The sequence below is a fragment of the Streptomyces sp. NPDC002825 genome (genome assembly GCF_040295385.1).
Classification (GTDB): Bacteria; Actinomycetota; Actinomycetes; order Streptomycetales; family Streptomycetaceae; genus Streptomyces.
Map to the genome: position 1 here is coordinate 57349 of NZ_JBEOVH010000013.1, position 55682 is coordinate 113030.

The following is a 55682-nucleotide window of genomic DNA, read 5'->3' on the forward strand; positions in this document are numbered from 1 at the left end:
GCATCGCGCCCATCTGGGTGTCGGTGCCGGAGGGCGGCGGATCGGTCGGGTTCGAGGTCGGTTCCGGGGTCGGCTCGGGCGTCGGGTTGGAGGTCGGCTCGGGCGTCGGCTCCGGGGTCGGCGCGGTCGGCTGCGGCGTGGGCGTGGACCCGCCGTCCGAACCGCCGGCACCGCCGCCGCTCCCCCCGCTGCCGCCACTGCCGCCGGTCCCGCCGCCGCCCGAGGCGTCGGGGGCCTCGTGGCCGCCGGCCGGCGGCGGCTTCGACGGCCCTCCGGACCCGCCCGGGCCCTCGACCGGCTGGACGGCGCCCGGCGAGGGCTTCGCCGTGCCGGACGGCGAGCCGCTCGGGACCGGGGACTCCTTGCCCGCGCCGGCCGGGGCGGGTCCACCCCTGTCCGGCCGGCCGTTCCACGACCCGCCGTCCCCGCCCCGGTCTCCGCCGCCGCCGTCGGCCTCGGCCGCCGCGCCGTGCTTCCCCCCGGAGGCGCCGGGGGCCGGCTTCGCCCCCTCGTCGCTCACACTCATACAGCCGCTCAGACCGGCACAGGCCGCGACGGCCAGCGCGGTGGCGGCCCATCTCACCGGGGTGGGCAAATGGCGCACGGGGGCACCTCCAGGACACAACAGGCAGGAACGGAACGCGTCGAACTGCCCAACTCCCCAGGCACCACAAGGGACACGCGCGAAGAGACCCGAGCCTCAGCCGTAGCCGAGCGCGTGCAGCCGCTCGTCGTCGATGCCGAAGTGGTGCGCGATCTCGTGCACGACGGTGACCTCGGTCTCCGCGACCACGTCCTCGCGCGACTCGCACATCCGCAGCGTCGGGCCCCGGTAGATCGTGATCCGGTCCGGCAGCACCCCGGCGTACCACTCGCCGCGCTCGGTCAGCGGCGTCCCCTCGTAGAGCCCGAGCAGCTCGGGGTCGTCCGCGGAGGGCTCGTCCTCCACGAACACGGCGACGTTGTCCATCAGCCGGGTCAGCTCCGGCGGGATCCGGTCCAGGGCCTCGGCGACAAGCTCCTCGAACTCCTCGCGCGTCATCTCCAGCACGGGCCCATTCTCCCCCGCGCGGAAACCGTTTTGGCGATAGCGGCCGGCATCCCATATGCTTCTCACGTCCCCGACGCACTGAGAAGTGCGCAGGTGAGCCTCTAGCCCTCATCGTCTAGTGGCCCAGGACGCCGCCCTTTCAAGGCGGTAGCACGGGTTCGAATCCCGTTGGGGGCACGCAGTACCGTGTGCGAGACTAGTGAGCGCACACAAGCAAGGCTCTGTGGAGCAGTTGGTTAGCTCGCCACCCTGTCAAGGTGGAGGTCGCGGGTTCAAGTCCCGTCAGAGTCGCTGAGGTCGGAAACGATCTCGTGGCTGGGTAGCTCAGTTGGTACGAGCGATCGCCTGAAAAGCGATAGGTCGCCGGTTCGACCCCGGCCCCAGCCACAAAGGGAAGGCCCCGTTCGAAAGAACGGGGCCTTCTTCGTTCCCCCGGGCCTTCTTCGTTCCCCGGGGCCTTCTTCGTTCCCCCGGGCCTTCTTCGTCCCCCCCGGGCCTCCTTCGTCCCCGGGGCCCTCTTGGCTCCCCAGGACATGCGCCCGTACGGGGAAGGGGCCCGCGCCCCTCCCCCGTACCGCTCAGACCTCCTCGCGCCGCCGCGCCCTGCGACCCCGCAAAGCGAGCGCCACCGCCACCGCCGCCACGACCGCGACGAGCAGCGCCCAGTCCGGCACCGAACGGCCCAGCGAGGCCACCCGTTCCTCCACGGCGAAGGAGTCGTCAACCGAGAGCAGCCCCGGCAGCGCGGTCGTCCCGTCGAAGACCAGGAACAGGGTGCCGAGGGCGATGAAGAAGAGGCCCGAGAGCAGGGAGGTGGAGTGGGCCTCGAAGCGGCCGATACGGAGCGGGCGGCCCCGCAGCCAGCGCCGCCGGCCCAGCTCGTACCGGTCCCAGAGCAGCGCCAGGACGAACAGCGGGACGGCCATGCCGAGCGCGTACACCGCGAGGAGCAGTCCGCCGTACGCCGGGCTGCCGCTCAGCGCCGCCACCGTCAGGACGCTGCCCAGGATCGGGCCGGCGCAGAAGCCCGCGAGGCCGTAGACCAGGCCGAGGGCGTAGACGGAGAACGCCGACGTCGGCCGGATGCGGCCGCTCGCCTCGGCGATCCGGCGGGAGGTGAAGCCCAGGCCGAGGATCTGGAGGGCGCCGAGTCCGATGATCAGCGAGCCTCCGGTGGTGACGAGCAGGTCCCGGTGGCCGTAGAAGAACCGGCCGGCGAGGGAGCCCGCGGCGCCGAGCGGGACGAGGGTGGTCGCCAGACCCGCGTAGAGGATGCCGGTCCTGGCCACGAGCTTCGCGCGCGTGTCGATCGAATACGCGAAGAAGGCGGGCAGGAGCAGGGCGCTGCACGGGCTGAGCAGGGCGAGGAGCCCGCCGAGGAAGGCGGCGAAGTACCCGATGCCGGAGGTCACCGAGCGGCCTTCTTCGGAGCGGCCTTCGCCGCCGCCTCGATGGCCTCCGTGAAGGTCTCCATCGGCTGGGCGCCGGCGATCGGACGGCCGTTGATCAGGAACGACGGGGTGGAGGAGGCACCGAGCTCGTACCCCTGCTCCTGGTCCTTGCTTACGGCCTCGCGGGCGGCCGCACTCTCGCTGTCCTTCGCGAACCGGGCCGCGTCGGGGACGCCGGCCTCCTTCGCGAGGGCGGCGAGGCGGTCCTTGCCGAAGCCCTTCTCCTTGGCGCCCTCGGCGTAGGCCGCCTTGTGGAACTCCCAGAACCGGCCCTGCTGCCCGGCCGCCCAGGACGCGCGGGCGACGTTCTCCGACTCCTCGCCGAAGATCGGGAAGTTCCGCCACTCGATGCGCAGGGTGCCGTTCTCGACGTACTTCTTCACGAGGGCGGGCTCGGTGTCTCGGGCGAACTTCCCGCAGTAGCCGCACTTGAAGTCGGCGTACTCGATGAGCACGACGGGCGCGTCGGCGCGGCCGAGGGCGAGCTTGTCGGCGGGGTCGCGGCGGGCGTAGGCCTCCAGTTCGGCGTAGACGCCGGCGGAGGGGTCGGCGGAGACCTCGGCGACGGACGAGGACCCGGAGGCGCCGGGGGACGTGGGCTTGGTGGCGGTGTACGAGACGACGCCGAGCAGCACGGCGGCGGCCGCCACCCCGGAGACGATCATGATCGGCTTGGTCTTGGACATGCGGAAGCGCTCCTGGAGGAGAGGGAAGGGGAAGGACGGCGGAGGCGGACCGTCCGTCTACACCCTGAGGACCTTCAGCTCCACGGGAGACAGCGGTACGCGCGCGGGTGGCTCCCGGCCGGGCGGCGCGTCCGGGTCGCCCGCGTCCGGCTGCCGGAGCCCGGGCGCCATCCGGTCGGCGGCCAGGGCGGGCAGCAGCTCGGCGAAGCCGTGCGCACGCGGCGGTACGACGGGGCGCGAGGCCCCTTCGTCGGCGGGGTGGCCGGGGTCGCAGCCCGGCGCGGCGTCGCCCGGCACGGCGACAGAGGCCGAGACCGGAGCCGTACCGGCGGGGGAGGAAGCACCGCAGACCAGGAGCCCGAGCACCAGACCCAGCAGGGCGGCGAACGCCGCCGTCGCGCGGGTGGTGCAGAACATGCGATACCTCTCCGGTGCGGTCGGCGTGCCCGAAATAGTACGCACCCCGCGCGCGTGGCCCCGGGGAAGCCGCTCGTAAATCGGTTCGCCGCTTCTCGTCCGCAGGTGCGATCCTGGATCCCGTATGTCTACTTCCTTCGCCGCCCTCCAGTCCGTCCTGGCCGAGGTCTCGCTGCGGGACTCCCACCGGCTCGGCCGCCGTCTCGAAGGCGCCCGCCGCATCCGCAAGCCCGAGGCCCGCGCGGCCGTCCTGGACGAGATCGCCGCCGAGGCGGCCAAGGCCAAGGAGCGCGTCGACGGGCGCGCCTCCCGCGTGCCCGCGGTCACGTACCCCGAGCAGCTGCCCGTCTCGCAGAAGAAGGACGAGATCCTGGAGGCGATACGCGACCACCAGGTCGTGATCGTCGCCGGTGAGACGGGCTCCGGAAAGACCACCCAGATCCCCAAGATCTGTCTGGAGCTGGGCCGGGGCGTCCGGGGCATGATCGGGCACACCCAGCCCCGCCGGATCGCCGCCCGGACGGTCGCCGAGCGCGTCGCCGAGGAGCTGAGGACCCCGCTGGGCGAGGCCGTCGGCTGGAAGGTCCGCTTCACCGACCAGGTGAACCCCGACGCGACCTTCGTGAAGCTGATGACGGACGGCATCCTGCTCGCCGAGATCCAGACGGACCGCGAGCTGCGCGCGTACGACACGATCATCATCGACGAGGCCCACGAGCGGTCCCTCAACATCGACTTCCTGCTCGGCTATCTGGCCCAGCTGCTGCCGAAGCGGCCCGACCTCAAGGTCGTGATCACCTCGGCGACGATCGACCCGGAGCGCTTCTCCCGCCACTTCGGCGACGCCCCGATCGTCGAGGTCTCCGGCCGTACGTATCCGGTCGAGGTCCGCTACCGCCCGCTCCTCGAAGAGGACAGCGAGGAGTCCGACCGGGACCAGATCACCGCGATCTGCGACGCGGTCGACGAGCTCCAGAAGGAGGGTCCCGGCGACGTCCTGGTCTTCCTCTCCGGCGAGCGGGAGATCCGCGACACCGCGGACGCCCTCACCAAGAAGAAGCTCTTCAACACCGAGATCCTCCCGCTCTACGCGCGGCTGTCCCACGCCGAGCAGCACCGGGTCTTCCAGGCGCACTCCGGCCGCCGGATCGTCCTCGCGACGAACGTCGCCGAGACCTCCCTGACCGTCCCCGGCATCAAGTACGTGATCGATCCGGGCACCGCCCGCATCTCCCGCTACTCGCACCGGACCAAGGTCCAGCGCCTCCCGATCGAGCCGGTCAGCCAGGCCAGCGCCAACCAGCGCAAGGGCCGCTGCGGCCGTACGAGCGACGGCATCTGCATCCGCCTCTACTCGGAGGACGACTTCCTGACCCGTCCGGAGTTCACGGACGCGGAGATCCTCCGTACGAACCTGGCCTCCGTCATCCTCCAGATGACCGCGGCCGGCCTCGGCGACATCGAGAAGTTCCCGTTCATCGACCCGCCGGACCACCGGAACATCCGGGACGGCGTGCAGCTCCTCCAGGAGCTCGGCGCGATCGACCCGGCCGAGAAGGACCCGAAGAAGCGGCTGACGCAGCAGGGCCGGAAGCTGTCGCAGCTGCCCGTGGACCCGCGGCTCGCCCGGATGGTCCTGGAGGCCGACAAGAACGGCTGCGTCCGCGAGGTCATGGTGATCGCGGCGGCGCTGTCCATCCAGGACCCGCGCGAGCGGCCGGCGGAGAAGCAGGCGCAGGCCGACCAGCTGCACGCCCGCTTCAAGGACGAGACGAGCGACTTCCTCGCCTTCCTCAACCTGTGGCGGTACGTCCGTGAGCAGCAGAAGGAGCGCGGGTCGTCGTCCTTCCGCCGGATGTGCAAGCAGGAGTACCTGAACTTCCTGCGCATCCGTGAGTGGCAGGACATCTACACCCAGCTGCGGACGGTCGCCAAGCAGATGGGCATCCACCTCAACGAGGAGGACGCGCCGGAGCAGTCCGTGCACGTCTCCCTGCTCTCCGGCCTGCTCTCCCACGTCGGTCTGAAGGACGTGAAGGAGAGCAAGGAGAGCCAGGGCGCGAAGCGCGAGGGCTCCCGGAACGAGTACCTGGGCGCGCGGAACGCCAAGTTCGCGATCTTCCCCGGCTCCGCGCTCTTCAAGAAGCCCCCGCGCTTCGTCATGTCCGCCGAGCTGGTGGAGACCTCGCGGCTCTGGGCCCGGGTCAATGCCCGGATCGAGCCCGAATGGATCGAGCCGCTCGCGCAGCACCTGGTGAAGAAGACGTACAGCGAGCCGCACTGGGAGAAGGACCAGGCGGCCGTGATGGCCTTCGAGAAGGTGACGCTGTACGGCGTCCCGATCGTCGCCGACCGCAAGGTGAACTACGGGCGGATCGACCCGGAGGTCTCCCGCGACCTGTTCATCCGGAACGCGCTCGTCGAGGGCGACTGGCGCACGCACCACAAGTTCTTCTCGGACAACCGCAAACTCCTCACCGAGGTCGAGGAGTTGGAGCACCGGGCCAGGCGCCGGGACATCCTCGTCGACGACGAGACGCTCTTCGACTTCTACGACAAGCGCGTCCCCGAACACGTCGTGTCCGGCGCCCACTTCGACTCCTGGTGGAAGCACAAGCGCCGCGAGGAGCCGGAGTTCCTCGACTTCGAGCGCGAGATGCTCATCAACGAGAAGGCCGGGGCGGTCACCAAGGACGACTACCCGGACTCCTGGCGCCAGGGCGCGCTGAAGTTCCGGGTGACGTACCAGTTCGAGCCGGGCGCGGACGCGGACGGCGTGACCGTCCACGTACCGCTCCAGGTGCTGAACCAGGTGACGGACGAGGGCTTCGAGTGGCAGATCCCGGGTCTGCGCGCGGAGGTCGTCACCGAGCTGATCCGCTCGCTCCCCAAGCCGATCCGCCGCCACTACGTGCCCGCGCCGAACTTCGCGACCCGCTTCCTGGACACCGTGGTGCCCGTGCAGGAGCCGCTGACGGGCGCGCTCGCCCGGGAGCTCCAGCGGATGGTCGGCGTCCCGGTCACGGCCGAGGACTTCGACTGGGCGAAGGTGCCCGAGCACCTCAAGGTGACCTTCCGGATCGTCGACGAGCGGCGCCGGAAGCTCGCCGAGGACAAGGACCTGGAGACGCTGCGGCTGAAACTGCGCCCCAAGGCCCGTCAGGCGCTGTCCAAGGCCGCCGCGGCGGCGACGGGCGGCCCGGACGGCTCGGGGCCGTCCCTGGAGCGCACGGGCCTCAGGGACTGGACGATCGGGACGCTCACGAAGGTCTTCGAGACCAAGCGGGGCGGTCAGCCGGTGAAGGCGTATCCGGCGCTGGTCGACGAGGGCGACAGCGTCGCCGTACGGCTCTTCGACTCGGAGGCCGAGCAGGCGCAGGCGATGTGGCGGGGCACCCGGAAGCTGATCATGCTGAACATCCCGGTGAACCCGGCGAAGTTCGCCTCGGACAAGCTGACCAACCAGCAGAAGCTGGCCCTGTCGTCGAACCCGCACGGCTCGATCCAGGCCCTCTTCGACGACTGCGCCACCGCCGCCGCCGACAAGCTGATCGCGGACCACGGCGGCCCGGCCTGGGACGAGGAGTCCTTCCGGAAGCTGTACGACAGGGTCCGCGCGGACCTCGTCGACGTGACCGTACGGACGGTGGGCCAGGTCCAGCAGATCCTGGCGGCCTGGCAGGCCTGCGAGCGCCGGCTGAAGTCCACGAACAGCCTGGCGCTGATCAACAACCTGACCGACGTGAAGGCGCAGCTCGCCTGGCTCATGCCGGCCGGCTTCGTCACCCGTACGGGCCTGAAGCGGCTCCCGGACCTGATGCGCTACCTGGTGGCGGTGGACCGGCGGCTCCAGCAGATGCCCACCGGGGTCCAGCGGGACACCACCCGGATGGAGAAGGTCCAGGAGATGCAGGACGAGTACGCCTGGCTCCTGGAGCAGCTCCCGAAGGGCCGCCCGGTGCCGTCCGAGGTCACCGACATCCGCTGGATGATCGAGGAGCTTCGGGTGAGCTACTTCGCCCACGCGCTGGGCACGGCGTACCCGATCTCGGACAAGCGGATCGTGAAGGCGATCGACGCGGCGGCCCCGTAGAGATCCGTGAGCGGGACCTCGCCCAACCTGAGTTCGACCAGACCCCCTGACCTGCTGTACAGTCTTGTTCGCAGCCGCTTACGAGGGGCTGCGAGCAAGGCTCTGTGGAGCAGTTGGTTAGCTCGCCACCCTGTCAAGGTGGAGGTCGCGGGTTCAAGTCCCGTCAGAGTCGCCTTTCACGAAGGCCCGCATCGCGAGATGCGGGCCTTCGTTGTGTTCCCGTGTCTTGACGGACCCGCGCGCCCGCCGGTACCCCGGACTTCAGGGAATCGGGGGCCCACACCGGAGGTGGTCGCGCATGGCCGCGGCATCCGCAGCACGGCACGACACGCGAGCGCTGCTGCGCGCCCATCTGGCGGCCGCGTCGCGGTACGGACACCTCACCCGTCAGTGCGTGGTCTGCCATCGCCTCCTGCGGCTCGCCATGGAGCTCCCCGAGCCGGAGGAGCCGGCGGCGGTGACGGAGAGCACCGGGGACGAAAGTCCCACCGACCCATGACCAACGGCGGGTTGGGGACGATCCCGGAGGTGGCAGGCTGTTTCTTGGCAAGACCTCCTCAGTGTGACGGGTGTCACTGAAACCGTTTCAGGAACGACCACACTTACACCCTCCCTACACCACCCCGATTTAATATGTGCAATTGCACCACCCTGGAGAGAGTGTGGCGCTGGGCACAAAAAAGATCGCGCTGGACCCGGCGGAGTCCAGCGCGATCGTTGACGAAGACCTGTTGGGGCAGGAGTCCGTCGGCAGTACTAGGGGTGGGCGCCGGATTGGGGGATCCGGACGGGCCCGGTGTTACGGGGTGTTGCAGGGTTCTGCAGGTGTTTCTGCGCGACCTCAGGCCTCGCTGCGCTGCTGCGGAATGCCCGCCAGCAGAGCGCGAACCTCGGCCTCGCGGTACCGGCGGTGTCCACCCAGGGTGCGGATGGACGTGAGCTTGCCGGCCTTCGCCCAGCGGGTCACCGTCTTCGGGTCCACGCGGAACATCGTGGCAACCTCGGCAGGGGTAAGCAGCGGCTCGGCATCAGGGGTGCGAGCGGTCATGAGCGGCCTCCTCGGGAGAACCGAACCAATCTCGGTTCTTTCCTCTAAATTCTGCACCTTGACCCGCCATGCCCGAAATGGCAGAAGCGGGTCGAGTCGGTTATAGGACGAACGGCTTGTCCTCGGCACTACAACTACACCATCCGTCCAGCCGCGTCGGCCAAACCGATGGAATTGCCCTCGCAGGTGTTCATCAGCGGCGGAAGTCGACTGACCATGCCATAACGGACAGTCACGCCACTGTGACGATCAGTCACAGGGCGATCAGGAGTCCTCAGACCCCCCATAGAGTGCAATGCTGAGCGTTCCGCCCGAACTTGGGCGGAAGGAACCCTCCCCGGACTCCTTGTCCTATTTTGGCACGAGGGTGGGCGATGGGCGCAAGGGTGCGTTACGTGCTGTCCGTCACGCTTGAGCCAAAGGCCCGGATCGGGACCAACGTCCTCGCCCTCGCGGTGCGAAAGACCCGGCCACCGAAGCATGCCGAATCAGCCACTCCCCCCTCGAAGATCATTTACACCCGCCGGACATGTCTTGTCGATACCGACCTGACGAATCTGTCCGGACTATGTCAGTTCGCGAAACGCAGGTCCCTGACCGTCCGCCAGCGCTCCGCGAGCCGCCCGTACACCTCGCTCGCCGCCTCCCCGTCCCCGGCCCGCAGCGCCGCGATCCCCTCCGCCAGCTGGGCCGCCGACCGGTCCTCCGCCAGCCACCGGTCCGGCAGCGCGTGCACCAGACCGCCGAAGTCCAGCTCCACGAGCGCCCGCGGATGGAACTCCTCCAGCCAGCGCCCCACCTCGACCAGACCCGCCGTCATCGGACCCTCGTCGATCGACTCCCGGAGCGCCTTCAGCGCCCGCGCCAGCCGCCGCCGCGCCTGCGCCATCGTCGTCCGGTAGCGCAGCACCGGCGCCCGGCCCGCCTCCGTGCTCCCGCGGTCTCCCGGCTCGTACTCCCGGTCCTCGTCCCCGAACAGCGCGAACCAGCGCAACGGCACGTGCCAGACCCCCGTACGGATCCACGGCCGCGCGTCCGGGTTCCGGCTCAGCCAGCGCTCGTAGTCGCTCGCCACCTGGGCCCGGACCACCGGCGGCAGCATCGCGTCGAGCACCGGCGCCGGATACGGACCCGCCGCCAGCTCCTCCAGGGCCAGCCAGCCGCGCAGCCGGGTCCGCCACGGACAGATCACCACCACCCCGTCCAGATGCGCGACGAACGCCTCCCCGCTCTCGTGCACCGGCACCGGCACCGGAGGCGTCGGCAGCAGATCCGCCAGCGAGCGGCGCAGCTCCTCCTGCGCCCCCGGCGTGCTCGGCCGGCGCGCGTACCGGGCCCAGTGGGACCGCTCCGGCTCGGGGAACGCGGCCAGCGGCTCGTACACCCGCAGATAGGACGCGTAGGGAACGGGGACCGTGGGGGCGACCGACATGTCGCAAATCCTTCCACGGAGGTACTCCTGGAGGGGGTGATCCTCAGCACTGCGGCCGATCTACGCCCAGGTAGGACTTAACCTCTTGCCGAACTGGTCCTCCCCCACCCGTAGGGAGGTCCGCAACCGCCGCTTCGTACTTGGGAGTCACCACCGTGACCGATGTGACCGGCGTTCCTGCTGACGTACTGCACACCCTGTTCCACTCGGAGCAGGGTGGCCACGAGCAAGTCGTGCTCTGCCAGGACCGCGCCACCGGCCTCAAGGCCGTCATCGCCCTCCACTCCACCGCCCTGGGCCCCGCCCTCGGCGGCACCCGTTTCTACCCGTACGCCACCGAGGCCGAGGCCATCGCCGACGCGCTCAACCTCGCCCGCGGCATGTCGTACAAGAACGCCATGGCCGGCCTCGACCACGGCGGCGGCAAGGCCGTCATCATCGGCGACCCCGAGCAGATCAAGAGCGAGGAGCTCCTCCTCGCCTACGGCCGCTTCGTCGCCTCCCTCGGCGGCCGGTACGTCACGGCCTGCGACGTCGGCACCTACGTCGCCGACATGGACGTCGTCGCCCGCACCAACCAGTGGACCACCGGCCGCTCCCCCGAGAACGGCGGCGCCGGCGACTCCTCCGTCCTCACCGCCTTCGGCGTCTTCCAGGGCATGCGCGCCGCCGCGCAGACCCTCTGGGGCGACCCGACGCTGCGCGGCCGCAAGGTCGGCGTCGCGGGCGTCGGCAAGGTCGGCCACTACCTCGTCGAGCACCTCCTGGAGGACGGCGCCGAGGTCGTCATCACCGATGTGCGCGAGGAGTCGGTGCGCCGGATCACCGACAAGCACCCGCAGGTCACCGTGGTCGCCGACACCGACGCGCTGATCCGCGTCGAGGGCCTCGACATCTACGCCCCCTGTGCGCTGGGCGGCGCCCTGAACGACGAGACCGTGCCGGCCCTCACCGCGAAGATCGTCTGCGGCGCGGCCAACAACCAGCTCGCCCACCCCGGCGTCGAGAAGGACCTCGCGAACCGCGGCATCCTCTACGCGCCCGACTACGTGGTCAACGCCGGTGGCGTGATCCAGGTCGCCGACGAGCTGCACGGCTTCGACTTCGACCGCTGCAAGGCCAAGGCGACGAAGATCTTCGACACCACCCTGGAGATCTTCGCACGTGCGAAGGCGGACGGCATTCCGCCGGCCGCGGCGGCCGACCGGATCGCCGAGCAGCGGATGGCGGACGCCCGCCGCGCCTGATCAACGGCCCGGAAGCACGGAGGACCGGCCCGCCGCCGGGGCGTCCACGGGAAACCCGTGGAGAGACTTCGCTCACGCCCTTCGGCGGGTCGGCCCTCAAGAAGAGGTTAAAATCGCGATTGACCAGCGAGGAAAGGGCACCTCGATGGTTCTGTACCGGGGTATGTGATGCGCGCGGCGTACCGTAGACCCACGGAAACAGGTACCGTTGAAGCCCTACGGACCGGTCTCTCTACCGAGAGTCCGTTCCGAATCATGAACGCGTGTCAAGACTCTGGGGCCGACGAGCCCCGTCACCGAGGGGGTCGAGCCATGGGGCGCGGCCGGGCAAAGGCCAAGCAGACCAAGGTCGCCCGCCAGCTGAAGTACAGCAGCGGCGGGACAGACCTGACGCGTCTGGCCAATGAGCTGGGCGCTTCGACTTCGAGCCAGCCGCCGAATGGCGAGCCGTTCGAGGACGACGACGAGGAAGACGACCCGTACGCCCAGTACGCGGATCTCTACAACACGGACGACGAGGACGAGGACGACGAGTCCGGTCCGAGCTCGTCCCCGCGTCGCGCTTGACCTTCTGAATCACCGAAACCCGGACCGGGGTCACCCGGCCGGGTTTCTGTGCTGTCCGCACGCTGACGGCACCATCGAGCGCCGATACGCCGACGGGGCGCCCCTTCCGGAGCGCCCCGCCTCGGTGTCTCTGCGTCCTACTTGGCGTAGTCCCCGACCAGCTCAGCGCCGCTCGTGTGCGCCCCGCGCTCGGTGATCTCGCCCGCGACCCAGGCCTCGACCCCGCGGTCCTCCAGGGTCGCCAGGGCCACGTCCACGGACTCGGCCGGCACGACGGCCATCATGCCGACGCCCATGTTGAGCGTCTTCTCCAGCTCCAGGCGCTCCACCTGACCGGCCTTGCCGACCAGGTCGAAGATCGCGCCCGGCGCCCACGTCGAGCGGTCGACGGTGGCGTGCAGGCCGTCCGGGATCACCCGCGCCAGGTTGGCGGCGAGACCGCCGCCCGTGATGTGGCTGAAGGCGTGGACGTCCGTGGTCCGGGTGAGGGCCAGGCAGTCGAGCGAGTAGATCTTCGTGGGCTCCAGGAGCTCCTCGCCGAGCGTCCGGCCGAGCTCCTCGACCTGCTGGTCGAGGGTCATGCCGGCGCGGTCGAAGACCACGTGCCGGACGAGCGAGTACCCGTTGGAGTGAAGCCCCGAGGACGCCATGGCGATGACCGCGTCCCCCGTACGGATGCGGTCCGCGCCGAGCAGCCGGTCGTATTCCACGACACCCGTGCCCGCGCCTGCGACGTCGAAGTCGTCCGGGCCGAGGAGGCCCGGGTGCTCCGCCGTCTCGCCGCCGACCAGGGCGCAGCCGGCGAGGACGCAGCCCTCGGCGATGCCCTTGACGATGGCGGCGACCCGCTCGGGGTGGACCTTGCCGACGCAGATGTAGTCGGTCATGAAGAGCGGCTCGGCGCCGCAGACGACGATGTCGTCCATGACCATCGCGACCAGGTCGTGGCCGATCGTGTCGTACACGCCCATCTGGCGGGCGATGTCGACCTTCGTGCCGACGCCGTCGGTCGCCGAGGCGAGCAGCGGACGCTCGTAGCGCTTGAGGGCGGAGGCGTCGAAGAGACCGGCGAAACCGCCGAGGCCGCCGAGGACCTCGGGGCGCTGTGTCTTCTTCACCCACTCCTTCATGAGCTCGACGGCGCGGTCGCCCGCTTCGATGTCGACGCCCGCGGACGCGTAGCTGGCACCGGTGGTCTCAGACATGGGTGAGAACTTTCGTGTCGTCGTACTACAGCTCGTGCTGCTCGTACCGCCCGCGCCGCGGGTCGCGGCGCGGGCAGCGGGGGTCTTACGGGCGACGGAGGGCGTCGGAGGCCGCGGTGGCGGCCGGTCCGGCGGCCAGCTCGGTCTCCAGGAGCTGCTTGCCGAGCAGCTCGGGGTCCGGCAGCTCCATCGGGTACTCGCCGTCGAAGCAGGCCCGGCAGAGGTTCGGCTTCTGGATCGTGGTCGCCTCGATCATCCCCTCGAGGGAGATGTACGAGAGCGAGTCCGCGCCCAGCGACTTGCCGATCTCCTCGACCGACATCCCGTTGGCGATCAGCTCCGCGCGGGTCGCGAAGTCGATGCCGAAGAAGCAGGGCCACTTGACCGGCGGCGAGGAGATCCGGATGTGGACCTCGGCCGCACCGGCCTCGCGGAGCATCCGGACCAGGGCGCGCTGGGTGTTGCCGCGGACGATCGAGTCGTCGACGACCACGAGCTTCTTCCCCTTGATGACTTCCTTCAGGGGGTTCAGCTTCAGCCGGATGCCCAGCTGGCGGATGGTCTGGGAGGGCTGGATGAAGGTGCGCCCGACGTAGGCGTTCTTCACCAGGCCGGCGCCGAAGGGGATGCCCGAGGCCTCGGCGTAGCCGATGGCGGCCGGGGTGCCGGACTCCGGAGTCGCTATCACCAGGTCGGCCTCGACCGGCGCCTCCTTCGCGAGGCGGCGGCCCATCTCCACGCGGGAGAGGTACACGTTCCGGCCGGCGATGTCGGTGTCCGGGCGGGCCAGGTACACGTACTCGAAGACACAGCCCTTGGGCTTCGCTTCCGCGAATCGCGAGGTGCGGATGCCGTTCTCGTCGATCGCGATCATCTCGCCCGGCTCGACCTCGCGGACGAAGCTGGCGCCGCAGATGTCGAGGGCGGCGGACTCGGAGGCGACCACCCAGCCGCGCTCCAGCCGGCCGAGGACCAGCGGGCGGATGCCCTGCGGGTCACGGGCCGCGTAGAGCGTGTGCTCGTCCATGAAGACGAGGGAGAAGGCGCCCCGGACGTCGGGGAGGACCTTCGCGGCCGCCTGCTCGATGGTGAGCGGCGTGCCGTCCTCGTCCACCTGGCCCGCGAGGAGCGCGGTGACCAGGTCGGTGTCGTTGGTGGCGGCGACCCTGTTGGTCCGCCCCTCCTTCTTCGGGAGGTCGGCGACCATCTCGGCGAGCTGCGCCGTGTTCACCAGGTTGCCGTTGTGGCCGAGCGCGATCGAGCCGTGGGCGGTCGCCCGGAACGTCGGCTGCGCGTTCTCCCACACGGAGGCCCCGGTGGTCGAGTAGCGGGCGTGACCGACCGCGATATGACCCTGGAGGGAACCGAGAGAAGTCTCGTCGAAGACCTGGGAGACAAGTCCCATGTCCTTGAAGACGAGGATCTGGGAGCCATTGCTTACCGCGATTCCCGCGGATTCCTGACCCCGATGCTGGAGGGCGTAGAGCCCGAAGTACGTGAGCTTTGCGACCTCTTCACCCGGAGCCCAGACACCGAAGACGCCACAAGCGTCCTGGGGGCCTTTCTCACCGGGGAGCAGATCGTGATTGAGTCGACCGTCTCCGCGTGGCACGTTTCCGAGTGTAGACGGGCTCGACCACTGGTCCGAATTGGCGAAATGCCGAGGTGGCCGTACTCGTGCGATCGCACCAAATGATCGATTGTGGCTTGGAGAGGCCTACGGAGCAGGCGGGGTAAGGGATTCCGGCCCCCAGGCCCTGGAGAGCGGACGCTCGTACCAGGCCCGGGGCGGTCCCGCGATGTGACGGACGCCGCAGTCGGCGTCCGCTCAGCGGGCGGTCGCGGTCGCCGTGAGGCCCTCGCCGGAGGCCTCGGTGAGGGTCAGCGTTCGGTGGTTCTGCCGATAGGCGAGCGGGCCGTCGAGGAGCTCGTACAGCCGCGTCTCCAGGTTCATCTGCGGAGGCGTGCAGATCATCCGGGTCGTCGCCGCCGGGCCCTCGACGGTGAGCGTCCGGGCCTTCTCGTCGAGGCGGGCGGTCGCTGAGAAGTTGTTGCAGCCGAGATTGCCGGTGATCCGGCCGTCGGCGCCGATGACGAACCGGGCCTTGGCCCCGCTGCCGGCGGGCAGGGAGGAGGCCGTCTCCTTCGAGACCAGGCCGTCGATCTTCCACGTGGTGCCGGTCAGGGGGACGGGGGGCTCGGTGGTCAGCTCCAGGACGTTCCGGCCGTCGGGCGAGGTGAGGCGCAGGTCGTCGCCCTTCAGCGTTCCCTTCAGCGGGCCGGAGAAGACCTTCAGGAACTCCGGCTCGAAGCCGCCCCGGTCGCCGGAGCAGGCCATCGCGGTGACCTCCTGCCGGGTGACGGTGAGGGTGTCCCCCTGCACGGCGACGGCGGCGCCGAAGGAGTTGCAGCCGCCGTTCCCCTGGACGCGGCCGTCCTCGTCGAAGGCGACGTGCGCCCCGTCGGGCGCGGTGGACCGGCGGCCGTCGACCGTGACGGCGTCCACCGTCCAGGACGTCCCCGCGACCGGCAGGTCCGGGGAGACGGTGTCCGCTCCACCGGAACCGGCGCCCCCCTCCGTACCGCAGGCCGTGAGCAGAAGGAGGGGGACCAGGACGACGAGTGCGCGTGGCTTCGGCATGCCGGTGGGACGGAACGGCCGCCCGTACGGTTCCCGGCTCAGCCCATCAGGGGGAGCAGGCCGCTCAGATCCGCGCGCTCCCCGCTCGCGCTGACGTGCGCCGCGTCCAGCTCCGCCGCCCACTCCGTACGGCCCGTGGCGAGCCTCAGCCAGGTCAGCGGGTCCGTCTCCACCACGTTCGGCGGGGTGCCCCGGGTGTGCCGGGGGCCCTCCACGCACTGCACCACCGCGTACGGCGGGATCCGCACCTCGACCGCCCCGCCGGGAGCCGTCATCGCGAGCGTGTCGGCGAGGAGCCGGGTGCAGGCGGCGAGGGCCTGCCGGTCGTACGGGATGCCGGCGCCGGTCGCCGCGTTCAGGTCGTCGGTGTGGACGACGAGTTCGACGGTGCGGGTCACGAGGAAGTCCCCGAGGGTCATGGCGCCGAAGCTCAGCTGCAGCAGACGCTCGTCCGCCGCCCCGGCCACCGCCTTCTCGTAATCCTCCGCCACGCGCGCGTACAGCCCGGCAGGGTCGGCCGCCTCGATCCCCCTCGTGTGCTCGTCGATCCGCTCGGCCGCCGCCGCCGTCCTCGACGGCCAGTCGAGCAGGGCGAGCTCCCGCGCGGCCGGCGCGGGCGCGGCAAGGAGCCGGGGCACGGAGTCGACCATCCATGCGAGGTGCCCCACCAGGTCCCGTACCGTCCACTCCCCCAGCCTGGTCGGCCCGTCCAGCTGCTCGGGCGTCAGCGCGGCCACCGCCTCCCGTACGTGCCGGAACTGGGCGAGGACGGCCGCCCTGGTCTTGACGGAGTCGTAGCTGCGGGCGCGCTTCTTGGCAGGTGGCATGGCCCGAGGCTAGCCCCGAGACTGGAAGGGACGGAGCCAATCGCAGCGAAAGCAGGCGACGGGACCATGACCCATCACGAGCACCCCGATGCCGCCCTGATCCGGCGGGGCTACGAAGCGTTCAGCAAGGGCGACATGGAGACCCTGGCCACCATGATGACCAGCGACTGCACCCAGCACGTGCCCGGCGAGAGCCAGATATCCGGGCACTACAAGGGCCGGGACAACGTCATCGGCGGCTACTACCGCATGCTCGGCGAGCTGAGCGGCGGCACCGTCCGCGTCGACCTGAAGGGCGTGTACGTGGACGGCCGCGGCCACGCCATCAGCACGCACCGCTTCTTCGCCGAGCACGGCGACCGCGGCATCGAGATGGACGGCGCGCTCTTCTTCACGCTCGTCGGCGGCAAGATCTCCGACATCGACGAGTGCGTCGACGACATCGTGGAGGCCGACTCCTTCTGGGGCACCGGCTGACAGCACGGAGCCCCCACCCCGTGAGGGTGAGGGCTCCGCTTCGTACGGGACCGATCAGGCCAGCAGGCCCGGGATCGTCGCCTCGTGCGCCTCACGCAGCTCCGTCAGGGAGAGCGCGAACTCGCCCTGCACGTCGACCGCGTCACCGTCGACGACACCGATCCGGGTCGCCGGCAGACCACGCGCACCGCACATGTCGGTGAAGCGGAGCTCCTCGCTGCGCGGGACGGCGACGACCGCGCGGCCGGCCGACTCGCTGAAGAGGAACGTGAAGGCGTCCAGGCCCTCGGGGACGACCAGGCGCGCGCCGTTCCCGCCGCGCAGGCAGGACTCGACGACCGCCTGCACGAGACCGCCGTCGGACAGGTCGTGCGCCGCGTCGATCATGCCGTCGCGCGAGGCCGAGATCAGGATCTCGCCGAGCAGCTTCTCCCGGTCGAGGTCCACGGCCGGCGGCATGCCGCCGAGGTGCTGGTGGATCACCTCGGACCAGGCCGAGCCGCCGAACTCCTCCTTGGTGTCGCCGAGCAGGTAGAGGAGCTGGCCCTCTTCCGCGAAGGCGATCGGGGTGCGGCGGTTGACGTCGTCGATCACACCGAGGACGGCCACGACGGGCGTCGGGTGGATGGCGACCTCACCGGTCTGGTTGTACAGCGACACGTTGCCGCCGGTGACCGGGGTGCCGAGCTGGAGGCAGCCGTCCGCGAGACCACGGGTGGCCTCGGCGAACTGCCACATCACGTCCGGGTCCTCGGGCGAACCGAAGTTCAGGCAGTCCGAGATCGCCAGCGGCTTCGCACCGGAGGCGGCGACGTTGCGGTACGCCTCCGCCAGCGCGAGCTGCGCACCCGTGTACGGGTCGAGCTTGGCGTACCGGCCGTTGCCGTCGGTCGCCATGGCCACGCCGAGGTTGGTCTCCTCGTCGATGCGGACCATGCCCGCGTCCTCGGGCTGCGCCAGGACCGTGTTGCCCTGCACGAACCGGTCGTACTGGTCCGTGATCCAGGACTTCGAGGCCTGGTTCGGGGAGGAGACGAGCTTGAGGACCTGGTCCTTCAGCTCGGCGCCGTTCTGCGGCCGGGGCAGCTTGCCGGCGTCGTCGGCCTGGAGGGCGTCCTGCCACTGCGGGCGCGCGAACGGCCGGTGGTAGGTCGGGCCCTCGTGGGCGACGGAGCGCGGCGGCACGTCGACGATCTGCTCGCCGTGCCAGAAGATCTCCAGGCGCTCGCCCTCGGTCACCTCACCGATGACGACGGCGATGACGTCCCACTTCTCGCAGATCTCCAGGAAGCGGTCGACGTGCTGCGGCTCGACGATCGCGCACATGCGCTCCTGCGACTCGCTCATGAGGATCTCCTCGGGCGAGAGCGTCGCGTCGCGCAGGTGCACCTTCTCCAGGTCGACCCGCATGCCGCCGGAACCGGCGGAGGCCAGCTCGGACGTGGCGCAGGAGAGCCCGGCGCCGCCGAGGTCCTGGATGCCCGCGACGAGCTTCTCCTTGAAGATCTCCAGGGTGCACTCGATGAGGAGCTTCTCCTGGAAGGGGTCGCCGACCTGGACGGCGGGGCGCTTGGTGGGCTTGGTGTCGTCGAAGGTCTCGGACGCGAGGACCGAGACGCCGCCGATGCCGTCGCCACCCGTGCGGGCGCCGTACAGGATGACCTTGTTGCCGGGGCCGGAGGCCTTGGCGAGGTGGATGTCCTCGTGCTTCATCACGCCGATGCAGCCGGCGTTGACCAGCGGGTTGCCCTGGTAGCAGGAGTCGAAGACGACCTCGCCGCCGATGTTCGGCAGGCCCAGGCAGTTGCCGTAGCCGCCGATGCCGGCGACGACACCGGGCAGCACGCGCTTGGTGTCGGGGTGGTCGGCCGCGCCGAAGCGCAGCGGGTCGACGACCGCGACCGGGCGGGCGCCCATGGCGAGGATGTCGCGGACGATGCCGCCGACGCCGGTGGCCGCGCCCTGGTAGGGCTCGATGTACGAGGGGTGGTTGTGCGACTCCACCTTGAAGGTGACCGCGTACCCCTGGCCGACGTCGACGACGCCCGCGTTCTCGCCGATGCCGACGAGCATGGCGTCGTTCTCGGGGGTCTTCTCGCCGAACTGCTTCAGGTGGACCTTGCTGCTCTTGTAGGAGCAGTGCTCGGACCACATGACGGAGTACATGGCGAGCTCGGCGCCGGTGGGACGGCGGCCGAGGATCTCGCGGATGCGCGCGTACTCGTCCTCCTTGAGGCCGAGCTCCTTCCAGGGCTGCTCGCTGTCCGGCGTCTCGCTCGCGTGCTTGACGGTGTCGAGGCTCATCAGGCGTTGACCAGCTTCTTGAGGATCGAGGTGAAGAAACCGAGGCCGTCCGTCTTGCCGGTGCCGACCAGCGGCTCGACGGCGTGCTCCGGGTGCGGCATGAGGCCGACCACGTTGCCCGCGGCGTTGGTGATGCCCGCGATGTCGCGCAGCGAGCCGTTGGGGTTCATGTCCAGGTAGCGGAAGGCCACCCGCCCCTCGGCCTCCAGCTCGTCGAGCGTGCGCTCGTCGGCGACGTACCGGCCGTCCATGTTCTTGAGCGGGACCTCGATCTCCTGGCCCTGGACGTAGTCCGAGGTCCAGGCGGTCTCCGCGTTCTCCACCCGCAGCTTCTGGTCGCGGCAGATGAAGTGGAGGTGGTTGTTGCGCAGCATCGCGCCCGGCAGCAGATGGGCCTCGGTGAGGATCTGGAAGCCGTTGCAGATGCCGAGGACGGGCATGCCCGCCTTCGCCTGCTCGATGATGGTCTCCATCACCGGCGAGAAGCGGGAGATGGCTCCGGCCCGCAGGTAGTCGCCGTAGGAGAAGCCGCCGGCCAGGACCACGGCGTCGACCTGCTTGAGGTCCTTGTCGCGGTGCCAGAGCGAGACGGGCTCGGCGCCCGCCAGGCGGGCGGCACGCAGCGCGTCCTGGTCGTCGAGCGTTCCGGGGAACGTGACGACGCCGATGCGTGCGGTCACGACTCCACCTTCACGACGAAGTCTTCGATCACGGTGTTGGCGAGGAAGGTTTCGGCCATCTCATGGATGCGGGCGAGGGCGGCGTCGTCGACCGGTCCCTCCACCTCCAGCTCGAAGCGCTTCCCCTGACGGACGTCGGCGATTCCGGCGAATCCCAGGCGAGGCAGTGCACGCTGCACCGCCTGCCCCTGAGGGTCGAGGATCTCCGGCTTGAGCATGACGTCGACTACGACGCGTGCCACTGGCACTCCCGGTGGTGTGTTGCGTGGGCGGTTCCCTCAGCGTACCTGCCTCCAAATTCTACGCGGGTAGAGATCTGAAGGATCCTACAAAAGCACGGTTCAGGAGGGGCGTGCCGGCACGAAGAACCTTCCGCCCGCCGGGCACGCACTCCACACAAAATTCCAGTGAAATATTGCGGACCGCATTGCACCGGGACACGCTGAAACAATTGACAGGGCTTCACAATGCGACGCCCACCGCTGTACAAAGGAATCCAGAAGAAAGCAGCATTGTCCCGGCACAGCCGTATGGTCGGCATCGTCGCACTTCAGGGGCGCCACAAGCGCTCCGTCGACCTCGGCGGCCGCAGGAAAGGACCGATATCCGTGGCTCAGCGTGTGGTGGTCACTCTCTCCGACGACATCGACGGCGGAGAAGCGGCTGAAACGGTCGCGTTCGGCCTCGACGGGAAGATGTACGAGATCGACCTGAATGCTGCCAATGCAAAGAAACTCCGCAAGGCCCTCGCGCCCTACCTCGCCGCCGGCCGCAAGCTGCCGGCCAGGCCGGCGGCCCGTCGGGGCGCCCCGGCCGACTCGTACACCCACACCGCCCTCGCCCCCGATCCGGCGGCGGTCCGCGCCTGGGCCCAGTCCAACAAGATGGACGTCCCCGCCCGCGGCCGCATCCCGAAGCGCGTCTACGAGGCGTTCCGCGCGGCGAGCTGAGGCCGCGGCCGCGCAGGCGCTGCGGGGGGGGGCGAGCCCGGGCGGAGGGCCTCGGTCCGAGCCGATTTGCATTGCACCCCCCTTGATCCGCTAGAGTCTGGATCACGCCGAGGGGCGAGGCCGAAAAAGCCAAGTCCCCAGCAGCGTGCGGGTGTAGTTCAGTAGCAGAACAGCCCCCTTCCAGGGGGAAGGCGCAGTGTGCAATCCCTGTCACCCGCTCTGCGAGATCGCGTTACCGACCACTCCGGTGGATCAGGTAGAGTGGTGCTCGCACCGAGCAGCGAAAGCTGACCGGTAGCAATGCGGACGTGGCTCAGTTGGTAGAGCATCACCTTGCCAAGGTGAGGGTCGCGAGTTCGAATCTCGTCGTCCGCTCAGGGATCAAAGGCCCCGGTTCTCAGGAACCGGGGCCTTTGTCGTCTCTCCGGAGAGTGTGAAGGGCCCCACACGGCGGTGTGTCACAAGCACCGTCCAGGTTGGGTATAGTTAGCAGCGCGCTACGGCGCATGCGGACGTGGCTCAGTTGGTAGAGCATCACCTTGCCAAGGTGAGGGTCGCGAGTTCGAATCTCGTCGTCCGCTCCACGAAGAAAGCCCCCGGTCGAATCGACCGGGGGCTTTCTCGTTCCCTAGCTCCAGCTCAGGCCGGTGAGGAGCTCGTACGCCTCGATGTACTTGGCGCGGGTCTTCTCCACGACCTCCTGCGGCAGGGCCGGCGGCGGCTGCTCGCTCTTGCGGTCCCAGCCGGAGGCCGGGGAGGTCAGCCAGTTCCGCACGATCTGCTTGTCGTACGAGGGCTGGGCGCGGCCCGGCTCCCACTCGGCGGCCGGCCAGAAGCGCGAGGAGTCCGGGGTGAGGACCTCGTCGGCGAGGACGAGCGTCTCCCCGTCGAAGCCGAACTCGAACTTGGTGTCCGCCAGGATGATGCCGCGCTCACGGGCGATGTCACGGGCCCGGGAGTAGACGGCGAGGGTCGTCTGGCGCAGCAGCGCGGCGGTCTCGGCGCCGACCTGGCGGGCGACCTCCTCGTACGAGACGTTCTCGTCGTGGTCGCCGACCGCGGCCTTGGTGGCCGGGGTGAAGATCGGGGCGGGCAGCTCGGAGCCGTCCGTGAGGCCCTCGGGCAGGGCGAGGCCGCAGACCGTGCGGGACTCGTCGTACTCGAGCAGGCCGGATCCGGTGAGGTAGCCACGGGCGACGCACTCGACCGGGACCATGTCGAGCGACTTGCAGATGAGGGTGCGGCCCTCCCAGTCGGCGGGCGCGCCGGCCGGCAGCTCGGTCGAGATCACGTGGTTCGGGGCCAGGTCGGCGAGCTTGTCGAACCACCACAGGGAGAGCTTGGTGAGGACCCGGCCCTTGTCGGGGATCTCGGTGGGCAGCACCCAGTCGTAGGCCGACAGGCGGTCGCTCGCCACCATCACGAGGTCGCCCGCCTCGTTCCGGTACAGGTCGCGGACCTTGCCCGTGTGGAGATGGGTGAGGCCCGGGACCTGGACGGGCTCGGGCTTTTCTACGAATCCGGACACGGTTCCTCCGCGTAGGTTGATCCAGGAGCGTGTCCGATTCTCTCGCACGTGGGGACGGATCCCGCCGTCGGACCCTGTGAGCCCGCGCTCACTCCCTCTTGCAGATGCGGTCGAGGAGGTTCGCGGTGGCGCGCTGCACCCGGGCGTCGACATGGCCCGGCCGGTCGAGCGCCGGCGACCAGGCGAAGGTGCCGGAGGCGAAGACCCACGCCCCGGACGGCGCCCGGTAGAGACTCGTCTCCTGGTGGCGCAGGGCGCCTTCGCTGTCCCGGTACGGCGAGTGGGAGAGCAGGATGCGGCCCTGGTGCTCCGGGAGCGCGGTGCGCGGGAAGTAGCGGTCGGCCTCGCCCGCGACCAGGCCCGGGAGCTCGTCGCCGTCACCGGCGCCGGTGGCATCCCAGAGCCAGTGGTCGGCGTTCCGCACGACCAGCGGGTGCGGTTCGGGCACCCGGCCCGCGTACTGGATGCCGAGGAGCTGCTGCTCGGGCCGGTCGACCTCGCGCCAGAGCGCGGGGCGGCCGGGGCCGCGCCGCTTGCGGCAGGTGAGGAGGCGGTCCGGCACCCCGGACGGCGAAGGGCCCAGCTCCACCTGCCAGTACATGGTGTTGGCGGAGAGGAAGACGAGCGAGGTGCCCTGGTCGCGGGCGAGTTCGACGGTCCGGCGCATCGGTGCCGACCAGTACTCGTCGTGGCCCGGGAAGACGAGACCCCGGTAGCGGCTCGGGTCGACCCGGCCGGCGTGCAGGTCGCGGGTCTCCGCGTACGCCAGGTCGTAGCCGTAGCGCTCGGCCCAGCGGATGAAGTCGTAGGCGTGGCCGACGTGCAGGGGGAGCCCCGCGCCCGCGTACGGACGGTCGAAGGAGACGGTGACGGCCGCCTCCTCCTCGCCGAGCAGTCGGCCCTCCTCGTCCCAGGCGTGGTAGAGGCTGGCGCCCGTGTGGCCGTCCTCCGGGTAGAGGTTGTACGCCTGCCAGGTCACGTCCGGGAGGACGAGGAGCAGATCCGCCGGGTGGTTGTCGCGGACCGTGAAGGGGATGTGCGAGCGGTAGCCGTCGGCGGTCGTGAGGACCGCGACGTACGCGCCGATCGACCAGTACGTGGGGACCTGCAGCCGCCAGGACTGCCACCAGTGGTGGCAGGAGACCGTGCGGTCGGCGGTGAGCGGGGCCGGCTGGACGATCCCGGAGAGGCGCGGGCTGGTGGTGATCTTCGCGGCGCCGTCGCCGCCGTAGTGTCCGATCCGGTAGACGTCGACCGAGAACTGCTGCGGCGGGTCCACGGTGATGTGGAAGTCGATGGACTCGCCCGGCGCCACGGCCCCGTCGGACGCGAAGCCCTTGATCTGGCGCCGGACGTCGTCGGCCGTGCGGGGGCCGCCGGTGCCGCCCCGGGCCAGGATCTCGTCCGCGTACCAGGGAACCATCTGCCCGGTGTCGTCGAAGTAGTTCTCCGAGCCGCGCAGCCAGGGCAGCGGGCCCTGGCCGAAGGGATCGGAGACGGCGTGCGCGAGCGCACCCGACTCCCACCGTCTGATCTGCTCCGCCCCCATGTGCGCCCCTCCCTCGACTCCCCCGGTCGGCCGGTCAGTGCCTGTGGCTCGTGCCTCTGTCTTCTTGCCTCTGTCTTCGTGCCCGTGTCTTCGTGCTGTGTCTTCGTGCCTGTGGTGCGTGCCTCTGATGCGTGCCTCTGTCAGTGACGGTCTCCAGCACATCACATAACGCACGCACTCCGTCACCGTTCGTCGCGAATTGACGAGAGTGGAAGCCGAGGCTCCGGGTTCTCGCTCGTCCGGCCGCGCTCAGACCAGGCGTACGGGCTTCTCCGGACGCACCCCGGTGAGGGTGAGCCAGGCCCGCAGGGGCTCCGGGTCACCGTCCTCGACGAGGGCGAGGACCCGGGGACCGAGGTCCGCCGCGCGCTCGCCGCCGACGAGCAGGGCCGGTCCGTCGAGCCAGTCGAGACCGGGGGCGGCCTCGGCGGTGTCCACGGCCGCACAGCAGACCATCGCGGTCACGTGGTCGGCGAGCAGGTCACGGCCGGTACGGGGCGGCTGGAGCGGGAACAGCGGCAGGGGCCCGTCGGGACCGCTGACGGCCACGTGCGGCCCGGTCGCCCGGCTCTTCTGGGGTGCCCCGCTCCTCTCGGCCTTCCCGCTCTTCTCGGCCGTGCGGGCGGTCTCGGCCGCCGCGGCCACGCGGGCCTCCCGGGCCGCCTCCTCGCGCGCGCAGAGCGCGCTGAGCGCTCCGGCGAGCGCCTCGGCGGCCGGGTTCACCGGCTCGTCGTCCTCGTCGGGGTCCGCAGCGGACTCCTCGGGGAGCTCGGGCCGGGACGTCGTCAGGTGGGCCATCACACGGGTCAGGGTGGGGCCCGCCTCGCCGGAACCCGGGCCGCCGGAGTTCCCGGCCACGCCCAGACCGTCGAGGACCTGGTGCAGGCGGGCGGCGTCGGTGCGCCACTTCCGGTCGACGACCTCTTCGGGGTACTGGCTCCACTCGACCGGGGCCCAGTCGGGGCCGGGCTCGGCGGGACCGCCGTGGAAGAGGCGGGCGGCGAGCAGCGAGGTGGCCTCGTCGACGGCGCCGGGCTCCTCCAGGAGGTCGCAGGCGGGGCGCTCGCCGAGCCGGGAGGAGAAGCCCTCCGCGAGCCGGTCTCGGCGGGAGAGCTCGGTCAGCGCGGAGACCACGCCCGCGTCGAGCTTGGCGGGCCAGCGGCCCATGCGCCAGGCGGGCAGCGCGACCCGGGTCAGCAGCCGGTCCCAGCCCGCGTAGGCCAGGCCGACCTGCTCCTGGGCGACGATCCGTACGCCGTAGTCCACGGCCTGGGCGCGCTCCGAGCCGGCGGCGGCGACCCCCCGCTCCATCTCGGCGGCGTGCCCGCGACAGGCGCGCAGCAGCACACGGGCGACCTGCCCGACGCCGTGGGCACCGAGCCGGCGGACCGGGTCGAGGCCGGGGTCCCGGGGCACGGCGACGGCGGCGTCGAGGCCGCGGACGAAGCGGCGGGCGGCGGCTATGTCGGGATGGGCGGCCGGTCCCGTACCGGCGACGACGGGGGCGAGGACCGCCCGCAGCTCGCCGACGCGCATCCACCACAGGAACGGCGAGCCTATGACAAGGACCGGGGCTCCGTCGCCGCCGGACGTGCGGTGCAGCCGGTGGGCCCGGTGGGTGCGGTCCTCCAGCCAGCTGTCGCAGTCCGGCGTCAGGGCTATCGCGGCGGGCGCCGGGACGCCCAGCCGGTCCGCCAGGTCGCGGACCAGGCGGTACAGATCGGGGGCGGCGGTCTCGGCGAGCTCCACCGTCGGCGTGGCCGCGGGACGGGCCCGGGCGACGACGACGGCGACGGCCGCGGCGGCGAGGAGGACGAGCACGGCGAGGACGGTCACGACCCAGCGGGCCGTGTCCCAGCCGGCTCCCGTGAAGTGGCCGGTGACCCCGCCCGCGTACAGGACGACGGCCACCGCGGCGGGGAGCACCGCGAGGCCCAGTGCCCTGCCGCGGACGCGGAGGACGGCGAGGGCCCGGGAGCGCGCGGCGCGCGCACCCCACTCCTCGCCGACAACGGAACCGGTACCGGACACGCCGTTCATCACCCCCTCCTGCCCTCGACGGGACTGCCTGTGGCGGTGTTGCTCACTCCCCCACTGTGGCACCCGCCACTGACATCGCAATGCCGGTGGGCCAAGTGCCGGAATGCCTTCGCCGCACCCTAGTTGGGGCTTTGGCGGGCGTCATCCGTATGGCCGAGCCGTCACTCGATGGAATGGCTTTGGGTAAAGGTGATGGCGCACTTGTGGCCGTGTGGTGCACAGGTTCCGCACCCCACGGCCACAAGTGGAATCCGGCGAATTCGGCCGGAATTCAGAAGGATCAGGCCTCGGAGGCCTTCCGCGCGATGTCCGTACGGTGCTGCGAACCGTCAAGGCGGATGCGGCCGACCGCCGCGTACGCCCGCTCGCGGGCCTGCGCCAGGTCCGAACCGGTGGCGGTGACCGAGAGGACGCGCCCGCCGGCGCTCAGGACCGCGCCGTCCTCGCCCCGCTTCGTACCGGCGTGGAGCACGTACGCGTGCGGGGCGTCCTTCTCCGCGACCTCGTCCAGGCCCTCGATCGGGTCGCCCGTGCGCGGGGTGTCCGGGTAGTTGTGCGAGGCGATGACCACGGTCACGGCGGCCTCGTCGCTCCAGCTCAGCGGGGCCTGGTCGTCCAGGGTGCCGTTGGCGGAACGCAGCAGGACGCCCGCGAGCGGGGTCTTCAGACGGGCCAGGACGACCTGGGTCTCCGGGTCGCCGAAGCGCGCGTTGAACTCGATGACCCGCACGCCACGGCTGGTGATCGCCAGACCCGCGTACAGCAGGCCGGAGAACGGGGTGCCGCGGCGGCGCAGCTCGTCGACCGTCGGCTGCAGGACGGTCTCCAGGACCTCCTCGACCAGCTTCGGGTCGGCCCAGGGCAGCGGCGAGTAGGCACCCATGCCGCCGGTGTTCGGGCCCTCGTCGCCGTCGAGCGCGCGCTTGAAGTCCTGCGCGGGCTTCAGCGGGAGGACGGTCGTGCCGTCGGTGATCGCGAAGAGGGAGACCTCGGGGCCGTCCAGGTACTCCTCGATGACCACCCGGTCGCACGCGAGCGCGTGCGCCCTGGCCTTGTCGAGGTCCTCGGTGACGACGACGCCCTTGCCGGCGGCGAGACCGTCGTCCTTCACCACGTACGGAGCGCCGAAGGCGTCGAGCGCCTCGTCGATCTCGGCCGGGGTCGTGCAGACGTAGCTGCGGGCGGTGGGGACACCGGCGCCGGCCATGACGTCCTTGGCGAACGCCTTGGAGCCCTCCAGCTGCGCCGCGGCCTGGGACGGGCCGAAGACCGGGATGCCGGCCGCGCGCACGGCGTCGGCGACGCCGGCGACGAGCGGGGCCTCCGGGCCGACGACGACGAGCTCGGCGCCCAGCTCGGTGGCGAGCGCGGCGACGGCCGCGCCGTCCAGCTGGTCGACGGGGTGCAGTTCGGCGACCTCCGCGATTCCGGCGTTGCCGGGCGCGCAGTGCAGAGCGGTGACGTCGGGATCGAGGGAGAGAGAGCGGCACAGGGCGTGTTCGCGGGCGCCGCCGCCGATGACGAGGACCTTCACGCCTGCCAGGGTAGCCCGCCGACCGGGATGCCCCTTGTGCGGGCCACCGAGCGAGACGCCCCTACTCGTTCGTGTATTCCTCCACAACGGTGGCTCCCAGCTCGCGCACGATCAGGTCGTGCCCGGAGAGCGCGGAGTCGACGAGGTCCGGGTCGTCCTCCTCCGGGACGTCGTCCTCGGGCGCCACGGGCTGCGGCGCGGGCGGCGTGTACGCGGGCGCGGGGGCGGGCGCCGGGGCCTGCTGGAAGCTCGGGGCGGGAGCGGGCTGCGCCTGCACGGGGGCGGGCGGCGCGGCCTGCTGGAAGGAGGGAGCGGGAGCGGGCGGGCGGCCGCCGCCCGACCCTCCGAAGCCGCCCCCGCCTGATCCGCCGGATCCGCCTCCGAAGCCGGTGGCGGCGGGCGGGGGCGCGGAGCCGCCCGAGGGGTCGATGATCGCCTCGATCTTCCAGTTCACGTTGAACTGCTCGGCGAGGGCCTGCTTGAGGACGTCCTCGCTGCCGCTGCTCGCGAAGTTGTCGCGGGCGCCGGCGTTGAGGAAGCCGAGCTGGAGGGTCGTGCCGTCGAACCCTGCCACCTGGGCGTTCTGGCTGAGCAGGATCCAGGTGAAGCGGCGCCGGTTCTTCACGGCGTCGAGGATCTGCGGCCACAGGTTCCGCACCTGGGCCGTGTCCCCGCCGCCGGAGGCCGGAGCGGGGGCCTGCGGCGCAGGCTGCGCCTGGACGGGCGCGGGGGCCGGGGCGGCGGGCGCCGCGGGCGCGGACGCGCCGGGCCAGGCGCCGGGCGCACCGCCACCGGGGGTGGCGGCACCGGGCCAGGCCCCGGGCCGGGGACCGGCGGGCGCGGGCTGCTCCTGTACGGGAGCGGGGGCCGGCTGCTGGACGGGTGCGGGGGCGGGCGGCGGCGGGGCCATCGGGGTGTGGGCCTCGGGCCCGGGCACGTACCCCATGGCGGCGGCCGGCGGTCCGGGCGTGAAGACGGGCGCGGCGGCGGGTGCGGCGGCGGCCCCGCGCTCCAGCCGGTCGAGCCGCGCCTGGACGGAACGCTCGTCGTCGAAGGCGGCCGGCAGCAGCACGCGCGCGCAGATCAGCTCCAGCTGGAGCCGGGGCGAGGTGGCACCGCGCATCTCGGTCAGTCCGGCGTTCACCAGATCGGCGGCGCGGCTGAGCTCGGCGGCCCCGAAGACCGACGCCTGCGCCTGCATGCGCTCGATGACGTCGACGGGGGCGTCGATGAGCCCCTTCTCGGCGGCGTCGGGCACGGCGGCGAGGATCACGAGGTCCCGCAGCCGCTCCAGGAGGTCGGCGACGAACCGACGAGGGTCGTTCCCGCCCTCGATGACCCGGTCGACGACCTCGAAGGCGGCGGCGCCGTCCCCGGCCGCGAAGGCGTCGACGACGGAGTCCAGCAGGGACCCGTCCGTATATCCGAGAAGAGAGGTCGCCATGGCATAGGTCACACCGTCGTCGGCGGCCCCGGCGAGCAGCTGGTCCATGACGGACATCGAGTCACGCACGGAACCGGCGCCTGCGCGCACGACGAGCGGCAGCACGCCGTCCTCGACGGGAATGCCCTCGCGCCCGCAGACCTCGCCGAGGTAGTCCCTGAGCGTCCCCGGCGGCACGAGCCGGAAGGGGTAGTGGTGGGTCCGGGACCGGATGGTCCCGATGACCTTCTCGGGCTCCGTGGTGGCGAAGATGAACTTGAGATGCTCCGGCGGCTCCTCGACCACCTTCAGGAGGGCGTTGAAGCCCGCCGAGGTGACCATGTGGGCCTCGTCGATGATGTAGATCTTGTACCGGCTGGATGCGGGCCCGAAGAAGGCCTTCTCCCGCAGGTCACGGGCGTCGTCCACACCACCGTGCGAGGCGGCGTCGATCTCGATGACGTCGATGGAGCCGGGCCCGTTGCGCGCGAGGTCCCGACAGGACTGGCACTCGCCGCAGGGTGTCGGGGTAGGCCCCTGCTCACAGTTCAGACACCGCGCGAGAATGCGCGCGCTGGTCGTCTTTCCGCACCCCCGCGGCCCGCTGAACAGGTACGCGTGATTGACCCGGTTGTTCCGCAGGGCCTGCTGCAACGGGTCGGTGACATGCTCCTGCCCGATGACCTCGGCGAAGGACTCGGGGCGATAGCGGCGGTACAGCGCGAGAGACGACACGTATACGAGGTTATAGGCGCCCACCGACAACCCGGGAAAACCGGTCGGCGTCCGGAGAGGGGCGGGAACGCAAGCGCCCCCCACGCACCTGCCAGAGCCGACCTACCCTTGCTGCCTTCCGGCCCTGGGGGAGTTCAGTCAGATAGCACCGCGTGAGGGGCTGCGCCCAGCGTACCCGATCCGAACCCCGCCCCGGCCATCCCCACCGACCTGCACCCTTCGACGGACCCCCGCCAGGATCGGCGTGCGCGAGCACCCTCTCCGGTCATGTAATGTTCTCCCCGGAGGATTCGCCTAGAGGCCTAGGGCGCACGCTTGGAAAGCGTGTTGGGGGCAACCCCTCACGAGTTCGAATCTCGTATCCTCCGCAGCCGCCTGAACAGGCGAAACGAAGAACCCGGACCGCTTCAGCGGCCGGGTTCTTCGGCATGTCCTGGTCTCGGTTCCAGTCTCGTTTACCTCAGGCATTCACGACATCTCGTACGGCGCGCCAGGATCGCCCACACTCCAGCCCCATCGACGGCCCGCCCTCTGCGCGTGAACTCCCCCTGAGTGGCGACGGTGGGCCCATCGAATGCGCGATTCTTGGCTCCGCTCGGGGCCGCTCCGGTCCCGAGCCGTGTTTCCCGGCCTCGCGAGGTGTTCCCCATGACGTCCCGATCCACGCTCACGGCCTGGCTGGCCGGTCTCGACGCCCCACGGCTGTCGCGCGTACTCGGGACACGGAAGGACGCCGTGGCACCACCGGAGCCATGTTCCATGGAGGAGTTGGCGGAACGTCTTCTGCGGCCAGGCTCGGTGGCGCTCGTCCTGCCGCAGCTACCGCTGCCCTGCCTCCAAGTGGCCGAGACCCTGGCCGCCTTGAAAGCATCCCTGTCGCGCAGCGCCCTGGCGAGGGCGCTGGGCGCGACGGCACCCACTGCCGCTCGGGAACTGGACGCCGCTCTGGAGGCTCTGGCCGATCACGCACTGGTCTGGCCGGACGGCGACGGGAATCTCCACATGGCCGCCCCCTTGCGGCAGGCGTGGGACGCGCCTCTCGGGCTGGACGCACCGCTGGAGGAGCTGCTGGAAGGCGTGACCTCCGAGGAGCTGCGCGGCATGCTCGTGGCACTGGGCATCAAGCCGCCCGGCACCAGGCAGCAGCGCACGGCCGCCGTCCTGGAACACCACGGCGATCCGCAGCGCGTCGCCGCGGTGATCGCGAAGGCCCCTTCGGCCGCCCGGCAGCTGCTGGAGCGACAGGCGAAGTCCGCACCGCAACACACGGAATTCGTCGTGTTCGGAGCCCCCATGGCCGATGTCCCGCCGGGTGAGCGATGGGCCCTGGACAGGGGGTTCCTGATCCGCAACCGCCACGGATACGGGCCGGCCCGCATGCCCGCCGAAGTGACACTCGCGCTGCGCGGGCCGGACTGGCGTGCACCGTTCGATCCCGTACCGCCCGTGGCGAAGCTGGTGCCCGTCCCCGCGGTGGAGGTGGACCGGGAGGCGACCGCAGCCGCCACGGCCTTCGCGACCCACGCCGTCTCGGTCCTGTCAGTCTGCTCGGCGGCTCCACCGGCCCGGCTGAAGTCCGGCGGCGTCGGCGCGCGTGAACTGGGGCGGATCGGCAAGGCCGCGCAGACCGACGACGCGGTGGTACGCATCACCCTGGAGATCGCCCACTCGGTCGGGTTGCTGGGCGCCGACGGCGACCGCATCGCACCCACCGCGGTGTACGACACCTGGGCGGCGCAGGAACCGGCAGCGCAGTTCGCCGACCTGCTTCACGCATGGTGGAACCTGCAGTTCACTCCCTCGCAGTCCCGCGACGAGGACGACAGGTCGCTTGCTGCTCTGGCCGGGGTCCCTCGCTGCAGCGCCTGCCTGCAGGCTCGGCGCGGGCTGCTCGCAGCGGCGGCGACGCTTCCCGAGGGGCAGAGTGTGCAGGTCGGCACCGATCTGGGTCCGCTCGTCGCCTGGCACCGTCCGCTCGCTCATCCGTCGTTCCACGACGAGACGCCCTTCGCCGCGACGGTCCGCGAGGCCGAACTGACGGGCGTCATCGCCCGAGGCGCTCTCTCCCGGCTCGGTGCGGCCCTGGTGACCGGTGACCGGGAGGAATTGGCCGACGCATGCCGGCGGCTGCTTCCGGAGGCCACGAGAACAGCCCGGTTCGGCGGCGACCTCACCGCCGTCGTCACCGGTACGCCCTCCGCACGCCTGGCCGAGCTCCTGGATTCGACCGCCGACCGGGAGACCAGCGGCACGGCCTCGGTATGGCGGTTCAGCGGCGACAGCGTCCGCCGCGCCCTGGACACCGGTCGCGCTCCGGACGAGATCTCGGCCGAGCTGACCGCCGTCGCCGACGGGCCCCTGCCGCAGCCCCTGTCCTATCTCGTCGCCGACGCCGCCCGCCGTCACGGCCGTATGCGCATCGCCCCCGCCGCCTGCGTCATCCACAGCGACGAACCCACGCTCCTGGCCGAGCTCGCCGCCCACCGGGCACTCGCCGCACTCGGGCTGCGGCAGCTCGCCCCGACAGTGCTCCTCAGCGGCAGCTCGCCCGACAAGACCCTCGCCGCGCTCCGGGACCAGGGCTATGCGCCCGTCGCCGAGGCCGCGGACGGGACCGTACGCATCGAGAAGGCGCCGCCTCGACGGGCCGCCGCCGTTCCGGCCCCTCGGAAGGCCACCACGAAGGCCGGCACCGGACGCTCAGCACACCAAACGGCGAAGGCGCCTGCCGCAGTCGACTCGTCCGGCCTGGCGGTCCGACTGCTGGCCACCCCGCCGACCGTTCCGGAGCCCGATCCATTGGGCACCGGGGGTCCCTTCGGCACGGACACCGAGGAGATCGTCGCCGGATACGCGAAGCAGCTGACGTACACCGACGTCCGCCAGCTGGCCCACGCCGTCGACACGGGCACGGCCATCACCGTCGAGTACGTCGCCGCCTCGGGCAGCCGCACCGTCCGTACCCTCAGCGGCCTCGACCTCGACCCGCCCTACCTCGAAGCCTGGTGCCACCTTCGGGACGCCGAGCGTGTCTTCACCCTCTCCCGCATCCACGGCGTCATGCCGCCAGGGCATGGTTAAGGCCCCGGCCTCGTCATGATCGGCGGGAGCGTCACTGCTGGCGCAGAGCACTCGCGCTCACTCGCCTGCGCGCGGCGGCAGGCGAGGGGGCCTTCGACCTTGAGCTCTTCGACGACAAGAGGAATTACCGTCGGTGAACTCGGCCCAGTTCCTCATCGACACCAGCGCCCTCGCCCGGTTCTTGCGCGGTGATGCCGAGCAGTACGGATGGGACCGGGCCGCAGCGGCAGGCCTCATCGCGACCTGCCCGATCACCGAACTCAAGTACTTCTACAGCGCCCGCACCGCCGACGACCGCGCGCAGGGAATCGAAGACCTGCGCCTCCTCTTCGGGTGGGTCCCTGTGGACGATCGGGCATACAGCCGGGCCTGGCAGGTCCAGGAAACCCTGACCAAACGAGATCAGCACCGCAGCGCCGGGGCGGTCGACCTGGTCGTAGCCGCCACCGCCGAGCTCCAGGGCCTCACTCTCCTGCACCGCGACCGCGACTTCGAGTGCATCGCCGCCATCACCGGGCAAGCCCTCCAGTGGTACGGGCCTGACGCCGGCAAGTGACCGTCACGGTCTCAGTTCCGGTCTCATTCGCCCCCGTCCGGACGGAGCCACCCGGAACGCTCCGCCGCAGGTCAGGAAACCTACGACCCCAGCCGGACCCCCGTACGAACATGTGGAAAGCGCGTTGGGGGGCAACCCCTCACGAGTTCGAATCTCGTCTCCTCCGCTTTCACGAAGGCTCGGACCGCCCAGCGGTCCGGGCCTTCGTCGTTCCACCGGGCAGGCCCTGGAAGCCGGGCCGCCTACAGCACCAGGTTCTTGATGAGGCAGGCCGTCCCGTCCGCGCTGGAGTGCGGGGCCGCTCCATACCCCTCGCTCTCGTAGAGCGCGATGTTCCGCGTGCTCCGGGCGCCGGTGGACAGCACCGCCCGAAGGCAACCCGGTTCGGCAGCGGACTCGACGGTGCGGAGCAGCCAGCGGCCCAGGCCCTGGCCGCGCAGGTCCGGGGCGACGCAGAGACGGCCCACGTGCCAGTCGGTGCCGCTGCGTCGAACCCGCGCCATGCCCAGGAGGCGGCCGTCCCGCCAGAGCCCCGTGGCGTGCCAGGTCGCGAGCCAGCCGCGGACCTGCTGCGGCGACTCGTGCAGGGCGCGCACGGCCAAGGTGTCGTTCGCGAGAGCCTCATCCACCCAGCAGCACCGCTGCAGCACGGTGACCTCGGGCGCATCATCGGGGGTCAGTCGCCGCACGTACGACCCCGACAGCGGGCCGGGCACCGTTCCGCTTTGTTCGCGCTCGCGCAGCGGACGCAGGGCATGGGCCACCCTCACCAACTCGTCCATGACGCGGTGGGCCGCACCGACGAGAGCCGGGGCGGGGCGGACGCGTCCGTTCTCCACCGCGTCGCTGAGGCGTATCGCGACCGTGGAGCCCAGCGGAACCAGGCGTAGCGTGGTCGCGACCTGCTTGGCGTGGTGCACGGCCCGGGTGCCGGCCGACGTGTTGCCGTAGCTGACGAAGCCGATCGGCTTCCAGGCCCATTCCCGGTAGAGGTAGTCCAGCGCGTTCTTCAACGTCGCCGGCATCCCGTGGTTGTACTCCGGGGTCACGACGACGAATCCGTCCGCAGCGTCCGCGATCGCGCTCCAGCGTCGTGTGTGCTCGTTCCGGTACGCGCCTGCCGCCGGATGTTCCTCTTCGTCGAGGAACGGCAGGCCGAGGTCACCGAGCGCCACGGGCACGAGCTCGACGCCGAGTTCCACGGTGCGGGGCGCGAGCGCTCCGACCAGCCACTCCCCCACCGCCGGCCCGAGGGCGCCGGGACGGTTGCTGCACACGAGCACGAGGACACGCAAGCTTGTCGTTGACATGGAAACGAAATTAGCCGGTAGATTGATTACATGTCAACGAAACCGGCGGACCAGACCGCTCACTGGCTGAGCCCGGACGAGGAGCGCGCGTGGCGCGCCTTCCGCCACATGGTGGCCGCCGTTCAGGCCGGCACGGCGCGGGACCTCGTCGAGGTCGGACTCTCCGAGCCCGACTACGAGGTACTGAGCACCCTGTCGGAGCGCCCCCGGCACACCAGCTCCCTGCGCGAGCAGGCCGCGAAGATGAACTGGTCACGCAGCCGCCTCTCCCGGCACGCCACCCGGATGGAAGAGCGCGGCCTGCTGCGGCGCGAACCGGACCCGGCCGACGGAAGGGGCTGCTTCCTCGTCCTCACCGAGCACGGCCTCGACACGCTCGCGACCGCCGCCCCGGCTCACGTCGCCTCGGTACGCCACCACTTCATCGACCGCCTCACCTCCGAGGACCTCGCCGCCCTCGAAGACATCGCCCGGAAAGTGCAGGGCCCCAGGGACTGAGTGAGCGGTTGCGGTTCGCGCAGGCGCACCGGTGATCACCCCCACGGGGGCGAGAGCCCGACGGCGCCACCCTTGCCCGATGCACCTCGCACCCGAACGGCCTCCACCGGCCAGCACCTGCTGCCGCCGTGGGGCCTGCGGCGAGGGCGGCGGGTCAGGCCGAGGAAGCGGCAGCTGACCAGGCCCTCGATGCGGCGACACAGCGGCCCCCGTCGTCCGTCAACGGCGATGCTCCTCGCGGGAGGACGGCAGGCTGCCCTCCGGTGCGGCCGCCGCGCCGTCGTGCGGTACGTCGCCACGCTCTCGAACTCGCTTACCGCTAGCGGTTGTTGCTGCAGTCTTATGCAATCCCCTCACATGCCCTGACACCACGCCCAGGCCTGAGTCGACATAGGCCGAGATGGCCCACACGACTGAACGCGGCTCCCAGAGGGCCTCGTTCACTGGATCGGGGGGTGATTGGCGGGAGGTACGTTCCTTCTGCATCCGATCTGTAGTGATGCCGATACTTTCTGTGATGACCAGTCGGCACACTCACTTCAACGAGGGGCGATCAATGAGGAAGTTGGCGGCAGTGGCGGTGGCTGCGGGGCTGTTCTTCGGAGGGATGGGGGCGGCGGCGGCCGACTCGCCGCACAAATTGGTCATGAGGACGCCTGGTGTCGGGTTTGTCGGGACCTACCAATGGCAAGCGGCAAACAAGGTACCGAGCGGACTTCACGTGAAGGGGGAGCTGCGAGACGAGAACATCAACGACGGTCACAACGTGTATCTCCGCGTCAAGGTCGAAGGCTACTCATGGGGCCAAGTAACTGGCGTCCAGAGGAAGCGCGTCAAGATCGACAAGGTGTTTTCCGACGGCGCGGTTCTCAGGACCAACATGGTGCGGATGCACGCATGCATCGACCGTGGCTCCCTGCGGCCCGACTACTGCTCGCCAGAACGGCTTTTCGAGCGACGGTAGTCAACCTTTCCGGGAGCCGCCTCCGGGCGGCTCCTTTTCTCCAGAGAGCGCACCACGATGGACATCATCCTCCGCGCCAACGGCGTGGGTTTGACCTACGGCACCGAGCAGGCCGTAAGTAACGCGGATTTCACGCTCAAGCGCGGCGAAGTGGCCGCCATCATGGGTAGCAGCGGGTCGGGAAAGTCATCGCTGTTGTACTGCCTCGCTGGAGTTCTACCTCCGACTAGCGGCACCGTAACCTTTGATGGAGTGCAGCTCTCGCACCTGCCCGACGGAGAACTCAGCGCCCTGCGCCGAACCCGACTCGGCTTCGTGTTCCAGTATGGGGAGCTGTTGCCAGAGCTGACCGTCGAAGAGAACACGGCCCTACCTCTCCGACTCGCGGGGATCAGCAAGGCGCATGCCCACGTGATGGCCGGCCAGGTGCTAAAGCGGCTGGGAATGGGCGATCTGCTACGTCGGAGGACGTCGAAGCTATCGGGCGGTCAGAGCCAACGCGTTGCGGTTGCACGCGCTCTGGTCCACCGCCCGGACGTGGTGTTCGCGGATGAACCAACAGGTGCGCTTGACAGCGTCAACGCCGCTGCAGTGCTGAGGGAGTTCTTGCAACTGGCACGGAGACAAAAGACGGCCGTCGTCATCGTCACACATGACGCCGAGGTCGCGGCGAAGGCTGATAGTCAGTACACGATGTCGGACGGTGTGCTGACCCAGCGGGTGGCAGCGTGAATACGTTCGTTCTCGGAATGCGCCTGCTGTGGGGCAGCGGGCGACGGGGACGAGTCCGCTTCCTGTTGATGGCTCTCGGCTCAGGGCTCGGAGTGGCGTGTCTCGCTGCCGTTCTCACCATCCCGTCGATCCTGAACGCGCACGATGCGCGCACAGCCGCCCGCGAGCCGCGTCCGGGCACAAGTACCGTTCTGTACCAGGAGTTTAGAGACCCGTACGGGTCACAGCCGCTACATCGCGTTTTCATCGCGCGGAAGGGCCCTGGGCACACCCCCACTCCTGTACCACCTGGTATCGAGAGGCTGCCCAGCGACGGCGAAGCAATCATTTCGCCGAAGCTCACTGAGGTTCTGGCGGCAAATCCGAGGACATCAGGGCTTGTCCCCGGCCGAGTAACCGGCACCATCGCCCCGGAAGGCTTGGGCGACAGCCAAGATCTGTACGCCTACATCGGAACCACTCCAGAGAAGCTCACCGAAGCGAAGGAACTGGGTAGCTTCGGCGCCGGTCGGTCTTGGCGTGAGATCGTCGACCCTTCGACACTCACCATCTTGCGTTTCACTCTCGTGTGCATCGTGCTGCTCCCTCTCGTGATCTTCCTCTCCGTCTGCGCACGGCTTTCCGGCGAATCGCGTGCCCGGCGGCTCGCCGCCCTCCGCCTTGTCGGACTCAGCATGAAGGACACCTTGCGGGTCAACGCCGGGGAAAGTTTCATGGCTGCCTCGGTCGGGGCTCTGCTCGGAATCACGGGGTACTTGGGCGCCAACGAGGTCATGGCACGAGTCGGGCTGCCCGGGTTGCACTGGTACCCGGCCGACGGGCGACCGGGGTTGGCGACCACTGCGGTTTGTCTACTTGGGTGCCCGGCACTCGCATGGGTGGTAGGGCAGTTCAGTGCGCGGCGGGCCGCTGTGTCCCCCATCGGTGTGCGACGAACCGGAGAGCGCAAGCCTCCGAAAGTGTTCGGGACGCTGCTTCTGATCCCCGGGATCGGGATCATTGCCGGATACTGCCTGCTCAGTGTCGTGGGGCGGGATCCGTCAGGAGGACCGGCCAGCTCCCTACTCGTGCCTGGTGCGGTTTTGTTTACGGGTGCCGGACTTGTTTTCGGGTTGGCACCCGTCACAGCGTCCCTCGCTCGACGGCTGGCCAGTGCGGCTAAGTCCTTGCCGGTTGCCTTGGCCATGCGGCGTACAGAGATTGACCCTGGTTCCTCACTGCGTGTGGTCACTGGACTGGTGCTGTTGGTATTCGGGGCCTCGCTCACGCAGGGAGTACTCATCGAACTGGACCAGGTCAGTCGGCTAACGGCTCCCGTTCAGCAGTACGACATCCGCCTGAGCGACGTGTCGCCTACACAGCGGGCAGCGCTTGCCAAAGTGCCCGGCGTGCAGACCACGGTCGTTTCGTACAGTTCCTGGGATCCGTTGGACGGGAGCGATGTGGCACGCGCCGATGTGGTGGCCGCCACCTGCACACAACTCTCCGCGTACACAAAGATGGCCGCTGGCTGCGTTGACGGCCAGATCATGCAACTGCGCGATGACCGGTCGCCGTTCGAGTACGACCCAAAGCCCGGGGAGCGCTACCCCTTCGCCCTTGCCGACGGCCGGCAGGTCCTTCTCGCCGTGCCCTCCAAGCAAATCGACGTACGCCCCTGGGACGTCCCGCTCTTCCGGTCGGGCTCCCTTCTCGTGCCCCCATCCCTCCTTCCTCCCAACCTGGCAGACGCAGAGGGCACCCTCACCCTCGTGAGCGACGCCGACCCCGACACCGTCCGCGCCGTACTCGACGGCATCGGGGCCGTTGCCCCCACCGCCTCCGTGGAGCCCGTCGGGATTGTCATCGACTCGCTGGCTCAGTTGACCGTGATTCGGAGTCTGCTCGTCGTCGGGATGGTGCTCGGGCTCGTCATCGGCGTGGCCGCCTTCGTCGTGTCCGTGGCCGATCGGGCCCTGGAGCGGCGGGGGCAGGTGACCGCGTTGGCCTTGTTGGGGGCTCGGGCCGGGACGTTGCGGGTGGTGCAGGTGGTGCAGGTGTTGTTGCCGTTGGTCGTGGGGCTGGGGGCCGCCATCGTGACCGGGTGGCTTGCCGAGTCCAGTTATCTGATCACCGGGGGCGGTGCGGTGCACTGGGACTGGGAGGGGTTGCCCCTGCTGTTCGCCTCCGCGCTGGGGGTCATGCTCGCCGCCGCGGTCGCCTCCGTGCCCATGGTGCGGCGCCATATCGATCCCGAGCACATCCGGCGGGATTGACCGGGAGGGGTCGCGGGCGGGGCCGCGACCCCTCCCCCTTGGACTTCAGGCCGCCAGGGTGTGCTCCATCCGGCGGTCCACCCGGCGCTTCAGCGTCAGTGTCGTCGCCGCCGTCGCCGTGCCCGCCGCCAGTGCCGTCCACCACAGCGTCGCCGGGCCCAGGGTCGTGTACGTCGTCACCCCCAGCGTCAGCGCCCCGAAGCGCGCCACCCCCCACGTCCAGCTGAACGCCCCCTGGTAGCGGCCACGGGCGTGCTCCGGGGCCAGGTTGGCGAAGAGGCCCGCCGCGATGCCTGCGACGACCACCTCGCCCAGCGACCAGGTCACCACCGAGAGCGTGTAGCCCATGACACTGTCCGCCAGGCCCGTCAGTGCGACGCCCAGTGCGATCAGCGCACTGCCCCCGCTCTGCACCGCCAGCTGCGGCAGGCGGGACAGCCAGGCCGTCGCGAAGGGCTGGAGCGCGACCACCATGATCGCGTTGACCGCCGCCATCGCCCCGTACACCGCCGGCGAGAGGCCGCTGTCGCGGACCGCGAGCGGCAGCGCGACCTCCGTCAGCGAGTACACGAAGAGCTGGACCCCGAAGAGCGGGAGCAGAAGCATCGCCAGACGGTCGCGGATCACCACGCCGTAGCCGATGCCGTCCTTCTGCCGGTTTTCCCGCGGCCCGCGCTTCGGTTCCTCGATGCGGACCGCCACCACCAGCGCGTACAGCAGCATCGAGCCCGCGTCCACGGCGAAGAGGAGCCAGTACCCGTGCGCCGCCAGGTAGCCGCCCAGGACTCCCGCCACCGCCGTGCCGATGTTCACGCCCCAGCCGAAGAGGGCGTAGGCGCGCCGCCGCCGTTCGCTGTCCACGGCGTCCGCCAGCAGTGCGTACGCCGCCGGCGGGACCAGGCTGCCCGCCGCGCTGATCAGCAGCGCCGCCGCCGCCATCGTCCACACCCCCGGCGCCAGGAACAGGGCCCCCTGCGCCGCCGACGCCCCGATCAGGCCGATCAGCATCGTGGGACGGCGGCCGATGCGGTCGGCGAGGATGCCGCCCACGGCCGGGCCGATCAGGTTGCCCGCGCCGAGCGCGCCGAGTACGTACGTGGACTCCCCGCCCGTCACTCCCCGCGAGGCCAGGAAGAACACCAGGAACGGCGTGACCAGGTAGCCGAGGCGATTGACGATCGTTCCCGCGAAGATCGTCCAGACCACGGAGGGGAGGCCGCGGAACGCCGAAGGGGAGGTGCGGGGTGGGGTGGTGCGGGTCGTAGGCATGGGGGGAGTTTCGTTTTGCCGCCCCGCGGCCCTCCAATGATTAAGGTCAGAGCGAATCCATTCGCCTACTCCAGGACGTCGCACGCATGGAAGCCGGGCTCAGTTTCTCCGCCGCCGACCTCGCCCAGACCCGTTTCGCCGTCTCCCCCGTGTGGGAGGTCGTCACCAGCTACCGCATCGTCGCCCACCACCGCGACTCCCCCGCCCACAGCCGCTGGGCCGCCCAGGTCCGGCCCCGCCTCGTCCGCGCCGGCCTCGATCGCGGCTGGCTCGCCGCCCTCATCCCCGCCCGCGGCTACCTCGCCGACTTCCTCAACCCCACCCCCGACGGGCCCTTCCCCACCCTCGACGCCGAGCTCGAAGCCATGCGCCGCTCCCGCCCCGCCGACGTCGTCGACGACGTCGACACCCTGGAGAGGAAAGGGGTCGGCGCATCACGGCTCCGGCTGCTCCGCGAGGACCCCGCGGCCGTCCTCCCCAAGGTCACCGACGAGATCGAGACCTACTGGGAGCTCGCCCTCGCCCCCTACTGGGCCCGCATCCAGAAGGTCCTGGAAGCCGATGTCTTCCACCGTGCCCGGCAGGTCGCCGAGCACGGTTCCGCGCGGGTCCTGAGCGAACTCCACGAGACCGTGCGGTGGGACGACGGCACCCTGCGGCTCGTACGGCGCCACTGCTCGCTCACCCGCGACCAGGCCGGCTCCGGGCTGCTGCTCATCCCCTCCGTCTTCGCCTGGCCCCAGGTCCTCACCCGTTCCGTACATCCCGACCCCCCTCAACTCGCCTATCCCGCACGGGGCTTCGGGAGCGTCTGGGAGCCTCGTACCACCGACGCCACCGACGCCGTCGCCGCCGTCCTCGGCCGCTCCCGCACCCTCCTCCTCACCGAACTCGACACCCCCGCCTCCACCACCCAGCTCGCCACCCACTGCGGCATGTCCGCCGCCGGCGTCTCCCAGCACCTCATCGCCCTCCGGAACGCCGGCCTCGTCACCGCCCACCGCAGCGGCCGCTCCGTCCTCTACGCCCGCACCGCCGTCGCCGACCAGCTCCTCCACCCGCCGGGGATCATTGCCGGATGAGCTCTTCTTCCTGGACCGAGCGTGTTCTCGTACGTGACGGCGTACGGCTGTCCTGCCGCGACTGGGGCGGGAGCGGCGGGTCCGGCGCCGACACCCTCCTCCTGCACGGGCTCGCCGGGCACGCCGGCGAGTGGGACGCCCTCGCCCCGCTGCTCCGCGACGCCGGCCACCGGGTCGTCGCCCTCGACCAGCGCGGGCACGGGAGCAGCGAGCGGCTCCCGGCGGACGTCTCCCGTGCCGCGTACGTCGCCGACGTCCTCGCCGTCGTCGAGGAACTCGGGCTCGTACGGCCCCTGTTGATCGGCCAGTCCCTCGGCGGACACACCGCGCTCCTCACCGCCGCCGCCCAGCCCGGTCTGCCGCGCGCGCTCGTCCTCGTCGAGGCCGGGCCCGGCGAGCCCGAGCCCGGGCTGCCGGAGCAGATCGGGGGCTGGCTGCGGGCCTGGCCGGTGCCGTTCCCCTCGCGGGAGGCGGCCGTCGCGTACCTCGGGGACGGCAAGCGGGCCGTCGGGGAGGGGTGGGCCGACGGGCTCGAGGAGCGCGACGGCGGCCTCTGGCCGCGCTTCGACCCCGACGTGATGGAGCGGTCCCTCGACGAGAACGCGCGGAGGGACTTCCGGGAGGAGTGGGCGGCCGTCCGCTGCCCCGGTCTTGCCGTGCTCGGGGAGGGCGGAATCATCGGGCGCGAGCAGTACGCGGAGATGGCCCGGCTCCAGCCCGGGCTGCGGGGCGTCAGCCTGCCCGGCGCCGGTCACGACGTGCATCTCGAGCGGCCCGAGCTGCTGGGGCGTCTGATTCTTGATTTCGTACGGGAGAAAGGGGTCTGAAGCCCTTGCCCTGGAGTGCACTTCACTCCCTAGAGTGCGCGCATGCGCTATCGGGTACTCGGCGGGACCGGGATCGACGTCAGCACCTACTGCCTCGGCACCATGATGTTCGGGGCGGTCGGAAATCCGGACCACCAGGAGTCCGTACGGATCATCCATGCCGCCCTCGACCAGGGCATCAACTTCGTCGACACCGCCGACATGTACTCGGCCGGCGAGTCCGAGGAGATCGTCGGCAAGGCGCTGCGCGACCCCCGGCGCCGTGAGGCGACCGTCCTCGCCACCAAGGTGTACTTCCCGATGGGCGGCGAAGGCCCCAACAAGGGCGGCTCCTCCCGGCGTTGGATCACGCTCGCCGTCGAGAACAGCCTCAAGCGGCTCGGTACGGAGTGGATCGACCTCTATCAGGTGCACCGGCCCGACCACCGGACCGACATCGAGGAGACCCTCGACGTCCTCGGCGATCTCGTCGGCCAGGGGAAGATCCGGGCCTTCGGCTGCTCCACCTTCCCCGCCGAGGAGATCGTCGAGGCCCACGCCGTCGCCGAGCGGCGCGGGCTGCGCCGGTTCCGGTCCGAGCAGCCGCCGTACTCGCTGCTCGCGCGGGGCGTGGAGGCGTCCGTACTGCCCACCGCCCAGAAGTACGGCATGGGCGTACTGACCTGGAGCCCGCTCGCCTCCGGCTTCCTCACCGGCAAGTACCGCAAGGACCAGCCGATCGACCTCACCAGCGGGCGGGCCGCGCTCACCCCGCACCGCTTCGACCCCTCCCTGCCCGTGAACGCCGCCAAGCTCGACGCGGTCGAGGCCCTCATCGAGGTCGCCGACTCCATCGGGTGCTCCCTGCCCGAGCTGGCCATCGCCTTCGCCGCCGCGCACCCGGCCGTGACCTCCGTGATCCTCGGCCCGCGGACGATGGAGCAGCTGGAGGGGCTCCTGAAGGGCTCGACCGTCGTCCTCACCGACGAGACCCTCGACCGGATCGACGCGATCGTGCCGCCCGGGACGAACCTGTACCAGCCGGACGGCGCCTGGCGGCCGCCCTATCTGACGGACCCGGCGCTGCGGCGGCGGCCGTTGGGGGAGCGGGCGGCGGGGTGAGCTGCGTGGCCGGGTGAGCCACGTGGCCGGCGGAACTAGGAGCTCGGCGTGAACTGTTCCGTGCCCACCACCCTGAGCAGCGCCAGGCGCTCCCCCGCGTCCGTGCCGGGCGGCGGGGTGTAGAGGACGAGGCGCTGTTCGCCCTCCGGGGCGAGCAGCACCTGGCAGTCCAGGTCGACCGCGCCGATCAACGGGTGCGCGACGCGCATCCGGCTGTGCCGGCGTACCGCCACCTCGTGCCGTTCCCACAGCTCCGTGAACTCCTCGCTCGCCCCGCGCAGCCGCTCCACGAGCCGGGTCGCGGCCGGGTCGCCGGAGCGGCGGCCGACGGCCGCGCGCAGGTCGGCGACGTGGAGGCGGCTGTAGTACGCGTGCTCCTCGGGCGGGTACGCCGTACGGGCCTCCGGGTCGGCGAACCAGCGCCACGCCACGTTCCGTCCGTGCTCCGACACCGTGCACACCCCGCCGAGCAGGGACTGGGCCATCGCGTTCTGGGCGAGGACGTCCCCGAGGTCGCTCAGGACCTGTGCCGGGGTCGTCTCCAGCTGGTCGAGCAGGTGCAGCAGGCCCGGTGCGACGTGGTCGCCGGCCGTGGCGATGGGGGTCCCTCCCTGCTCGAGCGAAGCCGAGAGCTTGGGGGAGGGCGGGCGGTGGCCGGCGAGGAGGTGGAGGTGGTCGCGCTCGTCGGTGTCGAGGCGCAGCGCGCGGGCCAGCGCGGCGAGCATCTGGGGCGAGGGCTGGGGGCCGCGGGCCTGCTCCAGGCGGATGTAGTAGTCGGCGGACATGCCCGCGAGCTGGGCGACCTCCTCGCGGCGCAGTCCGGGCGTGCGGCGCCGGGGTCCGGCCGGGAGGCCGGCGTCCTGGGGGCGCACCCGCTCGCGGGAACGGCGCAGGAAGTCGGCGAGTTCACGGCGGTCGATCGTCATGCGGATCATGGTGCCGCGTGCGGACGTCGGTATCCAGGGACTGGGGCTCCCCGGCTCGCCCGGCTCGCCCGGACCGTACGGCGGGACCCGGCGACCGGGGCCCGGGGTCCCCCGGACGCTACGGCGGGACCCGGCGACCAGGGCCCGGGGACGCCCGGACCGTACGGCGGGACCCGGCGACCAGGGCCCGGGGACGCCCGGACCGTACGGCGGGACCCGGCGACCAGGGCCCGGGGTCCCCCGGGCCGTACCGCGGGGCCGTATCCAGGGACTCCCGGTCCCAGGGTCGGGAAGGCTCTCCCGTCCGCTCTCGGTGGTCGGCAGAGTCCTCGGTGTCAGGCAGCGACCGCCTCCGCCGGGGGTGGTCGGGGCGAGCACCGGGTCCACCCACCACTTCACCGGGTTCACGACCCCACTCCACCGGGAGCGGGGTCCACCGGACCCCACTCCACCGGGAGCACACATCATGGCCACCGTCACCGTCGGCACCGCACGCGTCCACTACGACATCCAGGGTTCGGGCTCCGGGCCCGCCCTTCTCCTCGTGCACGGCACCGGTTCCGGCGGTGCCGTCATCAACTGGGGCCAGACCGCGCCCCGTTTCACCGCCGACCGCCGGGTGATCACCCTGGATCTGTCCGGCGCCGACCGGACCGTCGACGACGGCGGCCCGCTGACCGTCGAGACGCTCGCCGGGCAGATCATCGCGGTGATCGAGGACGCGGGCACCGGCCCGGTCGATCTGCTCGGCTTCTCGATGGGCGCCCCGCTGTCCGCGGCCGTCGCCGCGCTCCGCCCGGACCTGGTCGAGCGGCTGGTGCTCGTGGCGGGGTGGGCGTACACCGACGGCGACGAGTACCTGCGGAACCTGTTCACGCTGTGGCAGCGGCTCGGCGAGTTCGACCCGGCGGGCTTCGGGCGGAGCGTGACGATGACCGGGTTCAGCCGCGGCTTCCTGAACGCGATCGGCCGCGAGGGCGTCGAGGCCCTCATCCCGAACATGCCGCCGACGCCGGGCACCCTGCGGCACGTGGCGCTCGACCTGGGGGTCGACATCCGTGGGCTGCTGCCCCGGATCACCGCGGAGACGCTGGTCATCGGCGGTGCGCAGGACGCGACCGTGCCCGTGCAGAACAGCCGGGAGCTGGCCGCGGGGATCGCCCGGAGCACGTACGCGGAGATCGACGCCGGGCACGTCATGTTCTTCGAGAAGGAGGACGAGTTCGTGAAGGCGGTGACGGAGTTCCTCCGCTCGCCCGCCTCCTGAAGCCATCCTTGACCGCATGACGGAGACGAGAACGATCGACGCGGCCGAGCGGCGGGCCCGGCTCGGGGTACGGCACCGGCTGGCCGGGGCCGCGCGGGCGAAGTCGGCGGCGGAGGTCGGGGGCGCGCTGGTGGCGCTGCACGCGACGGATCCGGCGAGCGTGTTCCTCGCGGTGGCGGCGCGGCTGGCGGAGGGCGTCGAGCCGGTGGGGGCGGTGGAGCGGGCGCTGTACGAGGACGGTGACCTGGTCCGTATGCACGGGATGCGGCACACGGTCTTCGTCTTCCCGGCCTCCCTCGCGGCCGCCGTCCAGTCCTCGACGACCGAGCCGGCCGCGGTCCGCGAACGGACCACGCTCCTCAAGCACTTGGCGGCCGGCAGCGACTTCGACGGGGAGTGGCTGGCCGAGACCGAGCGCCTGGTCCTCGCGGAGCTGGGGGCGCGGGGCGAGGCGACGGGGGCCGAACTCGGCGAGGCCGTACCGAGGTTGAGGTCGACGTTCGTGTACGGGCCGGGGACCCGCCAGGAAGGGGTGCAGTCCGTGGCGAGCCGGGTGCTGCGGGTGCTGGGCATGGAGGGCCGGATCGTACGGGGCCGGCCGCAGGGTTCGTGGACGTCGAGCCGCTTCCGGTGGGCGCCGGCAGAGGCCCGTCCCGTACGGGATCCGGCGGAGGCGCGGGCCGAGCTGCTGGGGCACTGGCTCGGGGCGTGCGGGCCGGCGACCGAAGCGGACCTGACGTGGTGGACGGGGTGGAGGGTCACGGACGTGCGCAAGGCGCTCGCGGCGGTGGGGGCGGTGCGGGTGGCGGTGGCCGAGGGGACGGGTTTCGTCCTGCCGGACGACCTCGGTCCCGTACCGTAGCCGGAGCCGTGGGCGGCGCTGCTGCCGGCGCTCGATCCGACGGCGATGGGGTGGCGGGGGCGTGACTGGTACCTGGACCCGGAGCACCGGGCGGCGCTGTACGACCGCAGCGGGAACGTCGGGCCCACCGTGTGGTGGAACGGCCGGGTCGTCGGCGGCTGGGCGCAGCGCCCGGACGGCTCCGTGGCCCGCCGGCTCCTCGCCGACGTGGGCGCGGAGGGGGAGCGGGCGATCGGGGCGGAGGCGGAGCGGCTCGCGGGGTGGCTGGGGGACGCACGGGTGACGCCCCGCTTCCGGACGCCGCTGGAAAAGGAGCTGGGCGGCGCCTAGTGGCGTGCCGCCAGGCCCGAGACGCCGAGGTCGTAGAGGCCGTCGAGGATCAGGTCGACGCCGACGGCGGCGAGCAGCAGGCCGAGGAGCCGGCCGAGGAGCTCGATCGTGGCGTGGTGGGTGCGGCGCAGGATCCGGGCGAGGAGCAGGACGCAGACGAGGTCGAGGGCGATGACCGACACGTACGCGCCGACGACCGTGGAGCGCCAGGTGAAGGAGTCGCGGGCGGCGGCCTCGATGAGGACGGCGGTCATGGCGAGCGGGCTCACGACGTACGGCATGAGCAGCTCGCGCACCCCGCTGACCAGGTCGGGGGAGTCCTGGTGGGCGCTGTCGGAGCCGAGGTGGAGGCCGAGGACGAGGCCGACGGCGTAGATGAAGAAGATGACGCCGCCGGCGAGCTGGAGGGCGGGCGTGCTGATGTGGAAGAGGTCGAGCAGCCAGGGCGCGGTGGTGCCGGTGAGGAGCCCGACGAGGACGGCCGCGCCCGAGGCGATGAGCGCGATGAGCCGCAGCTGGCGGACGTCGTGGACCTGGGCGAGGCCGGCGAAGGCGAGGAGGACCTTGGGGGGTCCGACGACGGAGAAGAAGGCGATGAAGGCGGCGGAGAAGGTGAGTGCGTTCACACCGGAATCATGGGGCGGTCGCGTGATTTCTTCCGTTTTCGCGGTTTCCGTCCGCGCGGTGTCGAGAACGGCGGCCCGGCTCCGACTCTGCTGCGAGAGGCAGTACTCGCAGAGGTGATGAGGAGGACGTCATGAAGTACCTGGTGATGGTCCAGGGAGCGCAGGCCGACTACGAGGCGATGCTGGGCCGCGGCTCCGCGCAGTACCCCGCCTGGGACAAGACGCAGCTCAAGGCCATGTTCGAGCACATGAACAAGGTCACCGAGGAGGTGTCCGCGCGCGGCGAGCTGGTCGACGCCCAGGGCCTGGCCGCCCCGTCCACGACCCGCTTCGTCACGGTGGACGCCCAGGGCGAGCCGGTCGTCACGGACGGCCCGTACGCCGAGACCAAGGAGGTCCTGGCCGGTTACTGGGTCCTGGACTGCGACTCCCTGGACCGCGTGACGGAGGTCGCCGCCCACGTCGCCCGCTGCCCGGTCCCACCCGGCTCCCCCGACTACCCGGTGGTCATCCGCCCGATCGACGAAACGGGCCCGAGCCAGGACTGAGCCCGGACCGGCCGCCGTCCCGGCGTCGCGACCCCGCGCAGGGCGGAGGTGTCATCCTTGGACTTCGACGGAACCCCGGGCCGGGGAGTAAAATTACCCCCTGGGGTATCTGTGGAGGAGTGGCAGTGGAACTCGATCTCGCGGGCGCCGAGCTCAAGGCGGTCCTGAACCGGCTGCGTCGGGCGCAGGGGCAGATCTCCGGTGTCATCCGGATGATCGAGGAGGGGCGTGACTGCGAAGAGGTGGTCACCCAGCTCGCCGCCGCCTCCCGGGCCCTCGACCGGGCCGGGTTCGCGATCATCGCGACCGGGCTGCAGCAGTGCCTGACCGACATCGAGGGCGGCCGCAAGAACGGCGAGGATCCCGAGGCGATGCGGGCGCGGCTGGAGAAGCTCTTCCTCTCGCTCGCGTAGGAGCGGATACACGTGGATACGGAAGTACCCCCGGGGCGTCCGCCCCGGGGGTACTTCGCCATCCGGACGTCAGTCGTCCGCCAGGCCCTTCAGGCGCTTCGCGATGCGGGTCAGGCGGGTGCCCTGGTAGCGGGCCGCCTGGAGGACCTCCTCGCCCGGGGTGCCGTTGGCGCCCGGGTGGGCGGTGCCGTACGGGTTGCCGCCGGCCGCGTAGACCGCCGGGTCCGTGAAGCCGGGGGAGACGATGACCGAGCCCCAGTGGTGGAAGGTGTTGTAGAGCGCGAGCAGCGTCGACTCGTTGCCGCCGTGGACGTTGTGCGCGCTGGTGAAGGCGGTCGCGGGCTTGTCGGCCATGACGCCGCGCTGCCAGAGCCCGCCCGTCGTGTCGACGTACTGCTTCAGCTGCGCGGCCACGTTGCCGAAGCGGGTGGGCGAGCCGAGGGCGTACGCGTCCGCCCACTCCAGGTCGTCGAGCGTGGCGATCTCCACGTCACCGGTGGCGTCGACGTGCGCGCGCCAGGCCGGGTTCGCGTCGATGGCGGCGTCGGGGGCGAGCTCGGGCACCCGGCGCAGGCGGACCTCGGCGCCGGCCTTCTCGGCACCCTCGGCGACGGCCTGGGCGAGCTGGTGCACGGATCCCGTGGCCGAGTAGTAGATGACGGCGACCTTGACAGACATGGTGGACTCTCCTCAGCCGGATTCGAGCAGGTGAAACGGATTTCTCTCCGGTTCCTCGCCACCAGGCTAAGCGGATTGTTATCCGTTTCGCAAGGGGAACAGGTATGCTCGCATGAGAAAAGCGACCGACGGGGGAACGGGGCTCAGCGAACAGGAGTCGGCAGATGAGCACGGAGAACCCCCATTCCGGAGCCAGGTCCGGAGACAGGGCGGCAGCGCCGGCACTCAGCCTGCTCCCCACCGTCGACGCCCCCGCTCCCGAGCGCGCCGACGCGGCCCGCAACCGGCGCCGCATCCTCGACGCGGCCGCCCGGATCGTCGCCGAGGAAGGCCCCGACGCCGTCACCATGAACCAGGTCGCCCACGCCAGCGGCATAGGCGTCGGCACCGTCTACCGCCGCTTCGGCGACGTCTCCCAGCTCCTGTGGGCGCTCCTCGACGAGCGCGAGCGCCTCTTCCAGGAGGCGTACATGAGCGGCCCTCCCCCGCTGGGCCCCGGCGCCCCCGCCGCCGAACGGCTCGACGCCTTCCTCGACGCACTCGTCGACCGGGTCGCCGCACAGCGCGCCCTGCTGCTCGCGGCGCACTCCGCCGCGCCCCGCGCCCGCTACCACAGCGGCGCCTACCGGGTGATGCACACGCACGTGGCCCTGCTCATCGGACAGCTCAGACCCGGCAGCGACAGCACGCTCCTCGCGCACCTGGCGCTCGCCCCGTTCTCGCCCGACGTCATGCACCACCTGACGGTCGAGCAGGAGCTCTCGGCCGACCGCCTCAAGGCCGGGGTGCGGGAGCTGCTGACCCTGCGGAGCTAGCCACTCTGTGGACGGTGGTGGACCGGCGACGTCCGCCGTCGCAAGATCACGCCATGACCACGTACTTGATCCTGCACGGCTTCCAGAACCGCCGCCCGCCCGCCCACTGGCAGCACTGGCTCGCCGGGGAGCTGCGCGAGCGCGGCCACGAGGTCCGCTACCCCCAGCTCCCCGCACCGGACGCGCCCGACCTCGACGCCTGGCTCGACGCCCTGGAGGAGCACGGTCAGCGCCCGGCCGAGGGCGAGTTCGTGGTCCTCGCGCACAGCCTCTCCGTGCTGCTGTGGCTGCGCGCCGGCGAGCGGCGCCCGGACGCCGACCGGGTCCTCCTGGTCGCCCCGCCGTCCCCGCAGGTCACCGCCTCGATCCCGGAGATCGCCGCCTTCGCCGACGGCCTCGACCTGACGGAGGCGGGACTCAAGGCGCGGCTCGTGTACGGGGACGGGGACCCGTACTGCCCCGAGGGCGCCGACCTGCACTACGGCATCCCGCTCGGCCTCGACCTGGACCTCGTACCGGACGGCGAGCACCTCAACCCCGATACGGGGTACGGGGAGTGGCCCTCGCTCCTGGAGTGGTGCGAGGACCCGTCCGTGCGGGTGCGGAAAAACGCGGGCCGTTAGCGCGGGTGCCCGGTAGCGTCGGCCGGATGCACCCCGAGACCGCACCGTACGACCAGGGCCTGCTCGACGTGGGCGACGGCAACCGCGTCCACTGGGAGGTCTCCGGGAACCCGGACGGCAAGCCCGCGCTCGTCGTGCACGGCGGGCCGGGCTCCGGCTCCTCGCCGCGCAGCCGGCGCTGGTTCGACCCCGAGGCGTACCGGATCGTCCTCTTCGACCAGCGGGGCTGCGGGCGTTCCACCCCGCACGCGAGCGACCCGGCCGCCGACATGTCCGTGAACACCACCGCGCACCTGGTGGCCGACATGGAGCGGCTGCGCGAGCACCTCGGGATCGACAAGTGGCTGCTGTACGGCGGGTCCTGGGGCTCCACGCTGATCCTGGCGTACGCGGAGGCGTACCCCGAGCGCGTGTCGGAGATCGTGATCGTGGCCGTCACCACCACCCGCCGCTCCGAGACCGCCTGGCTGTACGAGGGCGTCGGCCGCTTCTTCCCCGAGGCCCACGAGCGCTTCCGCGCCGGGGCGGACCACGCGGCCGACCTGGTCGGGGAGTACGCCGCCCGGATGAGCCACCCCGACCGGGCCGTACGGGAGAAGGCCGCCGCCGACTGGTGCGCCTGGGAGGACGCCGTCCTGTCGATGGAGGGCATGGGCACCCCGTACACCGACCGGGTCGACGACACCCGGCTCGGCTTCGTCCGGATCTGCTCGCACTACTTCGCGCACGGCGCCTTCCTTGAGGAGGGCGCGCTGATCCGCGACGCGCACCGGCTCGCCGGGATCCCCGGGGTCCTGATCCACGGCCGGCTCGACATGGGCGGACCGCTCACCACCGCTTGGGAGCTGAGCCGCGCCTGGCCGGACGCCGAGCTGCACGTGGTGGAGAAGGCGGGGCACCTGGGCGGCGAGGAGACCGGGCAGCTGATCCTGGGGGCCTTGGACCGGTTCGCGAAGGCCTGAGCCATGAGGCCTGAGCCAGGGACCGGTTCGCCGGAGGCCTGACGCATGGACCGGTTCGCCGGAGACCTGAGCCAGGGACCGGTTCGCCGGAGGCCTGACCCCGGCGCCGCACCCCACCCGCCGGGGTGAATCCACCGGGCGGTCGCCACGCGCGCGCGTGATGATCGGTCCATGACTCCCCAGGCCCCCGAGATCCACCTCGCCCAGCAGCCGGAGGCCGACGCGCTCCTCGGCCGGTCGCCGCTCGCCGCGCTCGTCGGCATGCTCCTCGACCAGCAGGTCCCGATGGAGTGGGCTTTCTCCGGCCCGTACACGATCGCGACCCGCATGGGCCACGACGACCTCGACGCGCACGAGATCGCCGCCCGGGACCCGGAGGAGTTCGCCGCGCTGCTCTCCGAGAAGCCGGCCGTGCACCGCTACCCGGGCTCGATGGCCCACCGGATCCAGCAGCTGTGCCAGTTCCTCGTCGAGGAGTACGGGGGCGACGCCGAGGCCGTGTGGGCGGACGCGGCGACCGGGAAGGAGCTGCTCGCACGGCTCCAGGCGCTGCCGGGCTTCGGGAAGCAGAAGGCGCAGATCTTCCTGGCCCTGCTCGGCAAGCAGTACGGGGTGCGGCCGGAGGGCTGGCGGGAGGCGGCCGGACTGTACGGCGAGGAGAACTGCCACCGCTCGGCGGCCGACATCACCGGTCCTGAGTCGCTCGCGAAGGTGCGCGCGCACAAGCAGGAGATGAAGGCGGCCGCCAAGGCCGCCAAAGCGGCCAAAGACCGCTAGCCGGGCGGGAATTGATAATTCCACATTTCATTCCTGTTTGACCTGACAGGAATTGCGACGGGTCTGTTCACAGAATGCCCCCGCGATCGCTAGCTTCCCCTCAACCTCGTCCGTACCGGGAAGGACTTCTGTGAACGCATCCCAGCGCCGAGCCGCGGCCATCCTCGCCGCCGCCGCCCTCGCCACCCCGCTGGTCCTTGCCTCACCCGCCACCGCGGGACAGGACCCGGCGGCCGCGCCCGCCCGCGACGCCGCCCGGCTGGCGAAGAAGCTGGTCCGCGAAACCACCGCCCAGGACGCCTACAAGCACCTGCAGAAGTTCCAGGCGATAGCCGACTCGGCCGACGGCAACCGCGCCGCCGGCACGCTCGGCCACGACGCCTCGGCCGCCTATGTGTACACACAGCTGAAGAAGGCCGGATACGACGTCCGCTACCAGCAGTTCGACTTCATCTACACCCAGACGCTCGCCGAGAAGGCCTCCGTCGTCGCGCCCGCGCCCCGGACGCTCGGCATCAAGGCCATGACGTACACGAAGTCCACCCCGGTCGGCGGCATCACCGCCGAGCTCGCCGCCGTGCCCGTCGACGCCGACGGCTCCACCGGCTGCGAGCCCGGCGACTTCGCCTCCGGCGCCTTCACCGGCAAGATCGCGCTGATCAAGCGCGGTGTCTGCTCCTTCGCGATCAAGCAGCAGAACGCCGCCGCGGCCGGCGCCGTCGGCGCGGTCGTCTACAACAACATCGACGGCGCCCTCTCCGGCACCCTCGGCGAGCCGGCCTCCGGCAGGATCCCCACCGGCGGGATCAGCCTGGCCGAGGGCACCCAGCTCGCGGCCGACCTCGCCAAGGGCCCGGTCTCGCTCTCCTTCGAGATCCGCCAGCTCCAGGAGAAGCGCAGCACCAACAACGTCATCGCGGAGACCCGCGGCGGCAACGCCGCCAACACCGTGATGCTCGGCTCCCACCTCGACTCCGTCACCGCGGGCCCGGGCATCAACGACAACGGCTCCGGCTCCGCCGGTCTCCTGCAGACCGCCCTTGAGCTCGCCAAGTCGAAGGAGAAGGTCCGCAACAAGGTCCGCTTCGCCTGGTGGTCGGCGGAGGAGGTCGGCCTCCTCGGCTCCGAGCACTACGTGAACACCCTCACCGCGCTCGACAGGAGCGAGATCAAGCTCTACCTCAACTTCGACATGATCGCCTCGCCGAACTACGGCCTGTTCGTGTACGACGGCGACAACTCGGACGGCGTCGGCGCGGGCGCGGGCCCCGAGGGCTCCGCCCAACTGGAGCGCGACATCACCGACTTCATGGACCGGCGTGGGGTCCCGCACGAGGGCACCGACTTCACCGGCCGCTCCGACTACGGTCCGTTCATCGAGGTCGGCATCCCCTCCGGCGGCACCTTCACCGGCGCCGAGGGCATCAAGTCCCCTGGCCAGGCGGCCAAGTTCGGCGGCACGGCGGGCGTCGCGTACGACGTGAACTACCACGCCAAGGGCGACGACATCAGCAACATCGACATGACGGCCTTCGACGTGAACATCGACGTCATCGCCCACGCCGTGGGCACCTACGCCCACGACCTCTCGTCCCTGCGCAAGCCGGTCGTCTCCGTCCCGACCACCGGCGACGCGGGCAGCGGCGGCGGCCTGCACGGCGACCACGACGAGGTGACCTTCTAGGGCCTCTCCGAGTCCGGTCCGCCGGACGGGCCCTGGCCCTGGTCCTGGCCCTGGCCCTGGTCCTGGCTCTGGCCCTGGCCCTGGTCAGCGCCTCCGGCGGGCCGTGCCGAAGATCGAGCGGGTGATCTCCCGGCCCAGCTGGGTGCCGATCGACCGGGCCAGGGACTTGAAGATCCCGCTGCCCACCACCTGTTCGGCCAGCGAGGGCTCCTCCTTCTCACGGGGAGCCCTCGCCTCCTCGGCGGCCGCCGCTTCCAGGGCCGCCGCCTCCGCCGCCCGCTGCTCGGCGGTCAGCTTCTCGTACGCCGACTCCCGGTCCACCGCCTCCGCGTACCGCCCGTACAGCGGCGAAGCCTTCACCGCCGCGTCCAGGGCCGCCGCGTCGACCGGCCCCATCAGCGACTCCGGGGCGCGCAGCCGGGTCGCGGCCACCGGCGTCGGGGCGCCCTTCTCGCTCAGTACGGTGATCACCGCCTCGCCCGTACCGAGGCCGGTCAGCACCTCCTCCAGGTCGTACGGCGACTTCGGGAAGGTCCGCACCGTCGCCTTCAGGGCCTTCGCGTCGTCCGGGGTGAAGGCCCGCAGCGCGTGCTGCACGCGGTTGCCGAGCTGCCCGAGCACGTCCGAGGGGACGTCCTTCGGGGTCTGCGTCACGAAGAAGACCCCGACGCCCTTCGAGCGGATCAGCCGCACGGTCTGCGTGATCGACTCCAGGAACGCCTTCGAGGCGCCGTCGAAGAGCAGATGTGCCTCGTCGAAGAAGAAGACCAGCTTCGGCTTGTCCGGGTCGCCGACCTCGGGCAGGTCGTTGAAGAGGTCCGCCAGCATCCACATCAGGAAGGTCGAGAACAGCTGCGGCTCGTCCCGCACGGCCGGCAGCTCCAGGACCGAGACGATCCCCCGCCCGTCCGCCGCCGTCCGCAGGAACTCGCCCGTGTCGAACTCGGGCTCCCCGAAGAACTCCCCCGCGCCCTGCTGCTCGAAGGCCGTGAGGGAGCGGAGGATCACCCCGGCCGTCGCCGTCGACAGGCCGCCGATTCCCTTCAGCTCGGCCTTCCCCGTGTCCGAGACCAGGAAGGCCACCACCGCCCGCAGGTCCTTGAGGTCGATCAGCTCCAGGCCCTTGGAGTCGGCGTAGTGGAAGATCAGCCCGAGCGACTGCTCCTGCGTCTGGTTGAGCCGGAGCACCTTGGAGAGCAGCACGGGACCGAAGCTGGTCACCGTGGCCCGTACCGGGATGCCGGGGCCGGTGCCCCCGAGCCCGTAGAACTCGCAGGGGAAGCCGCGCGCCTGCCACTCCTGGCCGACCTGCCCGGCGCGCTCCCGGACCTTCCCCCCGTCCTCGCCGGGCGCCGAGATGCCGGAGACGTCGCCCTTGATGTCGGCGAGGAAGACCGGCACGCCGTTCGCCGACAGCTGCTCGGCGATCAGCTGGAGCGTCTTCGTCTTGCCGGTGCCGGTCGCTCCGGCCACCAGACCGTGCCGGTTGAGCACCGTCAGCGGGAGACGGATGCCCGCTTCCGGGTGACAGACGCCGTCCCAGAGCAGCGCCCCCAGTTCGAGTGCGGGTCCGTCGAAGGCGTACCCGGCGGCGATCTCGGCGGCGGGCCC

The 55682-nt window shown here is 71.0% G+C and carries 48 protein-coding genes, 8 tRNA genes, 1 other RNA gene and 2 pseudogenes (2 of these 59 only partly in view); 33 read left to right on the forward strand and 26 right to left on the reverse strand.

Annotated features, from left to right (window positions below):
* Positions 1 to 604, reverse strand: the 5' portion of a protein-coding gene (locus ABT041_RS18505) for a hypothetical protein (protein WP_351185500.1). 65 nt of this gene lie to the left of the window's left edge; 604 of the gene's 669 nt are visible here — the first part of the coding sequence; the start codon lies at positions 602 to 604; the stop codon falls past the left edge of the window.
* A 96-nt stretch (positions 605 to 700) separates the two neighbouring features.
* Positions 701 to 1051 (reverse strand): metallopeptidase family protein, encoded by a 351-nt coding sequence (locus tag ABT041_RS18510; protein WP_351185503.1) that lies wholly within the window; start codon positions 1049 to 1051, stop codon positions 701 to 703.
* Between the two features lie 104 nt (positions 1052 to 1155).
* On the opposite strand from ABT041_RS18510, the gene ABT041_RS18515 reads away from it, so the two are divergent.
* From ABT041_RS18515 to ABT041_RS18525, 3 genes are all read left to right on the forward strand, one after another.
* A tRNA-Glu gene (locus tag ABT041_RS18515) sits at positions 1156 to 1228 on the forward strand.
* Positions 1229 to 1268: 40 nt separating this feature from the next.
* Positions 1269 to 1342 (forward strand) — tRNA-Asp (locus ABT041_RS18520).
* Positions 1343 to 1364: 22 nt separating this feature from the next.
* A tRNA-Phe gene (locus ABT041_RS18525) sits at positions 1365 to 1438 on the forward strand.
* Between the two features lie 191 nt (positions 1439 to 1629).
* Here the strand turns inward: ABT041_RS18525 and ABT041_RS18530 are convergent.
* From ABT041_RS18530 to ABT041_RS18540, 3 genes are read right to left on the reverse strand one after another with little or no spacing between them, the layout of a single operon-like run.
* On the reverse strand, positions 1630 to 2463 hold the full coding sequence (locus tag ABT041_RS18530) for a cytochrome c biogenesis CcdA family protein (RefSeq protein ID WP_351185506.1): 834 nt from the start codon (positions 2461 to 2463) through the stop codon (positions 1630 to 1632).
* The gene (locus ABT041_RS18535) at positions 2460 to 3188 is read right to left on the reverse strand and encodes a DsbA family protein (RefSeq protein WP_351185509.1); all 729 of its coding nucleotides are present in this window, start codon (positions 3186 to 3188) and stop codon (positions 2460 to 2462) included. The genes ABT041_RS18530 and ABT041_RS18535 overlap by 4 nt, the downstream gene beginning before the upstream one ends.
* A gap of 57 nt (positions 3189 to 3245) precedes the next feature.
* On the reverse strand, positions 3246 to 3605 hold the full coding sequence (locus ABT041_RS18540; protein WP_351185512.1) for a hypothetical protein: 360 nt from the start codon (positions 3603 to 3605) through the stop codon (positions 3246 to 3248).
* A gap of 124 nt (positions 3606 to 3729) precedes the next feature.
* Here ABT041_RS18540 and hrpA point away from each other — a divergent pair, with 124 nt between their 5' ends.
* The 3 genes from hrpA (at position 3730) to ABT041_RS18555 (ending at position 8197) form a co-directional block, all read left to right on the forward strand.
* Positions 3730 to 7698, forward strand: coding sequence for an ATP-dependent RNA helicase HrpA (gene hrpA, locus ABT041_RS18545; RefSeq protein ID WP_351185515.1), 3969 nt, complete (start codon positions 3730 to 3732; stop codon positions 7696 to 7698).
* A gap of 98 nt (positions 7699 to 7796) precedes the next feature.
* Positions 7797 to 7870: transfer RNA gene (locus ABT041_RS18550), tRNA-Asp, on the forward strand.
* A 126-nt stretch (positions 7871 to 7996) separates the two neighbouring features.
* Positions 7997 to 8197 (forward strand): DUF6274 family protein, encoded by a 201-nt coding sequence (locus ABT041_RS18555; protein WP_502976522.1) that lies wholly within the window; start codon positions 7997 to 7999, stop codon positions 8195 to 8197.
* A gap of 342 nt (positions 8198 to 8539) precedes the next feature.
* On the opposite strand, the gene bldC is transcribed toward ABT041_RS18555, so the two are convergent.
* Positions 8540 to 8746 carry a developmental transcriptional regulator BldC gene (gene bldC, locus ABT041_RS18560; RefSeq protein ID WP_003949541.1) on the reverse strand — a complete coding sequence of 69 codons (207 nt, stop codon included), beginning with the start codon at positions 8744 to 8746 and terminating at the stop codon, positions 8540 to 8542.
* A 571-nt stretch (positions 8747 to 9317) separates the two neighbouring features.
* Positions 9318 to 10178, reverse strand: coding sequence for a DUF8083 family protein (locus ABT041_RS18565; RefSeq protein ID WP_351185518.1), 861 nt, complete (start codon positions 10176 to 10178; stop codon positions 9318 to 9320).
* A 155-nt stretch (positions 10179 to 10333) separates the two neighbouring features.
* Between ABT041_RS18565 and ABT041_RS18570 the strand changes: the two genes are divergently transcribed.
* Both ABT041_RS18570 and ABT041_RS18575 read left to right on the forward strand, forming a co-directional pair.
* Entirely contained in the window at positions 10334 to 11425 is a 1092-nt protein-coding gene (locus tag ABT041_RS18570; protein ID WP_351185521.1) for a Leu/Phe/Val dehydrogenase, read from the forward strand.
* A gap of 312 nt (positions 11426 to 11737) precedes the next feature.
* Entirely contained in the window at positions 11738 to 11992 is a 255-nt protein-coding gene (locus tag ABT041_RS18575) for a DUF3073 domain-containing protein (protein ID WP_030685394.1), read from the forward strand.
* Between the two features lie 137 nt (positions 11993 to 12129).
* Here the strand turns inward: ABT041_RS18575 and purM are convergent, their stop codons facing one another.
* The 4 genes from purM to ABT041_RS18595 all read right to left on the reverse strand — a co-directional run bounded on the left by purM (position 12130) and on the right by ABT041_RS18595 (position 16665).
* Entirely contained in the window at positions 12130 to 13197 is a 1068-nt protein-coding gene (gene purM / locus ABT041_RS18580; protein ID WP_351185524.1) for a phosphoribosylformylglycinamidine cyclo-ligase, read from the reverse strand.
* Between the two features lie 85 nt (positions 13198 to 13282).
* Positions 13283 to 14809, reverse strand: coding sequence for an amidophosphoribosyltransferase (purF, locus tag ABT041_RS18585; RefSeq protein WP_041130338.1), 1527 nt, complete (start codon positions 14807 to 14809; stop codon positions 13283 to 13285).
* Between the two features lie 216 nt (positions 14810 to 15025).
* Positions 15026 to 15838: an META domain-containing protein gene (locus tag ABT041_RS18590; RefSeq protein ID WP_351185528.1), complete on the reverse strand. Its 813-nt coding sequence runs from the start codon at positions 15836 to 15838 to the stop codon at positions 15026 to 15028.
* A gap of 38 nt (positions 15839 to 15876) precedes the next feature.
* Positions 15877 to 16665, reverse strand: coding sequence for a maleylpyruvate isomerase family mycothiol-dependent enzyme (locus tag ABT041_RS18595; protein WP_351185531.1), 789 nt, complete (start codon positions 16663 to 16665; stop codon positions 15877 to 15879).
* 66 nt (positions 16666 to 16731) lie between these two features.
* Between ABT041_RS18595 and ABT041_RS18600 the strand changes: the two genes are divergently transcribed.
* Positions 16732 to 17142: a nuclear transport factor 2 family protein gene (locus tag ABT041_RS18600; RefSeq protein ID WP_351185534.1), complete on the forward strand. Its 411-nt coding sequence runs from the start codon at positions 16732 to 16734 to the stop codon at positions 17140 to 17142.
* A 54-nt stretch (positions 17143 to 17196) separates the two neighbouring features.
* Here ABT041_RS18600 and purL read toward each other — a convergent pair whose 3' ends face one another.
* Genes purL through purS form a run of 3 tightly spaced genes read right to left on the reverse strand, consistent with a single transcriptional unit; the run spans position 17197 to position 20368 of the window.
* Positions 17197 to 19446, reverse strand: a complete 2250-nt coding sequence (gene purL / locus ABT041_RS18605) for a phosphoribosylformylglycinamidine synthase subunit PurL (protein WP_351185537.1) — start codon at positions 19444 to 19446, stop codon at positions 17197 to 17199.
* A complete protein-coding gene (gene purQ / locus ABT041_RS18610) occupies positions 19446 to 20126 on the reverse strand; it encodes a phosphoribosylformylglycinamidine synthase subunit PurQ (protein ID WP_351185539.1) in 681 nt (226 codons plus the stop codon). Before purQ ends, purL begins: the two co-directional genes overlap by 1 nt.
* Positions 20123 to 20368: a phosphoribosylformylglycinamidine synthase subunit PurS gene (gene purS / locus ABT041_RS18615; RefSeq protein ID WP_015035032.1), complete on the reverse strand. Its 246-nt coding sequence runs from the start codon at positions 20366 to 20368 to the stop codon at positions 20123 to 20125. Before purS ends, purQ begins: the two co-directional genes overlap by 4 nt.
* Positions 20369 to 20734: 366 nt before the next feature.
* On the opposite strand from purS, the gene ABT041_RS18620 reads away from it, so the two are divergent.
* The 4 genes from ABT041_RS18620 to ABT041_RS18635 all read left to right on the forward strand — a co-directional run bounded on the left by ABT041_RS18620 (position 20735) and on the right by ABT041_RS18635 (position 21660).
* Positions 20735 to 21076: a histone-like nucleoid-structuring protein Lsr2 gene (locus ABT041_RS18620; protein ID WP_351185542.1), complete on the forward strand. Its 342-nt coding sequence runs from the start codon at positions 20735 to 20737 to the stop codon at positions 21074 to 21076.
* Positions 21077 to 21223: 147 nt separating this feature from the next.
* Positions 21224 to 21295 (forward strand) — tRNA-Gly (locus ABT041_RS18625).
* A gap of 83 nt (positions 21296 to 21378) precedes the next feature.
* A tRNA-Gly gene (locus ABT041_RS18630) sits at positions 21379 to 21451 on the forward strand.
* Positions 21452 to 21584: 133 nt separating this feature from the next.
* Positions 21585 to 21660, forward strand: a tRNA-Gly gene (locus ABT041_RS18635).
* Positions 21661 to 21704: 44 nt separating this feature from the next.
* Here ABT041_RS18635 and ABT041_RS18640 read toward each other — a convergent pair.
* From ABT041_RS18640 to ffs, 6 genes are all read right to left on the reverse strand, one after another.
* Complete coding sequence (locus tag ABT041_RS18640; protein ID WP_351185545.1) at positions 21705 to 22604, reverse strand: phosphoribosylaminoimidazolesuccinocarboxamide synthase; 900 nt, start codon at positions 22602 to 22604, stop codon at positions 21705 to 21707.
* An 88-nt stretch (positions 22605 to 22692) separates the two neighbouring features.
* Positions 22693 to 24153 (reverse strand): N,N-dimethylformamidase beta subunit family domain-containing protein, encoded by a 1461-nt coding sequence (locus ABT041_RS18645; RefSeq protein WP_351185548.1) that lies wholly within the window; start codon positions 24151 to 24153, stop codon positions 22693 to 22695.
* Positions 24154 to 24402: 249 nt separating this feature from the next.
* Positions 24403 to 26193, reverse strand: a complete 1791-nt coding sequence (locus tag ABT041_RS18650; RefSeq protein WP_351185551.1) for a M48 family metalloprotease — start codon at positions 26191 to 26193, stop codon at positions 24403 to 24405.
* 280 nt (positions 26194 to 26473) lie between these two features.
* Positions 26474 to 27727: a phosphoribosylamine--glycine ligase gene (purD, locus tag ABT041_RS18655; RefSeq protein ID WP_351185554.1), complete on the reverse strand. Its 1254-nt coding sequence runs from the start codon at positions 27725 to 27727 to the stop codon at positions 26474 to 26476.
* A gap of 61 nt (positions 27728 to 27788) precedes the next feature.
* Complete coding sequence (locus ABT041_RS18660) at positions 27789 to 29885, reverse strand: DNA polymerase III subunit gamma and tau (protein ID WP_351185557.1); 2097 nt, start codon at positions 29883 to 29885, stop codon at positions 27789 to 27791.
* A 66-nt stretch (positions 29886 to 29951) separates the two neighbouring features.
* Positions 29952 to 30050: signal recognition particle sRNA small type (gene ffs / locus ABT041_RS18665), an RNA gene on the reverse strand.
* Positions 30051 to 30168: 118 nt separating this feature from the next.
* On the opposite strand from ffs, the gene ABT041_RS18670 reads away from it, so the two are divergent.
* The 4 genes and pseudogenes from ABT041_RS18670 to ABT041_RS18685 all read left to right on the forward strand — a co-directional run bounded on the left by ABT041_RS18670 (position 30169) and on the right by ABT041_RS18685 (position 33522).
* Positions 30169 to 30253, forward strand: a tRNA-Ser gene (locus ABT041_RS18670).
* Between the two features lie 280 nt (positions 30254 to 30533).
* A complete protein-coding gene (locus tag ABT041_RS18675; RefSeq protein WP_351185560.1) occupies positions 30534 to 32966 on the forward strand; it encodes a helicase-associated domain-containing protein in 2433 nt (810 codons plus the stop codon).
* 41 nt (positions 32967 to 33007) lie between these two features.
* Positions 33008 to 33103: pseudogene (locus ABT041_RS18680) on the forward strand (type II toxin-antitoxin system VapB family antitoxin); the annotation flags it as partial.
* Positions 33100 to 33522 carry a PIN domain nuclease gene (locus tag ABT041_RS18685; protein WP_351185563.1) on the forward strand — a complete coding sequence of 141 codons (423 nt, stop codon included), beginning with the start codon at positions 33100 to 33102 and terminating at the stop codon, positions 33520 to 33522. The pseudogene ABT041_RS18680 and the gene ABT041_RS18685, both read left to right, overlap by 4 nt.
* A gap of 242 nt (positions 33523 to 33764) precedes the next feature.
* Here the strand turns inward: ABT041_RS18685 and ABT041_RS18690 are convergent, their stop codons facing one another.
* Positions 33765 to 34832, reverse strand: a complete 1068-nt coding sequence (locus ABT041_RS18690; RefSeq protein WP_351185566.1) for a GNAT family N-acetyltransferase — start codon at positions 34830 to 34832, stop codon at positions 33765 to 33767.
* A 30-nt stretch (positions 34833 to 34862) separates the two neighbouring features.
* On the opposite strand from ABT041_RS18690, the gene ABT041_RS18695 reads away from it, so the two are divergent.
* From ABT041_RS18695 to ABT041_RS18710, 4 genes are all read left to right on the forward strand, one after another.
* Complete coding sequence (locus ABT041_RS18695; RefSeq protein WP_351185569.1) at positions 34863 to 35330, forward strand: MarR family winged helix-turn-helix transcriptional regulator; 468 nt, start codon at positions 34863 to 34865, stop codon at positions 35328 to 35330.
* A gap of 517 nt (positions 35331 to 35847) precedes the next feature.
* On the forward strand, positions 35848 to 36294 hold the full coding sequence (locus ABT041_RS18700; RefSeq protein ID WP_351185572.1) for a hypothetical protein: 447 nt from the start codon (positions 35848 to 35850) through the stop codon (positions 36292 to 36294).
* A 57-nt stretch (positions 36295 to 36351) separates the two neighbouring features.
* Complete coding sequence (locus ABT041_RS18705; RefSeq protein WP_351185575.1) at positions 36352 to 37026, forward strand: ABC transporter ATP-binding protein; 675 nt, start codon at positions 36352 to 36354, stop codon at positions 37024 to 37026.
* A gap of 17 nt (positions 37027 to 37043) precedes the next feature.
* On the forward strand, positions 37044 to 39281 hold the full coding sequence (locus tag ABT041_RS18710; RefSeq protein ID WP_351185870.1) for an FtsX-like permease family protein: 2238 nt from the start codon (positions 37044 to 37046) through the stop codon (positions 39279 to 39281).
* A gap of 45 nt (positions 39282 to 39326) precedes the next feature.
* Here the strand turns inward: ABT041_RS18710 and ABT041_RS18715 are convergent, their stop codons facing one another.
* Positions 39327 to 40550, reverse strand: a complete 1224-nt coding sequence (locus ABT041_RS18715; protein ID WP_351185578.1) for an MFS transporter — start codon at positions 40548 to 40550, stop codon at positions 39327 to 39329.
* Between the two features lie 86 nt (positions 40551 to 40636).
* Between ABT041_RS18715 and ABT041_RS18720 the strand changes: the two genes are divergently transcribed.
* The 3 genes from ABT041_RS18720 to ABT041_RS18730 are packed head-to-tail and all read left to right on the forward strand — an operon-like array spanning position 40637 to position 43560.
* Positions 40637 to 41632: an ArsR/SmtB family transcription factor gene (locus ABT041_RS18720; protein ID WP_351185581.1), complete on the forward strand. Its 996-nt coding sequence runs from the start codon at positions 40637 to 40639 to the stop codon at positions 41630 to 41632.
* Positions 41629 to 42459 carry an alpha/beta fold hydrolase gene (locus ABT041_RS18725; RefSeq protein WP_351185584.1) on the forward strand — a complete coding sequence of 277 codons (831 nt, stop codon included), beginning with the start codon at positions 41629 to 41631 and terminating at the stop codon, positions 42457 to 42459. The genes ABT041_RS18720 and ABT041_RS18725 overlap by 4 nt, the downstream gene beginning before the upstream one ends.
* 42 nt (positions 42460 to 42501) lie before the next feature.
* Positions 42502 to 43560 carry an aldo/keto reductase gene (locus tag ABT041_RS18730; RefSeq protein WP_351185587.1) on the forward strand — a complete coding sequence of 353 codons (1059 nt, stop codon included), beginning with the start codon at positions 42502 to 42504 and terminating at the stop codon, positions 43558 to 43560.
* A 35-nt stretch (positions 43561 to 43595) separates the two neighbouring features.
* On the opposite strand, the gene ABT041_RS18735 is transcribed toward ABT041_RS18730, so the two are convergent.
* Positions 43596 to 44495 carry a helix-turn-helix transcriptional regulator gene (locus tag ABT041_RS18735; RefSeq protein ID WP_351185590.1) on the reverse strand — a complete coding sequence of 300 codons (900 nt, stop codon included), beginning with the start codon at positions 44493 to 44495 and terminating at the stop codon, positions 43596 to 43598.
* Between the two features lie 457 nt (positions 44496 to 44952).
* Here ABT041_RS18735 and ABT041_RS18740 point away from each other — a divergent pair, with 457 nt between their 5' ends.
* Complete coding sequence (locus ABT041_RS18740) at positions 44953 to 45753, forward strand: alpha/beta fold hydrolase (protein ID WP_351185593.1); 801 nt, start codon at positions 44953 to 44955, stop codon at positions 45751 to 45753.
* A gap of 16 nt (positions 45754 to 45769) precedes the next feature.
* Positions 45770 to 46945: pseudogene (locus ABT041_RS18745) on the forward strand (winged helix DNA-binding domain-containing protein).
* Here ABT041_RS18745 and ABT041_RS18750 read toward each other — a convergent pair.
* The gene (locus tag ABT041_RS18750) at positions 46942 to 47571 is read right to left on the reverse strand and encodes a MarC family protein (RefSeq protein ID WP_351185596.1); all 630 of its coding nucleotides are present in this window, start codon (positions 47569 to 47571) and stop codon (positions 46942 to 46944) included. The pseudogene ABT041_RS18745 and the gene ABT041_RS18750 overlap by 4 nt on opposite strands.
* A 131-nt stretch (positions 47572 to 47702) precedes the next feature.
* Between ABT041_RS18750 and ABT041_RS18755 the strand changes: the two genes are divergently transcribed.
* Complete coding sequence (locus ABT041_RS18755) at positions 47703 to 48119, forward strand: YciI family protein (RefSeq protein ID WP_351185599.1); 417 nt, start codon at positions 47703 to 47705, stop codon at positions 48117 to 48119.
* A gap of 125 nt (positions 48120 to 48244) precedes the next feature.
* Positions 48245 to 48532 carry a metal-sensitive transcriptional regulator gene (locus ABT041_RS18760; protein WP_030685455.1) on the forward strand — a complete coding sequence of 96 codons (288 nt, stop codon included), beginning with the start codon at positions 48245 to 48247 and terminating at the stop codon, positions 48530 to 48532.
* A gap of 69 nt (positions 48533 to 48601) precedes the next feature.
* Here ABT041_RS18760 and wrbA read toward each other — a convergent pair whose 3' ends face one another.
* Positions 48602 to 49210: an NAD(P)H:quinone oxidoreductase gene (gene wrbA, locus ABT041_RS18765; protein WP_351185603.1), complete on the reverse strand. Its 609-nt coding sequence runs from the start codon at positions 49208 to 49210 to the stop codon at positions 48602 to 48604.
* A 164-nt stretch (positions 49211 to 49374) separates the two neighbouring features.
* Here wrbA and ABT041_RS18770 point away from each other — a divergent pair, with 164 nt between their 5' ends.
* The 5 genes from ABT041_RS18770 (at position 49375) to ABT041_RS18790 (ending at position 54071) form a co-directional block, all read left to right on the forward strand.
* Positions 49375 to 50025 (forward strand): TetR/AcrR family transcriptional regulator, encoded by a 651-nt coding sequence (locus ABT041_RS18770; protein WP_351185606.1) that lies wholly within the window; start codon positions 49375 to 49377, stop codon positions 50023 to 50025.
* A gap of 53 nt (positions 50026 to 50078) precedes the next feature.
* Positions 50079 to 50648: an RBBP9/YdeN family alpha/beta hydrolase gene (locus tag ABT041_RS18775; RefSeq protein ID WP_351185609.1), complete on the forward strand. Its 570-nt coding sequence runs from the start codon at positions 50079 to 50081 to the stop codon at positions 50646 to 50648.
* A 26-nt stretch (positions 50649 to 50674) separates the two neighbouring features.
* Positions 50675 to 51610: a prolyl aminopeptidase gene (gene pip / locus ABT041_RS18780; RefSeq protein ID WP_351185612.1), complete on the forward strand. Its 936-nt coding sequence runs from the start codon at positions 50675 to 50677 to the stop codon at positions 51608 to 51610.
* 171 nt (positions 51611 to 51781) lie between these two features.
* Positions 51782 to 52387, forward strand: coding sequence for an HhH-GPD-type base excision DNA repair protein (locus tag ABT041_RS18785; RefSeq protein WP_351185615.1), 606 nt, complete (start codon positions 51782 to 51784; stop codon positions 52385 to 52387).
* Positions 52388 to 52517: 130 nt separating this feature from the next.
* Positions 52518 to 54071, forward strand: a complete 1554-nt coding sequence (locus ABT041_RS18790; RefSeq protein ID WP_351185618.1) for a M28 family metallopeptidase — start codon at positions 52518 to 52520, stop codon at positions 54069 to 54071.
* 84 nt (positions 54072 to 54155) lie between these two features.
* Here ABT041_RS18790 and ABT041_RS18795 read toward each other — a convergent pair whose 3' ends face one another.
* Positions 54156 to 55682, reverse strand: the 3' portion of a protein-coding gene (locus ABT041_RS18795; protein WP_351185621.1) for a helicase HerA-like domain-containing protein. It continues 63 nt past the right edge of the window; only the last 1527 of its 1590 coding nucleotides appear in the window; its start codon lies beyond the right edge, outside the window; the stop codon is at positions 54156 to 54158.

Excerpts from the sequence above, each read along its gene's own strand:
- bldC (WP_003949541.1), bottom strand. The coding sequence starts at position 8,746 with ATGACCGCTCGCACCCCTGATGCCGAGCCGCTGCTTACCCCTGCCGAG.
- ABT041_RS18720 (WP_351185581.1), top strand. The coding sequence starts at position 40,637 with ATGGAAGCCGGGCTCAGTTTCTCCGCCGCCGACCTCGCCCAGACCCGT.
- ABT041_RS18600 (WP_351185534.1), top strand. The coding sequence starts at position 16,732 with ATGACCCATCACGAGCACCCCGATGCCGCCCTGATCCGGCGGGGCTAC.
- ABT041_RS18700 (WP_351185572.1), top strand. The coding sequence starts at position 35,848 with ATGACCAGTCGGCACACTCACTTCAACGAGGGGCGATCAATGAGGAAG.
- ABT041_RS18535 (WP_351185509.1), bottom strand. The coding sequence starts at position 3,188 with ATGTCCAAGACCAAGCCGATCATGATCGTCTCCGGGGTGGCGGCCGCC.
- ABT041_RS18675 (WP_351185560.1), top strand. The coding sequence starts at position 30,534 with ATGACGTCCCGATCCACGCTCACGGCCTGGCTGGCCGGTCTCGACGCC.
- ABT041_RS18565 (WP_351185518.1), bottom strand. The coding sequence starts at position 10,178 with ATGTCGGTCGCCCCCACGGTCCCCGTTCCCTACGCGTCCTATCTGCGG.
- ABT041_RS18740 (WP_351185593.1), top strand. The coding sequence starts at position 44,953 with ATGGCCACCGTCACCGTCGGCACCGCACGCGTCCACTACGACATCCAG.
- ABT041_RS18590 (WP_351185528.1), bottom strand. The coding sequence starts at position 15,838 with ATGCCGAAGCCACGCGCACTCGTCGTCCTGGTCCCCCTCCTTCTGCTC.
- purL (WP_351185537.1), bottom strand. The coding sequence starts at position 19,446 with ATGAGCCTCGACACCGTCAAGCACGCGAGCGAGACGCCGGACAGCGAG.
- ABT041_RS18705 (WP_351185575.1), top strand. The coding sequence starts at position 36,352 with ATGGACATCATCCTCCGCGCCAACGGCGTGGGTTTGACCTACGGCACC.
- ABT041_RS18650 (WP_351185551.1), bottom strand. The coding sequence starts at position 26,193 with ATGAACGGCGTGTCCGGTACCGGTTCCGTTGTCGGCGAGGAGTGGGGT.
- ABT041_RS18785 (WP_351185615.1), top strand. The coding sequence starts at position 51,782 with ATGACTCCCCAGGCCCCCGAGATCCACCTCGCCCAGCAGCCGGAGGCC.
- ABT041_RS18770 (WP_351185606.1), top strand. The coding sequence starts at position 49,375 with ATGAGCACGGAGAACCCCCATTCCGGAGCCAGGTCCGGAGACAGGGCG.
- ABT041_RS18735 (WP_351185590.1), bottom strand. The coding sequence starts at position 44,495 with ATGATCCGCATGACGATCGACCGCCGTGAACTCGCCGACTTCCTGCGC.
- ABT041_RS18690 (WP_351185566.1), bottom strand. The coding sequence starts at position 34,832 with ATGTCAACGACAAGCTTGCGTGTCCTCGTGCTCGTGTGCAGCAACCGT.
- ABT041_RS18725 (WP_351185584.1), top strand. The coding sequence starts at position 41,629 with ATGAGCTCTTCTTCCTGGACCGAGCGTGTTCTCGTACGTGACGGCGTA.
- hrpA (WP_351185515.1), top strand. The coding sequence starts at position 3,730 with ATGTCTACTTCCTTCGCCGCCCTCCAGTCCGTCCTGGCCGAGGTCTCG.
- ABT041_RS18645 (WP_351185548.1), bottom strand. The coding sequence starts at position 24,153 with ATGGGGGCGGAGCAGATCAGACGGTGGGAGTCGGGTGCGCTCGCGCAC.
- ABT041_RS18695 (WP_351185569.1), top strand. The coding sequence starts at position 34,863 with ATGTCAACGAAACCGGCGGACCAGACCGCTCACTGGCTGAGCCCGGAC.
- ABT041_RS18775 (WP_351185609.1), top strand. The coding sequence starts at position 50,079 with ATGACCACGTACTTGATCCTGCACGGCTTCCAGAACCGCCGCCCGCCC.
- ABT041_RS18575 (WP_030685394.1), top strand. The coding sequence starts at position 11,738 with ATGGGGCGCGGCCGGGCAAAGGCCAAGCAGACCAAGGTCGCCCGCCAG.
- ABT041_RS18755 (WP_351185599.1), top strand. The coding sequence starts at position 47,703 with ATGAAGTACCTGGTGATGGTCCAGGGAGCGCAGGCCGACTACGAGGCG.
- ABT041_RS18730 (WP_351185587.1), top strand. The coding sequence starts at position 42,502 with ATGCGCTATCGGGTACTCGGCGGGACCGGGATCGACGTCAGCACCTAC.
- ABT041_RS18715 (WP_351185578.1), bottom strand. The coding sequence starts at position 40,550 with ATGCCTACGACCCGCACCACCCCACCCCGCACCTCCCCTTCGGCGTTC.
- ABT041_RS18595 (WP_351185531.1), bottom strand. The coding sequence starts at position 16,665 with ATGCCACCTGCCAAGAAGCGCGCCCGCAGCTACGACTCCGTCAAGACC.
- ABT041_RS18710 (WP_351185870.1), top strand. The coding sequence starts at position 37,044 with ATGCGCCTGCTGTGGGGCAGCGGGCGACGGGGACGAGTCCGCTTCCTG.
- ABT041_RS18555 (WP_502976522.1), top strand. The coding sequence starts at position 7,997 with ATGGCCGCGGCATCCGCAGCACGGCACGACACGCGAGCGCTGCTGCGC.
- wrbA (WP_351185603.1), bottom strand. The coding sequence starts at position 49,210 with ATGTCTGTCAAGGTCGCCGTCATCTACTACTCGGCCACGGGATCCGTG.
- pip (WP_351185612.1), top strand. The coding sequence starts at position 50,675 with ATGCACCCCGAGACCGCACCGTACGACCAGGGCCTGCTCGACGTGGGC.
- purM (WP_351185524.1), bottom strand. The coding sequence starts at position 13,197 with ATGTCTGAGACCACCGGTGCCAGCTACGCGTCCGCGGGCGTCGACATC.
- ABT041_RS18540 (WP_351185512.1), bottom strand. The coding sequence starts at position 3,605 with ATGTTCTGCACCACCCGCGCGACGGCGGCGTTCGCCGCCCTGCTGGGT.